Origin of the sequence: Bifidobacterium tibiigranuli (assembly GCF_022655035.1) — a bacterium.
GTDB classification, from domain to species: Bacteria; Actinomycetota; Actinomycetes; order Actinomycetales; family Bifidobacteriaceae; genus Bifidobacterium; species Bifidobacterium tibiigranuli_A.
Window position 1 is genome coordinate 57,672 of record NZ_JALCUA010000001.1, and the last position, 56,676, is coordinate 114,347.

Annotated in this window: 52 protein-coding genes, 1 tRNA gene and 2 pseudogenes (2 of these 55 running past the window's edge); 30 read left to right on the forward strand and 25 right to left on the reverse strand. The window is 60.4% G+C overall.

Annotated features, from left to right (window positions below; genetic code table 11):
* The 3 genes in view from LKK40_RS00230 to LKK40_RS00240 are tightly spaced (at most 60 nt apart) and all read left to right on the forward strand, a layout consistent with a single transcriptional unit that may run on beyond the window.
* Window positions 1–757: the 3' portion of a biotin-dependent carboxyltransferase family protein gene (locus LKK40_RS00230; protein WP_304308198.1), read on the forward strand. The gene continues 242 nt to the left of window position 1, outside the view; 757 of the gene's 999 nt are visible here — the last part of the coding sequence; the start codon falls outside the window, past its left edge; it ends in the stop codon at window positions 755–757.
* A gap of 60 nt (window positions 758–817) precedes the next feature.
* On the forward strand, window positions 818–2,647 hold the full coding sequence (locus LKK40_RS00235; RefSeq protein WP_304308200.1) for a biotin carboxylase N-terminal domain-containing protein: 1,830 nt from the start codon (window positions 818–820) through the stop codon (window positions 2,645–2,647).
* A 44-nt stretch (window positions 2,648–2,691) separates the two neighbouring features.
* On the forward strand, window positions 2,692–3,858 hold the full coding sequence (locus LKK40_RS00240; protein ID WP_304308202.1) for a carboxyl transferase domain-containing protein: 1,167 nt from the start codon (window positions 2,692–2,694) through the stop codon (window positions 3,856–3,858).
* Between the two features lie 112 nt (window positions 3,859–3,970).
* On the opposite strand, the gene LKK40_RS00245 is transcribed toward LKK40_RS00240, so the two are convergent.
* Both LKK40_RS00245 and LKK40_RS00250 read right to left on the reverse strand, forming a co-directional pair.
* The gene (locus LKK40_RS00245; RefSeq protein WP_304308204.1) at window positions 3,971–4,477 is read right to left on the reverse strand and encodes a GNAT family N-acetyltransferase; all 507 of its coding nucleotides are present in this window, start codon (window positions 4,475–4,477) and stop codon (window positions 3,971–3,973) included.
* On the reverse strand, window positions 4,474–7,740 hold the full coding sequence (locus tag LKK40_RS00250; RefSeq protein WP_304308206.1) for a UPF0182 family membrane protein: 3,267 nt from the start codon (window positions 7,738–7,740) through the stop codon (window positions 4,474–4,476). The genes LKK40_RS00245 and LKK40_RS00250 overlap by 4 nt, the downstream gene beginning before the upstream one ends.
* Window positions 7,741–7,892: 152 nt before the next feature.
* On the opposite strand from LKK40_RS00250, the gene LKK40_RS00255 reads away from it, so the two are divergent.
* Complete coding sequence (locus LKK40_RS00255) at window positions 7,893–9,173, forward strand: glycoside hydrolase family 3 N-terminal domain-containing protein (RefSeq protein WP_304308207.1); 1,281 nt, start codon at window positions 7,893–7,895, stop codon at window positions 9,171–9,173.
* A 188-nt stretch (window positions 9,174–9,361) separates the two neighbouring features.
* Here LKK40_RS00255 and LKK40_RS00260 read toward each other — a convergent pair whose 3' ends face one another.
* Window positions 9,362–10,639: a uracil-xanthine permease family protein gene (locus LKK40_RS00260; RefSeq protein WP_304308209.1), complete on the reverse strand. Its 1,278-nt coding sequence runs from the start codon at window positions 10,637–10,639 to the stop codon at window positions 9,362–9,364.
* A gap of 254 nt (window positions 10,640–10,893) precedes the next feature.
* Window positions 10,894–11,721 carry a histidine phosphatase family protein gene (locus tag LKK40_RS00265; protein ID WP_304308211.1) on the reverse strand — a complete coding sequence of 276 codons (828 nt, stop codon included), beginning with the start codon at window positions 11,719–11,721 and terminating at the stop codon, window positions 10,894–10,896.
* Between the two features lie 289 nt (window positions 11,722–12,010).
* Here LKK40_RS00265 and LKK40_RS00270 point away from each other — a divergent pair, with 289 nt between their 5' ends.
* Window positions 12,011–13,648 (forward strand): ABC transporter substrate-binding protein, encoded by a 1,638-nt coding sequence (locus LKK40_RS00270; protein WP_304308213.1) that lies wholly within the window; start codon window positions 12,011–12,013, stop codon window positions 13,646–13,648.
* 399 nt (window positions 13,649–14,047) lie between these two features.
* Here LKK40_RS00270 and LKK40_RS00275 read toward each other — a convergent pair whose 3' ends face one another.
* The 4 genes from LKK40_RS00275 to LKK40_RS00290 form a co-directional block, all read right to left on the reverse strand.
* Window positions 14,048–14,509, reverse strand: a complete 462-nt coding sequence (locus LKK40_RS00275) for an Hsp20/alpha crystallin family protein (RefSeq protein ID WP_304308215.1) — start codon at window positions 14,507–14,509, stop codon at window positions 14,048–14,050.
* Window positions 14,510–14,759: 250 nt separating this feature from the next.
* Window positions 14,760–15,338, reverse strand: coding sequence for a nuclear transport factor 2 family protein (locus LKK40_RS00280; RefSeq protein ID WP_304308217.1), 579 nt, complete (start codon window positions 15,336–15,338; stop codon window positions 14,760–14,762).
* A gap of 23 nt (window positions 15,339–15,361) precedes the next feature.
* Window positions 15,362–15,727: a DUF488 domain-containing protein gene (locus LKK40_RS00285; RefSeq protein WP_304308219.1), complete on the reverse strand. Its 366-nt coding sequence runs from the start codon at window positions 15,725–15,727 to the stop codon at window positions 15,362–15,364.
* A gap of 144 nt (window positions 15,728–15,871) precedes the next feature.
* Window positions 15,872–16,579 (reverse strand): hypothetical protein, encoded by a 708-nt coding sequence (locus tag LKK40_RS00290; protein ID WP_304308221.1) that lies wholly within the window; start codon window positions 16,577–16,579, stop codon window positions 15,872–15,874.
* A 112-nt stretch (window positions 16,580–16,691) separates the two neighbouring features.
* Between LKK40_RS00290 and LKK40_RS00295 the strand changes: the two genes are divergently transcribed.
* From LKK40_RS00295 to LKK40_RS00310, 4 genes are read left to right on the forward strand one after another with little or no spacing between them, the layout of a single operon-like run.
* Window positions 16,692–17,189, forward strand: a complete 498-nt coding sequence (locus LKK40_RS00295; RefSeq protein WP_304308223.1) for a Fur family transcriptional regulator — start codon at window positions 16,692–16,694, stop codon at window positions 17,187–17,189.
* Window positions 17,190–17,221: 32 nt separating this feature from the next.
* The gene (locus LKK40_RS00300; protein WP_304308225.1) at window positions 17,222–18,331 is read left to right on the forward strand and encodes a DUF4232 domain-containing protein; all 1,110 of its coding nucleotides are present in this window, start codon (window positions 17,222–17,224) and stop codon (window positions 18,329–18,331) included.
* 33 nt (window positions 18,332–18,364) lie between these two features.
* Window positions 18,365–18,568, forward strand: a complete 204-nt coding sequence (locus tag LKK40_RS00305) for a hypothetical protein (protein ID WP_304308226.1) — start codon at window positions 18,365–18,367, stop codon at window positions 18,566–18,568.
* Window positions 18,569–18,573: 5 nt separating this feature from the next.
* Window positions 18,574–19,008: a DUF1801 domain-containing protein gene (locus tag LKK40_RS00310; RefSeq protein WP_304308228.1), complete on the forward strand. Its 435-nt coding sequence runs from the start codon at window positions 18,574–18,576 to the stop codon at window positions 19,006–19,008.
* A 33-nt stretch (window positions 19,009–19,041) separates the two neighbouring features.
* Here the strand turns inward: LKK40_RS00310 and LKK40_RS00315 are convergent, their stop codons facing one another.
* The 3 genes from LKK40_RS00315 to LKK40_RS00325 all read right to left on the reverse strand — a co-directional run bounded on the left by LKK40_RS00315 (window position 19,042) and on the right by LKK40_RS00325 (window position 21,000).
* Window positions 19,042–19,452 (reverse strand): VOC family protein, encoded by a 411-nt coding sequence (locus LKK40_RS00315; protein WP_304308229.1) that lies wholly within the window; start codon window positions 19,450–19,452, stop codon window positions 19,042–19,044.
* 10 nt (window positions 19,453–19,462) lie between these two features.
* Window positions 19,463–20,557 carry a redox-regulated ATPase YchF gene (gene ychF, locus LKK40_RS00320; RefSeq protein WP_304308232.1) on the reverse strand — a complete coding sequence of 365 codons (1,095 nt, stop codon included), beginning with the start codon at window positions 20,555–20,557 and terminating at the stop codon, window positions 19,463–19,465.
* Window positions 20,558–20,838: 281 nt separating this feature from the next.
* Entirely contained in the window at window positions 20,839–21,000 is a 162-nt protein-coding gene (locus LKK40_RS00325) for a hypothetical protein (protein ID WP_304308234.1), read from the reverse strand.
* Between the two features lie 133 nt (window positions 21,001–21,133).
* On the opposite strand from LKK40_RS00325, the gene LKK40_RS00330 reads away from it, so the two are divergent.
* The 4 genes from LKK40_RS00330 (at window position 21,134) to LKK40_RS00345 (ending at window position 24,346) form a co-directional block, all read left to right on the forward strand.
* Window positions 21,134–21,796, forward strand: coding sequence for an amino acid ABC transporter permease (locus LKK40_RS00330; protein WP_304308235.1), 663 nt, complete (start codon window positions 21,134–21,136; stop codon window positions 21,794–21,796).
* The gene (locus tag LKK40_RS00335; protein WP_304308237.1) at window positions 21,774–22,505 is read left to right on the forward strand and encodes an amino acid ABC transporter permease; all 732 of its coding nucleotides are present in this window, start codon (window positions 21,774–21,776) and stop codon (window positions 22,503–22,505) included. Before LKK40_RS00330 ends, LKK40_RS00335 begins: the two co-directional genes overlap by 23 nt.
* Window positions 22,498–23,349, forward strand: a complete 852-nt coding sequence (locus tag LKK40_RS00340; protein WP_304308239.1) for an amino acid ABC transporter ATP-binding protein — start codon at window positions 22,498–22,500, stop codon at window positions 23,347–23,349. Before LKK40_RS00335 ends, LKK40_RS00340 begins: the two co-directional genes overlap by 8 nt.
* 136 nt (window positions 23,350–23,485) lie before the next feature.
* On the forward strand, window positions 23,486–24,346 hold the full coding sequence (locus LKK40_RS00345) for a transporter substrate-binding domain-containing protein (protein ID WP_304316427.1): 861 nt from the start codon (window positions 23,486–23,488) through the stop codon (window positions 24,344–24,346).
* A 179-nt stretch (window positions 24,347–24,525) separates the two neighbouring features.
* Here LKK40_RS00345 and proC read toward each other — a convergent pair whose 3' ends face one another.
* The gene (gene proC, locus LKK40_RS00350; RefSeq protein ID WP_304308242.1) at window positions 24,526–25,317 is read right to left on the reverse strand and encodes a pyrroline-5-carboxylate reductase; all 792 of its coding nucleotides are present in this window, start codon (window positions 25,315–25,317) and stop codon (window positions 24,526–24,528) included.
* A 107-nt stretch (window positions 25,318–25,424) separates the two neighbouring features.
* Entirely contained in the window at window positions 25,425–26,804 is a 1,380-nt protein-coding gene (locus LKK40_RS00355) for an alpha/beta fold hydrolase (RefSeq protein ID WP_304308244.1), read from the reverse strand.
* A 206-nt stretch (window positions 26,805–27,010) separates the two neighbouring features.
* Between LKK40_RS00355 and LKK40_RS00360 the strand changes: the two genes are divergently transcribed.
* Window positions 27,011–29,833 carry a sensor histidine kinase gene (locus LKK40_RS00360; RefSeq protein WP_304308246.1) on the forward strand — a complete coding sequence of 941 codons (2,823 nt, stop codon included), beginning with the start codon at window positions 27,011–27,013 and terminating at the stop codon, window positions 29,831–29,833.
* Between the two features lie 168 nt (window positions 29,834–30,001).
* Here the strand turns inward: LKK40_RS00360 and LKK40_RS00365 are convergent, their stop codons facing one another.
* Window positions 30,002–30,865: a hypothetical protein gene (locus LKK40_RS00365; RefSeq protein WP_304308248.1), complete on the reverse strand. Its 864-nt coding sequence runs from the start codon at window positions 30,863–30,865 to the stop codon at window positions 30,002–30,004.
* 50 nt (window positions 30,866–30,915) lie between these two features.
* Here LKK40_RS00365 and rpmB point away from each other — a divergent pair, with 50 nt between their 5' ends.
* The 6 genes from rpmB (at window position 30,916) to rpmF (ending at window position 32,636) form a co-directional block, all read left to right on the forward strand.
* Window positions 30,916–31,167: a 50S ribosomal protein L28 gene (gene rpmB / locus LKK40_RS00370; protein WP_152579988.1), complete on the forward strand. Its 252-nt coding sequence runs from the start codon at window positions 30,916–30,918 to the stop codon at window positions 31,165–31,167.
* Between the two features lie 182 nt (window positions 31,168–31,349).
* Entirely contained in the window at window positions 31,350–31,520 is a 171-nt protein-coding gene (gene rpmG, locus LKK40_RS00375) for a 50S ribosomal protein L33 (protein WP_304308250.1), read from the forward strand.
* A gap of 105 nt (window positions 31,521–31,625) precedes the next feature.
* Entirely contained in the window at window positions 31,626–31,931 is a 306-nt protein-coding gene (gene rpsN / locus LKK40_RS00380; protein ID WP_152579989.1) for a 30S ribosomal protein S14, read from the forward strand.
* Window positions 31,932–31,999: 68 nt separating this feature from the next.
* Entirely contained in the window at window positions 32,000–32,272 is a 273-nt protein-coding gene (locus LKK40_RS00385; protein WP_152579990.1) for a type B 50S ribosomal protein L31, read from the forward strand.
* Between the two features lie 65 nt (window positions 32,273–32,337).
* The gene (gene ykgO / locus LKK40_RS00390; RefSeq protein WP_024462824.1) at window positions 32,338–32,460 is read left to right on the forward strand and encodes a type B 50S ribosomal protein L36; all 123 of its coding nucleotides are present in this window, start codon (window positions 32,338–32,340) and stop codon (window positions 32,458–32,460) included.
* Window positions 32,460–32,636, forward strand: a complete 177-nt coding sequence (gene rpmF / locus LKK40_RS00395; protein WP_024462823.1) for a 50S ribosomal protein L32 — start codon at window positions 32,460–32,462, stop codon at window positions 32,634–32,636. The genes ykgO and rpmF overlap by 1 nt, the downstream gene beginning before the upstream one ends.
* 250 nt (window positions 32,637–32,886) lie before the next feature.
* On the opposite strand, the gene LKK40_RS00400 is transcribed toward rpmF, so the two are convergent.
* The 3 genes from LKK40_RS00400 to LKK40_RS00410 form a co-directional block, all read right to left on the reverse strand.
* Window positions 32,887–33,228, reverse strand: coding sequence for a type II toxin-antitoxin system RelE/ParE family toxin (locus LKK40_RS00400; protein ID WP_304308252.1), 342 nt, complete (start codon window positions 33,226–33,228; stop codon window positions 32,887–32,889).
* Window positions 33,200–33,490, reverse strand: a complete 291-nt coding sequence (locus LKK40_RS00405) for a type II toxin-antitoxin system Phd/YefM family antitoxin (RefSeq protein WP_304308254.1) — start codon at window positions 33,488–33,490, stop codon at window positions 33,200–33,202. The genes LKK40_RS00400 and LKK40_RS00405 overlap by 29 nt, the downstream gene beginning before the upstream one ends.
* A gap of 317 nt (window positions 33,491–33,807) precedes the next feature.
* On the reverse strand, window positions 33,808–35,052 hold the full coding sequence (locus LKK40_RS00410; RefSeq protein WP_434735086.1) for an MFS transporter: 1,245 nt from the start codon (window positions 35,050–35,052) through the stop codon (window positions 33,808–33,810).
* A 231-nt stretch (window positions 35,053–35,283) separates the two neighbouring features.
* On the opposite strand from LKK40_RS00410, the pseudogene LKK40_RS10735 reads away from it, so the two are divergent.
* Window positions 35,284–35,773, forward strand: a pseudogene (locus tag LKK40_RS10735) (response regulator); the annotation flags it as partial.
* 152 nt (window positions 35,774–35,925) lie between these two features.
* A pseudogene (locus LKK40_RS10740) lies at window positions 35,926–36,108 on the forward strand (response regulator transcription factor); the annotation flags it as partial.
* A 200-nt stretch (window positions 36,109–36,308) separates the two neighbouring features.
* Here the strand turns inward: LKK40_RS10740 and LKK40_RS00420 are convergent.
* From LKK40_RS00420 to LKK40_RS00440, 5 genes are all read right to left on the reverse strand, one after another.
* Window positions 36,309–39,011 carry an ABC transporter permease gene (locus LKK40_RS00420; protein WP_304308260.1) on the reverse strand — a complete coding sequence of 901 codons (2,703 nt, stop codon included), beginning with the start codon at window positions 39,009–39,011 and terminating at the stop codon, window positions 36,309–36,311.
* The gene (locus LKK40_RS00425; protein ID WP_273194973.1) at window positions 38,999–39,823 is read right to left on the reverse strand and encodes an ABC transporter ATP-binding protein; all 825 of its coding nucleotides are present in this window, start codon (window positions 39,821–39,823) and stop codon (window positions 38,999–39,001) included. The genes LKK40_RS00420 and LKK40_RS00425 overlap by 13 nt, the downstream gene beginning before the upstream one ends.
* A 218-nt stretch (window positions 39,824–40,041) precedes the next feature.
* Window positions 40,042–40,827, reverse strand: a complete 786-nt coding sequence (locus LKK40_RS00430; protein WP_434735118.1) for an amino acid ABC transporter ATP-binding protein — start codon at window positions 40,825–40,827, stop codon at window positions 40,042–40,044.
* On the reverse strand, window positions 40,827–42,509 hold the full coding sequence (locus LKK40_RS00435) for an ABC transporter substrate-binding protein/permease (protein ID WP_304308264.1): 1,683 nt from the start codon (window positions 42,507–42,509) through the stop codon (window positions 40,827–40,829). The genes LKK40_RS00430 and LKK40_RS00435 overlap by 1 nt, the downstream gene beginning before the upstream one ends.
* Window positions 42,510–42,652: 143 nt before the next feature.
* Window positions 42,653–43,969 carry an O-acetylhomoserine aminocarboxypropyltransferase/cysteine synthase family protein gene (locus LKK40_RS00440; protein WP_304308266.1) on the reverse strand — a complete coding sequence of 439 codons (1,317 nt, stop codon included), beginning with the start codon at window positions 43,967–43,969 and terminating at the stop codon, window positions 42,653–42,655.
* 377 nt (window positions 43,970–44,346) lie between these two features.
* Between LKK40_RS00440 and LKK40_RS00445 the strand changes: the two genes are divergently transcribed.
* The 4 genes from LKK40_RS00445 (at window position 44,347) to LKK40_RS00460 (ending at window position 49,390) form a co-directional block, all read left to right on the forward strand.
* Window positions 44,347–45,231: a pyridoxamine kinase gene (locus LKK40_RS00445; RefSeq protein ID WP_304308268.1), complete on the forward strand. Its 885-nt coding sequence runs from the start codon at window positions 44,347–44,349 to the stop codon at window positions 45,229–45,231.
* 459 nt (window positions 45,232–45,690) lie between these two features.
* On the forward strand, window positions 45,691–46,146 hold the full coding sequence (locus LKK40_RS00450) for a YraN family protein (protein ID WP_304308917.1): 456 nt from the start codon (window positions 45,691–45,693) through the stop codon (window positions 46,144–46,146).
* A complete protein-coding gene (locus tag LKK40_RS00455; protein ID WP_304308269.1) occupies window positions 46,146–47,678 on the forward strand; it encodes a YifB family Mg chelatase-like AAA ATPase in 1,533 nt (510 codons plus the stop codon). The genes LKK40_RS00450 and LKK40_RS00455 overlap by 1 nt, the downstream gene beginning before the upstream one ends.
* A 152-nt stretch (window positions 47,679–47,830) precedes the next feature.
* On the forward strand, window positions 47,831–49,390 hold the full coding sequence (locus LKK40_RS00460; RefSeq protein ID WP_304308918.1) for a DNA-processing protein DprA: 1,560 nt from the start codon (window positions 47,831–47,833) through the stop codon (window positions 49,388–49,390).
* Window positions 49,391–49,401: 11 nt separating this feature from the next.
* Here the strand turns inward: LKK40_RS00460 and LKK40_RS00465 are convergent, their stop codons facing one another.
* Entirely contained in the window at window positions 49,402–49,746 is a 345-nt protein-coding gene (locus tag LKK40_RS00465; RefSeq protein ID WP_304308271.1) for an MGMT family protein, read from the reverse strand.
* A gap of 120 nt (window positions 49,747–49,866) precedes the next feature.
* Here LKK40_RS00465 and LKK40_RS00470 point away from each other — a divergent pair, with 120 nt between their 5' ends.
* The 3 genes from LKK40_RS00470 (at window position 49,867) to LKK40_RS00480 (ending at window position 53,921) form a co-directional block, all read left to right on the forward strand.
* A complete protein-coding gene (locus LKK40_RS00470; RefSeq protein ID WP_304308273.1) occupies window positions 49,867–51,879 on the forward strand; it encodes an FAD-binding protein in 2,013 nt (670 codons plus the stop codon).
* 84 nt (window positions 51,880–51,963) lie between these two features.
* Window positions 51,964–53,004: a succinate dehydrogenase/fumarate reductase iron-sulfur subunit gene (locus LKK40_RS00475; protein ID WP_304308274.1), complete on the forward strand. Its 1,041-nt coding sequence runs from the start codon at window positions 51,964–51,966 to the stop codon at window positions 53,002–53,004.
* Between the two features lie 245 nt (window positions 53,005–53,249).
* Complete coding sequence (locus LKK40_RS00480; RefSeq protein ID WP_304308276.1) at window positions 53,250–53,921, forward strand: O-methyltransferase; 672 nt, start codon at window positions 53,250–53,252, stop codon at window positions 53,919–53,921.
* A gap of 128 nt (window positions 53,922–54,049) precedes the next feature.
* Here LKK40_RS00480 and LKK40_RS00485 read toward each other — a convergent pair whose 3' ends face one another.
* Both LKK40_RS00485 and nhaA read right to left on the reverse strand, forming a co-directional pair.
* Complete coding sequence (locus tag LKK40_RS00485) at window positions 54,050–54,730, reverse strand: TIGR00730 family Rossman fold protein (RefSeq protein ID WP_304308919.1); 681 nt, start codon at window positions 54,728–54,730, stop codon at window positions 54,050–54,052.
* 276 nt (window positions 54,731–55,006) lie between these two features.
* Window positions 55,007–56,251 (reverse strand): Na+/H+ antiporter NhaA, encoded by a 1,245-nt coding sequence (gene nhaA / locus LKK40_RS00490; protein ID WP_304308278.1) that lies wholly within the window; start codon window positions 56,249–56,251, stop codon window positions 55,007–55,009.
* A gap of 371 nt (window positions 56,252–56,622) precedes the next feature.
* On the opposite strand from nhaA, the gene LKK40_RS00495 reads away from it, so the two are divergent.
* A tRNA-Arg gene (locus tag LKK40_RS00495) sits at window positions 56,623–56,676 on the forward strand; it runs 20 nt beyond the window's last position.

The window sequence follows — 56,676 nt, forward strand, 5'->3', positions numbered from 1 at the left end:
GAGCGTGGACGACGAGCCGCTCGACATGGACACGCCCATCAGCGTCAAAGCTGGGCAGCAAGTCGTACTTGGTAATGCAGTCGGCGGGCTGCGCACCTATCTCGCCATACGCGGCAGCCTCGCCGCTCCGCGCCTGCTCGGCAGTTGCGCCCCGGACACCATGCTCGGCTTCGGCTTGCGTCTGCACGACGGCGACACGATTGAAACACTCCTGCCCTCCCCGCCGCTGCCTAATCTCTTCGAGGGCATACCCTATATCAACCTGTATGTTCCCTCGCCACACTTCGATGACGATATTCTCGTGCCAGTGCTCAAAGGGCCGGACTGGAGCGAATTCACCGATGCAGGCGAGATTCTGACCACGGAGAGCTACATCGTGGACCCACGCAGCAATCATGTAGGAATCAGGCTTTCCGGCACGACTCCTCAACGAAGCGAGAACCGCGGCGAAGTACTCTCCCGCGCAGTGCCGGTCGGTGCCATCGAAGTGCCAGCGGACAATGCTCTGCTGGCCTTGCAGCGCGGACGCGGCATCACTGCCGGATACCCAGTGCTTGCCGTGGTCAGCTCCTGCGGGCAAAGCCGGGTCGCACAAGCAAGGCCGGGTCAGCAGCTGCGATTCAGCCTATGCGATATCACGAGCGCATCGGCAGCCGCGCGCCAGCAACAGCGCACAATATCGGATATAGCCACGCGAGTCAACGCGCTGCTGCACGCCTCGTGGCGCGTCGTCCCCGAGAACGAATGGACCTTATAGATGTCTGAAAACACAGTGTCTGAAAATTCAATATCATCCGAATCACCCAATGCAATGGCAATGGCCACAGCCCAAACCGCACGACCCTTCCACCGGGTGCTGGTCGCCAATCGCGGCGAAATCGCCGTCCGCGTGCTGCGGGCCGCGCATGATGCCGATCTGACTGGCATCGCGATCTATGCCGAGCAGGACCGCGACAGCCTATTCGTTTCCTTAGCCGATGAGGCCTACTCCCTCAATGGTTCCAGCGCCAAAGACACCTATCTGAATATCGACCGCATTCTTGACATCGCCAAGCAGTGCCACGCCGAGGCGATTCACCCGGGGTATGGTTTCCTGTCCGAAAGCGACGAATTTGCCCAGCGCGTCATCGACGCCGGTCTGGTCTGGATAGGGCCCAGCCCCCAGGCCATTGCGACGCTCGGCAACAAGGTCGCCGCACGTCATATCGCTACGCTCGTTGGCGCGCCATTGGCTCCCGGCACAGTCGACCCGGTCAATAGCGTCAAGGAGATCGAGGACTTCGCCCGCACTGCGGGAATGCCCATCGCCATCAAAGCCGCATTCGGAGGAGGCGGCAAGGGATTGAAGATCGCCCATCGATTCGAGGAGATACCCGAGGCCTTCGAATCGGCGACTCGCGAAGCCATCGCCTCATTCGGACGGGGCGAATGCTTCGTCGAAAAGTATCTTGACCATCCTCGCCATGTCGAAACGCAATGCCTTGCCGATATGTACGGCGACGTCACGATCATCAGCACCAGAGACTGCTCCTTGCAGCGGCGCAATCAGAAACTCGTGGAGGAAGCTCCTGCCCCATTCCTGAGCGATGAGCAGCATCGCCTGCTGGTGGAGTCCTCCAAGGCGCTGCTGCACGAAGCCGGGTATGTCGGTGCCGGAACCTGCGAGTTCCTGCTCAGCACGGATGGCACCATATCGTTCCTTGAGGTCAACACACGGCTGCAGGTGGAACATACCGTATCCGAGGAGGTCACCGGCATCGACCTAGTCTGCGAGCAGTTCCGCATCGCAGCCGGCGGGCATGTCACCGATACGGACGCGACCGCCCACGGCCATGCCTTCGAGTTCCGCATCAACGCCGAAGACCCGGCACATGACTTCATGCCCCAGACTGGGACGATCACGCGGTATCACGAACCTGGCGGGCCGGGCGTGCGCGTGGATTCCGGAGTCGAGGAGGGCGATAGCGTCGCTCCGGCCTTCGACTCGCTGCTGGCGAAGCTGATCGTCACCGGCCCCACGCGAGCCGTGGCGCTTGCCAGAGCGCGACGCGCGCTGGCCGAGTACACCATCGATGGCGTAGCCACCGTGCTCCCCTTCCACCGCGCGATTGTCAATGAACCGGCGTTCATCGGCAGCGAACATGGCTTCTCCGTGTATACACGATGGATTGAGAATGACTTCGCGAATACTCTGAAGTCCTCCGACGATGCCACTGTTCAGCCCGCTCAGCCGACCAAGCAATCGGCTGAGCTGCACACCGCGACCATCGAGTTGAACGGTCGTCGCGTATCGCTGCGCTTCCCCGAAGGTTGTCTCGACAACGCCATCACCAGCGGCGTGCAAACCGTTGCAGGCGCCGCTTCGCCAGCCCCCACTCGTCATCGTCAGCAGAGCGCGAACGATTCCGGCAGGCCTGCGGCGCAGGCGCATGATCCCGGCGATGTGCTCGCTCCTATGGGCGGCACCGTCGTCAAGGAAAACGTACATGTCTCGGATGTCGTTCATGAAGGCGATTCGCTGCTGGTCATCGAAAGCATGAAGATGGAGCAGATCGTCCGCGCCCCGCATGCTGGCACGGTTACGGCGCTGCTGGTCAAGTTCGGTGACACCTTCGCCATAGGGCAGCCGCTGCTCACCATCAAATGACGTCAAGCGTTCTGATCGACGATTCGCTCGGAGAGGAAACCCATATGACACAGCATTCCGCTGATTTTTTCGCAAATCTGGCCGACGATATTGATACAGACCACTATCACGTCTCTTCGCACGACTCGGTCTGGTCCTGGTCGGCGCTGCACATCTTCGGCAGGGACGTCGTAGCGGCGACCATTGATGTCGCACAGTGTGTACAAGGCCAATGCTCACAGGATCAAGGCTTGCTGAGGCAGGAGACGTGCTCGTTCCCGCAGCTTGGCATGATCTCGTCCATGCGGCTGCCGCTTGTCATCTGCTGGAATGGTTTTGAAAGCGGAGACGAAGACGATAACGCGCGCTCCGCGACGCTGCGTTGTGATGCCTTGCGCATGGCGCTGGCACAATATTCCAGCGCTGCGCCAATAGTGTCGATTGTGCAAGGTTCGGTGACCGGCCCGCTCGCCAGCTGCCTGGCGCTCTCGGATTTCATCATCGCTGCCGATGCAAACGCTTCGTTTGCCGTCAACTCACCCACGACTATTCTGCAAACCACCGGGATCACGTGCAAGGCGACCGCTGAATCCCGACAGTCCGATTTCAGCTATGTCGCGCAGGATCTCGCCGACGCTACGGATTTCGCACGATTCCTGCTCTCCTTCCTGCCTTCAGTGATAGGCACAGCCGCACCGGTGTTCGATGCCCCGGCGCATGAACTCACGGTCTCCGAGCAACGCCATATCCGCATTGCCGAGCTGTTCGACGCCATCACCGATGATGACACGCCGCTGTATCTGGGCAGTTCGAGCGATGCCTCGGTCGCATTGGGATTCGCGCGAGTGTATGGCCATTCCGTCGGCGTTATCACGCCGCATGGCCCGCGCGATCGCATGCTGATCGATGCGAGGGCTTTGACAGATATCACCGCCTTCGCCCGGCTCTGCCAGCGTTTTTCGCTGCCTGTCATATCGTCTATCGACGAGTTCCGGTTCGCGCCGGAACCGCTCGGCGGTGCCGCAGCACGGAGTGACTCCGCTATGCTGCACGATGCCGCCACATTGGCTGCCATACAGGCGGACAATAGTCAGCTTTGGGTTCACGTTGAAGCTGCTGAATCGTCGTTGATTCGTCTTTGGGCTAACGGTGCAGACGAAAGTATGAACCTCGCTCAGCTTGACATGATGCTACAGCATCTGCTCGCTGGGCACGCACCTTGTGCACGCTAACTTGATGCTGCCGTACAGAATGTAACGTTCTCAGGGTCGATTTCGTTGCATTTTGTACGGCAGCGCCACGGTAGCGTAGCTTTCGTCAACGTGGCGCTGCGCTACCGCTGGCTCACAACTCCTTATACCAGTACGACATATCGATGTAGCGACTGCCGTCGTAGCAGGCCTTCGGCAGGAAACCGAAACGGGTGAAGCCGAAGCGGTGCATGAGGGCGACCGAGCCGGCGTTGTCGGCGAAGATCAGCGCGGTGGCCATGCGGCAAGAGCGCTGCCTGGCGGCGTCGAGCAGCCACTCGACCATAGCGGTGCCGTAGCCATGATGCTGGGCGCTGGTGGCGATGTAGTAGCTCAGCTCGACCACGCCATCGTAGGCTTCGCGCGGGTGGAAGTGCGAGAGCGAGCCGAAGCCGGCCACGCGGCCCGATTCGTCCTCAAGCACGACCACCGGGTAGTCGGCACGCGGCGTGTGCGATGCGACCCACTCGCGCCGCTGCTCAAGCGTGCGAGGCTCAAGGTCAGCCGTAGACCCGCCGGCGAGAACGGCCTGATTGTAGATGTCGGTTATCGCCTGCAGGTCGTCGTCCGTGGCGTCGCGGATGATTGCCCCGACCGTCATTTTTCGAGCTCCAAGGCCTTGGTCAGAGCGTCATTGAGCTGCTGCTGTGCCTTGCCATATGCACCCCAATCGCCTGATTTCATGGCCGCATCGCTATCCTTCATAGCCTGCGAAGCCTGCTGCAACGCCGACTTGAGCGCAGCGCTCATGCCCGCGGAGCTGCCCGAGCTGGAAGCACCCGGCGCAGAACCGCCTTGCGCGTTGGATTGGCCGCCGGATTGACCGGATTGACCGTTTGCCGATCCGTCTGGCTCTCCGTTTCCGGACGCATTCGCAGCGTCGCCGGCCGCCGCCCCTGAATTGCCTCCGAACACCTGGTTCAACGCCTCATTGAGCGTATTGGCGAAGCCGACCTGCTGTCCAAAGGCCACCAGCACCTTTTTCAGCAGCGGGAAGCTCGTCGCGCCGCTGGACTGCACATACACCGGCTGCACATACACCAGTCCGCCGCCCAACGGCAATGTCAGCAGGTTGCCGCGCTTGACGTTCGTGGACCCGGATTGCAGAAGGTTGAGCTGCTGGGAGACCGTGGCGTCGGCGTTGAAGTTATTCTGCGCCTGCCCAGGCCCTGGCACATTCGAGTTCTTTGGCAGCTCCTGCAGTCGCAGCGTACCGTAATTCGGCCCGATCACGCCCTTTTCATTGCCGGCATCGGAATCCACCGACAGGAATCCGGTCAGAATCTCGCGCGTCGACGACCCCGCTGGAATATAGGTGGAGGTCAGCGAGAACACCGGATGCTTCGAACCGCCGGTTTGCAGCGTCAGGTAATACGGTGGCTGCAGCTGGTTCTGCTGCTGGGCTGCGGCCGAAGCCGTCGGATCGACCGGAGTCTGCCAGAAATCCTCGCCGGAGAAGAACTGCCCGGCGCTGGTCACATGATATTGCGCCAGCAGCCCACGCTGGACCTTGAACAAATCCTCAGGATAGCGCAGATGGCTCATCAGGTTGCCCGATATCTGGGAAAGCGGATGATATTGCCCGGGGAAGATCTTCTGCCACGCCTTGATCACCGGATCGTTGGCATCCCACGCATACAGGGTCACCGAGCCATCGTAGGCGTCGACGGTCGCCTTCACCGAGTTGCGCATGTAGTTCGCCTGCTGCGGCCCCAGACCAGGCATCGCGCCGGACGCCGTCGAGGAATCGCTTGAGGCGGTGCCCAGATTGGTCGTCTGCGAATAGGGATAGGCGTCAGAGGTGGTGTAGCCGTCGACAATCCATTTCACGCGACCATTGACCACCGCCGGGTACACGCGGCCGTCGAGCGTCAGATACGGCGCGACCTTCGCCACACGTTCGGCCGGACTGCGGTCATAGAGAATCTGCGAAGCGGAAGTCACGCGGTCGGAGAAGAGAATCTGCGAGGAGCCGAAACGAATCGCATAGAGCAGCCGGGAGAAGAAATTGCCGATGCTCGGGCCACCGTTGCCCTTGAAAGTATTCGTCGCCCCCGACGAACCTGTCGGGTAGTCGAACTCCCACGGCTGGGTGCCTGCCGGAGCGCCGACAATCGAATAGTCGGAGACATTGGGCGAGAAGTATATCCGCGGCTGATAATGCTGGGCGTCAGTCAGCGCCCCCTGCGTCGGTATGCCGGATTCGAAGAACTGAGGCTGACCGTCGGATGTCACCTTGTTGCCATACGCGGCGACGACGCCATAGCCGTGCGTGTACACGGTGTGGTCATTCACCCAGTTCTGGCTGTCCAGACCGGCGAGGTTGAGCTCGCGCGCCCCGATAACCGTATCCTGGCTGGCACCGTTGATGTCGTACTTGTCGATGGTGAGCGTATCCGGGAAGGAATAGTACTGCTTGGACTGCTGCAGCTGCTGGAAGGTGGGCGACACCACTTGCGGGTCGAGCAGACGTATCTGCGCGGTCGTCTCGGTCTGCGAGGAAAGGGCGCCGGCTGTGCCTTGCGTCGTGGCGGCGTACTGCTCGGTTTTCAACGCGTTGAGGCCATATGCCTGCTGCGTGGCCTGAATGTTGCGCTGAATATAGGTGGACTCCACCTCCTGCGCATTCGGGTTGACCTGGAACTGCTGCAGCAGCATCGGCCATAGACCGCCCAGCAACATGGAAAGAATCACGGTGATGGCGATGGCGGTCACCGGCACGCGCCACGCGCGCAAGGCAGTCGACACGCGCACTCCCGATGAAGCGGGCTCGGCAAGCGCCTTGGAGCGCATAAGCCATACGCCAAGCAGCACACCCAATGCGGCCGTGAGCGCAGCCATGATAAAAGTCACCGGGATAGTGGCGTGCACTGCGGTGTAATCAGCGCCAGTGAAGCGGTCGCCCTGCTGGGTCAAGCTGCTGAACACACTTAGCACCTGGCGTGCGGACCATGCAAACATATTGAGCATCAGCCATATCGCCAACTGCCTGCGCGCGTGCCGTGTCATGGTGAAAAGCCCGCGCCCGTTGGTAGGCATGGTGATGCGGATGCCTGCCATGAGCACATGCGTGACCAGCGAAAAGACCAGTCCCACAAGCAGCAGCATCGAGACGGCGGACAAGACCAATCGCAGACCGGGAAGCACGAAGACATAGAAGCCGTTGTCGAGTCCGAACTGCGGATCGCGCGTACCGAACGGCTGCGCGTTGAACATCAGCAGAACATCGGCCCAATTGGCGTTGAATTGCGAGCCGAACACAATGCCGACGATAAGCGAAATGACAGCCGCCACACGACGCGCGGTTTTGGAGCTGACGCTTTTGCCGATCTCGACCACATCGCCATTGATTCTGATGGTGGAGCCATCCGCGGAATCGGGCCGCGCCCTGATGGCCAATACGGCAGACGCCAAGCCCACTGCGGTCATGAGCACGGCATAGGCCACCCACAGACCCACCTTGGTTCCTAGCTGCGTCCACACCACGCTTTGGAATCCGAGCTGATCGAACCACATCACATCGGTGATGAATCGATCCAGCGCGAAGAACAGGCCGATGACAACCGCCAGCGCCACGACGACGCCGATGAGAATCTTCGAGCCACGCGCGGACGGCAGCCCGGAGCCCTTGGCGCGTTTGCTCGAGCGTCCGCGCGGCGGGCGCGTGCCGTTGCCGTCGGAGCCACCAGCATTCTCGGCGGATTCGCGGGAGCTTGCATTGCCTTGCGCATCGTCGCCATCGACCTGCACATCGATTATCACGGGATCGTCCCCGTTGGCGCTGCGGCGCGCCTTGCGGCCTGACGGGTCTGGGCCGTTGCCGTCAGGGTCGAACATCTGGCCGAATACATCGAAGAATGACATGTCTCTCACCCTACTATGAACCCGGAGCAGACGGGGCGGGCGCGTTCGCTCTGAGCACCTTACGACACGGTGGTCCCTCACAACGCGCGTTGCCGCGCGACGCGGCGGCAGACGGTTCTCTGTTGCGACTATGGCCGTGGGATAATCGAGGAATGGCCCCACGACATATCCAGCACGGTTCTCAACGGCGGCACACCCGCATTCGCAACGCAATCATTGTCATTCTCGTTGTGGCTTTGCTCGCCGTGGGGCTGACAGCGACAGGTTTATGGTGGAAAGCGAACAATCATTTCCCAATGTCATCTGCCTCGGCAACCACGCAAGCGCCAGCAGTCATACGCCGCTCGAAGGCTCCGAAAGTCTCATCCTCACCAAGCTCTAACCCAGCCGCCGACACGCCGGAGACGAAGGCGGCCAAGGCCGTAAACGCCATGCCGCTCAACGCTCAGGTCGGCCAGCTGGTGATGGCACCGCTATTCGCTGGCAGCGACCCGTCAAGTCTGCACGACTTCGTCGCCAGTCAGCATGTCGGCTCGGTGCTCATCATCGGCAATTGGAATACGGGAACCGCTGGCGTGAAGCAGGTCACCGATGCCCTGCAAAGCTACACGCCCCAAGGCAATAAGCTCATCGTGGCGACCGACCAGGAAGGCGGGCAGGTGCAGCATGTGCGCGGCCCCGGCTTCGATGCCATGCCCTCCGGTGTCGAACAAGGCCAGCTGAGCCCGGACCAGCTCACCAGCTCCGCATCCCAATGGGGCAGGCAGCTCAAATCAGCCGGCATCAACGTCGACTTGGCCCCGGTCACCGATACAGTGCAGACCAACCGCGCCGGCAACGCGCCCATCGGGGCGCTCGACCGCGACTTCGGATTGGACGCGCCCGGCAACGCGCAGCATGCCGTCGCGTTCATCAACGGCATGCGGCAGGCGGGAGTCGAGGCGACAATCAAGCATTATCCCGGACTCGGCGCAGTCAGCGGCAATACGGATTTCACCGCCAACGGCATTCTCGACACGACCACGACGCTGGACGGCAACGAAATAGGCGCATTCACCACCGCGCTGCAAGCCAATCCAGGCATGGTGATGATGTCGCTGGCCACCTATCAGGCAATCGACCCGGCGAATCCGGCGGCGTTTTCGAGCGCGCTGATCGACGGGCATCTGCGCGCCCAGAGCGGATATAAAGGCGTCGTCACCTCGGATTCGCTGTCCGCGACCGCCGTAAGCGGCATCGCGCCCAACCAGCTCGGAGTGAGATTCGTCGAAGCCGGAGGCGATTTGGCCTGCATCGGCGCAAACCAGTATGTGCAGCCTATTCTCGACGGGCTGAACCAGCGGGCCGCCAATGACCCGGCCTTCGCGCAGAAGGTCAAACAGTCGGCAACGCGCGTTATGACCCTGAAATACCGCATGGGGCTGGCGCAGTAAGGGCTGCATCCGCAGACACAACGTCCGCCAGGAGCAACTCTGTCTTGTTTATGACAGTTTTCAACGACAAATGGCAGGAATGAGACAGAGCTCAGCGTGCTCTGTCTCATTCCTGCCATTACAGCGTGCTTACTGTCATAAACAAGACAGAGTTGCCGCAATCAATCCATTCCGAGCGTTTGACTCGCTCACTCGTCCTTGGGCACCGCTCCGGTCGCATGGCCGATGGCCTTAAGACCGTGGTACATGACCAGTACCGCGATGGTGGCGATGGCGATGCCGTTGAACTGCACGCCGGAAACCGCGAAGGCGAAGTTGGCGATGCCGATGATCATGGTGACTGCGGCGGTCATGATGTTGAGCGGCTTGTTGAAGTCGACATGGTTGTCGACCCAGATGCGCACACCCATCATGCCGATCATGCCGTAGAGCAGCGTGGTGACGCCACCGAGCACGCCGACGGGAATCGTGTTGATAACCGCGCCGAACTTCGGGCACAGGCTCAGGATAAGCGCGAAGCCAGCTGCGCACCAGTACGCGGCGGTCGAGTAGACCTTGGTCGCGGCCATCACACCGATGTTCTCACCGTAGGTCGTGGTGCCGGAGCCGCCGCCGAAGCCTGCGATCATGGTGCCCAGACCGTCAGCCGCCAGCGCGGTGCCGATCTGGTTGTCGTAGTCGCGGCCGGTCATCTGCGCCACCGACTTGACATGCCCCACGTTCTCAGCGACCAGCACGAGCACCACGGGCAGGAACATCGGCAGAATCGAGAAGTCGGCCTGCGGAAGGTGGAACTGCGGCAGACCAATCCAAGCAGCCTGCTGCACAGGCTTGAAATCAACCTGGCCGCGCACGCAGGCGTAGATATAGCCGATCAGTACGCCGAGCAGAATGTTGAGGCGGCCGAGCAGCCCACGGAACAGTACGGCGACCAGCAGCACGGCGACCAGCGTGACTGCGGCCGTGTCGGGTGCCGCCTTGAAGTTCGTCCAGACGTTCGGCGCCAGATTGAAGCCGATGATCGCGACGATTGCGCCATTGACCACTGGCGGCATGATGATGTCAATCCACTTGGCTCCGGCGAAATGCACCAGCAGGCCGACCAGTCCCAGCAGCAGGCCGGTCATCATGATGCCGAAGCTGGCGACCGCGATGCCCTTGTGCGCCGAGGCGACCGCCGCGATGGGGGCTATAAAACCAAACGAGCTACCCAAGTAACTGGGTAGCTTGTTCATATTGATCAGCAGGAACAGCGCCGTCGACAGCGCCGTGAAGAACAGCGTGGTCGAGGGGTCGAAATGGGTGAGAATCGGAACCAGGAAGGTCGCGCCGAACATGGCGACCACGTGCTGCGCTCCGATGCCCGCCGTGCGCCCCCACGTCAGGCGCTCGTCAGGGGCGATGACCTCGCCCGGTTTCAGTGTCTTGCCGTCCCAATGCAGTTTCCATGTGAAGATATTGCTCATGGCTATCCCTCTCCTTGTTCTCTTCTTATCTCTCGTGTGGAAATTACGCGCGAGGTACCGAATCGGCCCGCGCATCGTGTGCCATTGTAGCCATGCCATAGCCAATCGGCGTTTCTGACATATTTCCAATCGCTTGCATGAAGGCGCAATTGGCTTATTTCCGAGCGTTTGCGAAAGGGTGCAGGGAAATTCAGAGAGAGATAGGTAGTAGAGCCTGAGCGCAGCTATACCTAGGCATCCTAGGCAACGAGCGCTTAGCGCGCCAAGCCGGAGAGATGCGGATCGACCGAATGCACCACATCCACCAGATCGCCGTTGGAAAGCAGCGGGCGTTGGAATTCGCGCCACGGCTCGACCTCGACCTCCCAGCGCCCGGCCTGCCGGTCGAACACCGGCCGCGCAGTCTGTTCCCAGCGCACGCGATGCGTGGTGCGCCCGGTCTGCGGGTCGCGGCGCGAATAATGCAGGCAGGTGCAGTTCGTGATGCGCCATTCGGGTGCATCGGCACGCTTGAGGAATTCCTCGTCGGAGAGGTCTTCGAGCGTGAGCATAAGCGCCTGCATGAAGTCGCCATGGCTGACCACCACCACCGACTGCGCCTCGGCCCGTCGATCGAGCGAAGTCAGCAGATTATGCACACGGTTCTCGGCCACATCGGCGATGGATTCGCCTGCCGGCGGCCGCCAGTACAGCGGGTCGGTGCGCTTGAAAATCCAGTTGCGCTGGTAATTGGTGCGAAACTCGTCCTGCGTGACAGTGCTGATCTCGCCCCAAGAGCGCTCGCGCAGCACGCGCGTCTCCTCCCATTTGGCCTTCGGCAGCGCCATCGTCGCCGCCGTCTCGCGCGTGCGCACATACGGCGAAACCAAGTAGCGATCGAAAAGCTGCTGTTTGGAGACCAGCCAGCGCCCGATGCAGTCGGCCTGTTTGCGCCCGGTGGCGGTCAGTCGCCACGATCGATCAGGAACCGTGACATTATCCTGCGTGAACAGGGAATTATCGCCGGCCTCCCCCGCTTTGACGATGACATTTGCCTCCGACTCCCCGTGTCGTATCACATACAGATCCAATGGCATACCCATGCCCTATTCCTCCTTGAAACCGCGCCCCGCGGCCATCCGTCCATTCATTCATATTATCCACTCCATACTGTACCGTCATCCGTCCGCATTCGGCCACTCAAAGAGGCTATTCGGAGAGGTAATCCGGAGATTCGGGCGCGCAGGAACTCGCTCTCGGCCAATTCGCATAGGCGATTTTCCCATAGGCAGCCCATCGCAGGCAGCTCGTCATAAGCAGCGCCGATAGCGCAAGACAACTGACGGGAAGACCCCTCAGGTAGCATAGGAGCAACCGCGTAAGGAGCATCATATGACCATTTCAGCCCGAAAAGGCAAGACATTCGCCGCACTTGCAGCGGCGCTCGGCATCGCATTGGCGCTCGGTGGCTGCGGGGCCTCGGGCGGCGGCAGCGCCTCATCAGGACCGGCAACCATCACTGTCAACGATGCCGAGCCTGCAGCAGGGCTAGTGCCCAGCGACACCAACGATCTGGCCGGATGGAAAGTAGTCACCCAGCTGTTCGAAGGGCTGGTCACCTTCAGCAACAGCGGCAAGCTGATCTACGCGGACGCCCAATCCATCACGCCGAACGCGGACGCCTCGCAATACACGATCAAGCTGCGCCCGGGGCTAAAATTCTCCAACGGCGAGGCGATCACCGCGAAGACCTACGCTCAATCGTGGTCCTTCGCGGCCAATGCGGCAAACGGTCAGATGGGCGCCTCCATCCTGTCCGATATCGCAGGCTACGCCGCACTGCAAAATAAAGGCATCGACAAGAATGCGCAGCTTTCCGGCCTTGACCCTCTCGATGATTCCACGCTCAAGGTGACGCTCGCCGCCCCGGACTCGTCCTTCGCCTACAAGGTCGGCGATGTAGCGTTCCTGCCGCTGCCATCAGAGGCCTACAGCGACATTAAGGCCTTCGGGCAGAAGCCCATCGGCAACGGGCCTTACAGCTTCAAGTCATGGACGCACGACCGGCAGATCGAGCTCGTACCCAACAAGACCTACACCGGGCCGCGCAAAGCCCAGAACGGCGGCCTGACCTTCCGGCTCTACACCGACTTGGACAGCGCCTACGCCGATTTGCAGGGCGGCAACCTCGACGTGCTCGACACGATTCCCAACTCCGCGCTATCCACCTACGCCAAGGACGGTTCGGTGCAGGCCTTCAACAAGCCCGGCCCCGGGTTCAAATCCTTCACTATCCCCCAGAATCTCAAGCATTTCACCGGCGAGGAAGGCCGCCTGCGCCGGGCCGCGATCTCCTTGGCCGTTGACCGCGCCACCATCATCACGAAGGTGCTGCACAACACAGCCACTCAGGCGACCGATTTCACTGCGCCGACCATCGTTGGACACAGCACGAGCCTCGCCGGAGCCGACGTGCTCAATCACAATGCTGCCAAGTCGAAGGAGCTCTGGAAGCAGGCCGATGCGATAGCCCCGTGGGACGGCACATTCCGCCTGGCCTACAGCGCCGACAGCGGCACCAAGCCGTGGGTCGAGGCAATCGCCAATTCCATCGGGAACGCACTGGGAATCAAGAGCGAGCCCTACGCCTTCCCCACGCAGAAGGAGCTGACCGGCGCGATTCAGAATCGCACCATCGGCGCAGCATTCCTGCAAGGCCTACAATCCGACTATCCGCATCCCGAAGGCTACCTCGTACAGGCCTACTCCTCCACGGCAGCAGACGGCAAGGGCCTGAACAACGGGGATTACAAGAGCGCAGCCTTCGATGGCCTGCTCGCCCAGGCCGCCCGGCAGACCACGCTGGGTGGCGCAATCGGCTACTACCATCAGGCCCAGGAGCTGCTGTTCAAGGACCTGCCGGTGATTCCGCTCTGGTACGCAAACGTCAACGCAGCCGCTGGCAAAAATGTCAAGAACGTGTCGTTCAGCTACATGGGCGTGCCCGAGTACCAGAAGCTGAGTAAGTAACGGCCTGCATCATGCGGTCTGCATCCCGCGGGTTCTACCAGTCCTCCGTACTCTGTCTCGTTTGTGACATCTATCCGGGTTAATTGTCGTAAGCGAGGCATAGTTCCGCGGACTCTAGCTCGTTTGTGACATCTAGCCCCAGTTAATGTCGTAAACGAGACAGAGTCCCTGGGATTGCCACCACGTTTGGACGTAAACCCAGCTTAGCGTCACGAAAGGGGCATTATCCGAGTAGCTCTGCCCCTTTTGTGCCTCTTAGCCCTAATAAGCGTCACGAAAGGGGCATAACCGCACTCAACGGTGCCTTTTTCGTGACGCAAGCATAAGGCCGTGTCGGCACAGGCAACCCCGTACCGACACGGCCTTATCATGTGCAGCTCGAAAGCCGCGGCTCACGCATCAGCTCTCAATGGCGATCTGATGCCTGGCCTCGACCTGCGGCTTCGGCTCGACCTTCGCAATCGCGAGACTCAGCGTGCCGTCCTTGTAACTGGCGTGGATGTCGGACTCCTTCACCGCGTCGCCGACGTAGAAGCTGCGCGAGCACGAGCCGACATAACGCTCACGGCGCAGCCATTTGCCGTTCTTCTCGTCCTTGTCCTCGTGGCTCTCGTCCTTATGCGCGGACACGGTGAGGTAGCCTTCGTGCAGCTCGATTGCGATATCGTCCTTGTTGAAGCCGGGCATGTCGATGTCGACGTCATAGGATTTGTCGCTTTCGCGCACGTCGGTCTTCATCATGTCGCCGGACGCGGCCGCGCCGCTCACGCGAGACGGCAGTTCGCGCCATTGCGAGAAGAAGGGATCGTCGAAGAGATCCGTGAACATCGAGTCGTTCATCAGTGACGGAAACATAGCCATAATCGATACTCCTTGCATTACGAGGGAAACGGCTGGTCAAGCGCCCGACATCGCTGCCGACCGCCTTCGCTGCCGTTCCCGGAGTCCCTTCAGGGAGCTCCCGTGTGTTCCTTTCACTGTGTTCAACCGAGTCAGGAGTAGGCATCTTCCCGAGTTTTACCTTGAGTGAATAAAACTTGAGTGCTTAAGACTCAAGTTTTGGAAAACATGCGTTTTGTGGCCGCACTTATCGCCGAATACCCACCGTCTATCACTTGTCGCCGTAAGGAAATACCCGATCATGCTGGGCTTCGAACTCACGCACTCGGCACATGCGCCCTTCGCCATTGAACTCGATAATGGACACGCCGTCGAATATGTAGGGGTCCTTCTCACGCCCGCTGAACGTCCATGTCACCGTCAGCATCGGCAGCCCCAATGAGTTCAGGCCATGCATCATCTCGTGAATATCCCACGAATCGACTATCTGCTTGGCGAGCATATCGCTGATCCATCGATGCATTTGCTCCAATCCCCGATAGACCGGTCCATAGCACTCCTCATAGCGGCAATCGCGTGCGAACAGCTTGTCAAGATCGCTGAAATCGCGGGTCTTCCACATCGCGAAATACCGCCTGACCGATTGCTCGCGCGCGTTCTGCGCCCTATTGGCATCGGTTGCTTCGGTGCTGCCGCCGACGGTGTCGGTTGCGCCAACGGCATTAGTCGCGTCGGTTGTGCCAGCTTCGCCGATTATGCGAAATTTGGCGAAGTGCGGCTGGACGCCCATACTCTCAGCGTCATAGCCGCCACCCAAGTTGCCCGCATCCGGAACCATTGCGCTGCTCACTTTTCGCCCGCCTCAATGCCTCGTCACGACAGCCGCTCAGCAAGATAGTCACGCAGCACCACAACCTGATTATGCTTCGGGTCTTTCGCCCCATACAGCAAGGTCACCGCGTCGTGCGTTCTGCACATGTCCAGCAGCTCGCCAACCGCCGGATTGCCGTCCAATTCCTGAATATACCGAGAACGAAATTCCTCGAAGCGCTCAGGGTCGTGCCCAAACCACTTGCGCAGCTCCGTAGACGGGCCGATCTCCTTGAGCCACAGGTCGAGCCGCGCCTTGACCTTCGATATGCCCCGAGGCCAAAGCCGGTCAACAAGAACCCGATAGCCGTCGTCACTGTCAGCAGAGTCATCTACGGCATCATAAATGCGCTTGATTGCAATACTCATGCTTCCATCTTCGTCGCCGCTGTGACATTTACTGCTACGACATTTACCGATATGCCATGTAAGGCCGCAGCATTGAGGGCTATGACGTTTGCCGCTACAGCATCCCTACGTAATCTCAACGCACGCCCTAAGTATACAAAGCCGTCAGCTCACGCCGAGCAGCATACCTATGGCGAGCACGATGGCACCGCCCAACGTAACGACAAGCAAGGAATTCTTCATGGGCACATGCAGGAAGTGGTAGCGAATCCAGGCAATTACGAAAAGCTCAATGGCGACCACGATGAGCGCGATGAGCAATGATAGCCGCAGACTGGGAATGAGGAACGGCAAGGTGTGGAAGACGCCGCCGATAGTCGTCATTCCGCCGGTTATGACGCCACGCACGATGGCCGAGCCGCGGCCCGTGGTTTTGCCGGTGTCGGAAAGCGCCTCGGACCAGCCCATGCTCACGCCTGCGCCAAGCGCGGTGGCCATGCCGACGAGGAATGCCGTTCTCGGGCTGGACGACATGGCGGCGGCGAAAATCGGCGCAAGCGAACTGACCGTGCCATCGATAAGACCCACCAAACCCGGCTGAATATATTGCAGCACGAAGGCGTCATGGCTTATGCCGCGCGGAAAATGCGTGTCCTGCGAAACTGCGCGCTCATCGCCCGTCTCGGCCTCATATGCCGAAGCTCCCTGATCCAATGCCGCTGCGTTCTCTGTGTTTTCTTCGCTCGCAGCGTTTGTTGCGTTTGCCGCGTTTGTTGCAGAATTGATCGCCATTCCGTTGATTTCCTTGCTTTGCGCCTGTGCGATGCCGCCCATTGCGAGCGCACCCATCGCCATGCCGTTTTCCGTGACCATGCCGGTCCTCCAATCTTTATTCGTTCTTTATCTTAAGTCTTTTTTAATAAGATGCAAATTAAAGAAAAGAAACGCTGGAAATAAAGGGGACACGCTGGTACCCTTGGGTCTTATGGACATGGAACTGAAGGAACGGCGCGGGGTGCGCGACCTCGATAGCCTGCTGCATGATCGCGGGCTGCGCAACACTCCGCAGCGCCAGCTTATCTACCGCATCGTCGCCTCCTCCCCCCAGCATTTGAGCGCCGTGGATGTGCAGCAGCGGCTCGAAGACACTATGCCCGGCATCTCGCTGCCGACCGTGTACGCCACACTGGATCTCTTTGCCGAACTGGGCATCGTACGCAAAATGGCGCTGGCCGAAGGGCCTGTGCTCTACGACACCGGGCAGCGTCACCCGCACGCGCATATGGTGTGCCGCCAATGCGGCCGTATCTTCGACCTCGACATTCTCCCGGTTAACGACGCCGATGTCGCTGCTGCGGCGCACCAAGGTTTCCAGGTCGATTCCGGTGACCTCGTGCTGCACGGGCTGTGCGCCGATTGCCAGGCCCGTGAGCGCCTATCAGCTGCCAATGCCGTCACCAAGGAGCAACGCACGGCGGCGTGACGCAAGTCGCCATCAGCATCGAAAGGCGCTTCATGAAACGCAGACGAGTTATTCTCGGCGTCGGTATCGTTCTGATTGTCGCCTTGGCGTTGAGCATCATCACGCTGCATCGATTGAATTTTCGCTCTGTCGTCTACCATGAGACGCCAGTGCAGACGTACTGGGTCATACATACTCTTTCAACCACTCCGGTGAGCAATTCACCATACATCGCAGATTGCAAACCCGAGAATATCCATGCCGTTGCGGAATCTTCCAACGCCGCCATGGGAACCGGCGGAATGTCGATTCGGTTTGTGAACGTCAGCGACCACCCCTGCCGCATCACTGGCGCAACGCCGAAGCTCACTATGGTTCGCGGCGGCACAAACCTAGAACCCAGGCAGCCGCCGCAGCCTGACGATGGGTCTTCTGGCAACGGCGAAACGAATCCGAAAATCGCATATATTCCAAACGGAAAGGCTGAAATACTGGCTTCGTACGAGTCCGCCACTGCTTCCGTGAGCTGGAAGAACAGTCAACAGATCGATCGCACAGCCCCTATCTCTTTGACGGCTGCGCTGCCCCAATTGGGCGAAATCGATGTAGCGTCGGGGGTTAACGCTTCGAAGGGCAACATCATCAGCACCGACCCCGGACTGGATATTATCGTGAGCGCGCTGACAATGCCCGAGTTCATCTCGCCTAACGACGACCCGTTGCAAGACAGCGGCCGTACTGAACCATGCCGATTCGCCATCGAGGATTTCCGGGCGGACTCCCCAGTGTCCTCGTCATCAGGCGAAGGCTCGGGCCCGCGCTCATTGTCTATGACCTTGCGCCATCTCGGATTACAGCCATGCAAACCCGACAGCATCATAGCCATCGCAGCTGTGGGCAATCCGGGTCATCCGACGGAGATTCTATCAATCTCACAATCGACTGCGGCATCGTTTACATCGCCGACAGCTAGGACCGCAGCAAAGAAAAGCCTTCTCGCGCCAGGCAAGGACATTACCTACAGCTATACCTGCGGGCAGGAGCAACCGGTTCGCAGGCCGTCGAGCTGGGTTGCAGCTCATTATGGCAGCTGGAAGCCAGCGCCAATAGATGTAGTGCCGCTGACCAAGCAGCTGTCCAAATCATTGTCGTGCGCGACGTAACCGAATATCTGCCCAGCAAGGAACGTAAAAGGTATGATGCTTGGTTATCTCAATGGAGTAAGCCCGACCACGGTGTCGAATCTCGAACAGGGCAAGGCGGTGCGTTCGGATTCGATACTTGCCATCGCACGCGTACTGCAGCTCGCCGATGCCATCGCAATGGCAAGCGACCCCTACCGAACCGATCTCGGCCGGCTCCGAGCCAACGAGCAGCTCCCCAAGCGCGTCCGGAGGTGAGGAATATGGCAACACAGAAGACGCAACCGACCAACGTAAACGTCGATGAATTCCTTGACGCTGCAACCCCTGCAAAGCGTCGCGAAGATGGAAAGGCACTTGCCGAAATCTTTCGTGAGGTCACTGCCGTCGACCCAGTGATGTGGGGACCATCGATTGTTGGTTATGGAAACCACCGCTATGTTTCGCCCGTGAATCCTCACAATCGCGGCATATGGCCCAAAGTCGGGTTCTCGCCGCGCAAGGCACAGCTTTCGCTCTACGGTCTGAAAGATCTGCCCGCCGGAGCCAGCCTATTACCAAAACTCGGCACATACACCGAAGGCGCAGGCTGCATCTACGTGAAAAAGCTCGACGACATTGACCTAACCGTGCTCCGCGAACTCATCGCCATCGCATGGACGCGCGAGGACGATCCGGAGCCTGAGCCTGTGCGCTGACGATCCGCAATCAGCGTTCAGAGCACATACCTGTCAGTCAGCATCCTCATCGTTTTCAGCATCATCGGCGACGAGCTCGATTTTGAAGCGCTCCGAGTTCTCTATATACGCGGCGTACCAGTCCTCGCCGCCTGCGAATGGGTGGCGGTCTTCATACAAATGCTTCCAACCGCGCGAAGGCCCCTTCTGCCACAATTGATCGACATCGCCGCGGCTTCCGGCATGGAAGGCGAGATGGCTGAGCCCCGGACGCCGCCGATCATGCGAGCCGACCAGCCGGGCCGAAGCGACGACGATATACGTGTCTCCCAATTTCCAGCTGCGGCCCTCATCCCAGCGCTGGTAAGGAACCCAGCCAAGTTCTTCGAGCAACCAGCCCCATTCATCAATGGCAGGAGCAAGGTCGCGAACCTGGATTTCAACATGGTTCAGCGTCCCTCGCATACGTAACTGCCTACTTGCTCACGTTGAACTTGAATTCTACGATGTCGCCGTCCTGCATGACGTAGTCGCGGCCTTCGAGACGGAGCTTGCCGGCGTCCTTGATCTTGGTCATGGCGCCTTCGGCGGCTACGAAGTCGTCGTAGGAGACGATTTCGGCCTTGATGAAGCCTTTTTCGAAGTCGGTGTGGATGACGCCGGCGGCTTGCGGAGCGGTCCAGCCTTGGTGAATCTGCCAGGCGCGGACTTCTTTTTCGCCTGCGGTCAGGAAGGTCTGCAAGCCGAGCACGTCGAAGCCGACGCGGGCGAGCTGGTCGAGGCCGGATTCGTCCAGTCCGGCGTCAGCAAGCATCTCGCGGGCGTCGTCCTCGTCAAGCTCGGTCAGGTCGGCCTCGAACTGCGCGTTGAGGAATATCGCCTTGGCCGGGGCCACAGAGTCAGCGAGCTTCTGCTTGGCGGCATCATCCTGCAGCTCGTTGTCGTCCACATTGAACACATAGATGAAGGGCTTGGCGGTCATCAGATGCAGGTCGTAGATGGCGTCCTTGTCGATTTTTCCCGCAGCAGACGCGTGATCGATGGTTTCACCGGCTTCGAGAATCGTCTTCGCCTCATTGACGGCGGCGACATACTCGCCGCTGACCTTCTTGCCGCGCAGATCCTTTTCGAGCTTCGGCAGCGCGTTCTCGATGGTCTGCAGGTCGGCGAGAATCAGCTCGGTGTTGATGGTGTCGATGTCGTCCGCAGGATCGACCTTGCCGTTGACATGCACGATATCGTCATCCACGAAGGTGCGCACGACCTCGCAGATCGCGTCCGCCTCGCGGATGTTGGCCAGGAACTTGTTGCCCAGGCCCTCGCCTTGCGACGCGCCCTTGACGATGCCTGCGATATCGACGAAGGTCACGGTCGCCGGGATGATCTTCTCGGTATGCACCAGCTTGGCGAGCACCGGCAGGCGCTTGTCGGGCAGCGGCACGATGCCGGTATTCGGCTCGATGGTGGCGAAGGGATAATTCTCCGCAAGTACGTTGTTGCGGGTCAAGGCATTAAAAAGAGTCGACTTGCCGACGTTGGGCAGGCCGACGATTCCGATAGTTAAAGACATGGCTTCCAGTCTAGGGGAAACGCTGACATACCAGTGCGCGCTACTCATGATGCGTTGCGAGTAGTGCGCACGAACCTAACATGCATGCGGGTGAGCGACTGACGTGAATCCCCATAATGGCAACGAGACCATCTATTCTCGCGCCCATATGCATGTTCGTTATGTGCGCACTACGCAAAACGCTTGGCAAGTAGTGCGCATTACTCAAGTCGCTATACCTCATGGCCAGAAAAGCATCACATACCATCCCATATGTCCACTATGCGGACTTGTGCATCGCTCTATTCGATGACGGGATATAAGAGCAATTCATACCGCTCAATGGCCGCAAACGACATCAGCAACGGCAAATGGCGCAATACGCAACGCAAATAGTCGGCAAGATGATCGCACAAGCCTCTCCTTGCGCCTGTCCGATGGAAGATCGCCGTCGCCAGAGCCATCTGCGAGAGCGTTATGCTTGGCTATCGGAAACATGTTGTAAACATATTCGAAACAAATGGCCGAAACATCGGCGGCACCCGCAGGCGATGCCAGAGAGGCGCAACGCATGGCTGAACACGGGAAGGAGCGAGCGTGAGCTGGACCATCATCTCGGCGAGCCTGCCGCTGTTCGCGCGGGCGTTCCTGCTGACGCTCAGACTCTCAGCCGTCAGCATCGTCTTCGCCTCGCTGCTGGGTCTTATCCTTGCACTCGTGCGCGAATACCGTGTCCCTGTGCTCTCCCAGGCCAGCGCGACCATCGAGGAGCTGTTTCGCAACACTCCCCTGCTCATCCAGCTGTTCTTTCTGTATTATGCGTTCCCGACCATCGGCATCAAGTGGAACGCTGAAACCTGCGCGATCATCGGCATGTCCATCCTCGGCGCAGCGTATATGTCGGGCGCGTTCCAAGGCGGGTTCGACGCGATTCCCAGCGTGCAGACCGAATCGGCGCGCGCCTTGGGGCTCTCTCCTATGCAGATGATTCGGCATGTGACGCTGCCACAGGGGCTGACGCGCAGCGTGCCAGCGGTCGCCGCGAACGCGATCTTCATCGTCAAGGAAACCTCCGTATTCACTGTCATCGCCGTGCCGGAGCTGACGAATACCGCCAGGGATCTCATCGGCATGTACTACCGCACCGACGAATACCTGCTACAGCTGGTCATCGCCTACGCAATCATCCTCATACCGCTGTCGGTCATCCTGACCTTGCTGGAAAGGAGGGTCCGCCGTGGCACTTTCGGTGATAACTGAGAGCATGGGCATGAATCTGAGCCTGAGCGGCGGCGCGAGCGTGCTGTTCACTGGGGACAATTTCGCCCGGCTGATGTCCGGGCTGTGGACTTCCGCATCTATCGCAGGATTGGCGCTGCTTGTCGGCATCCCCCTGGGCGTGCTGATCGGGGCGCTGCGCATTCTGCGCAACCCGGCATTGCGCGCCATACTGCGCGTCTACCTCGAATTCTTCCGGATTATACCGACGCTGGTGATTCTGTTTCTCGCGTACTACATTCTGCCCCGCGAACTCGGCGTGCAAGTCGATGGCACGACCGTGGCGGTGGTCGCCTTCGGGCTGTGGGTCTCTGCAGAGATCAGCGATATCGTGCGCGGTGCGCTGATTTCCGTGCCGGATCATCAGGTCGACGCAGGCAAGGCGCTCGGCATGGGCGGACTGCAGCTTCTGTGGTTCGTACGCATTCCGCAGTCAATCGGCATGATGATTCCTGCCACCATCAATCTCGCGACCCGCGTGATCAAAACCACGTCGCTGCTGCTGCTTATCAGCGTCATCGACGTGGTCACCGTCGGCCAGCAGATCATGGAGGCCAATCGCACGGCTCACCCCGACGCCGCATTCTGGGTCTACGGCTTCATCTTCCTCTTGTATTTCCTCGTCTGCTGGCCGCTGTCGATGGCTGCCAAGGCGTTGGAACGTCGTGCCAAGGAGCGCAATCATGAGTGATTCCACCGTCAACGTCAACGCAGCTCTCAACATGACTGCCGGCACTGCGCATATCGGCACAACTATCGGCACAGTGGACGCCGCAGCCGCAGCCGCCGCGCCGCTGCTTTCCGTACGGCACTTGAGAAAGTCCTACGGCAGCCACGAGGTGCTCAAGGACATCAGCTTCGATGTGACGCCAGGCGAGGTCGTCGTGCTCGTCGGCCCTTCCGGTTCGGGCAAGTCCACGCTGATCCGGTGCCTGAACGGCCTCGAAGACATCCAGGATGGCGAAATCAGTTTCAACGGCCAGCCAGTGCCGCGCAACAGCGAGAAGGCGTGGCGCAAGCTGCGCACGCGCATCGGCATGGTGTTCCAAAGCTACGACCTGTTCCCGAATCTCAGCGTCGCCAAGAACATCGAGCTGGGTCCCACCGCCGTGCAGAAGCGGGCCAAAGCCGAAGTCGACGAGCAGATGAACCGGCTGCTGGCCGATGTGCAGCTGTCGCAATACAAGGACTCCTATCCGAGAGAGCTTTCGGGAGGTCAGAAGCAGCGCATCGCCATCGTGCGGGCTCTGGCGATGAACCCGGAGCTTATGCTGTTCGATGAGGTGACTGCCTCACTCGACCCGGAGATGGTGCGCGAAGTGCTCGAACTCATGCTTCGGCTCGCCAAACGCCGCATGACGATGATCGTGGTCACGCACGAAATGGAATTCGCCCGGCGTGTAGCCGATACGGTCATGTTCCTCGAAGACGGCGTGATTCTCGAACGTCAGCCCGGCGGCGCCTTCTTCTCGTCTCCGCAAACTGATCGGGCGAAGCGTTTCCTGGAAAGCATGTCTCCGGTGGCCGCGGAATGATACGGCAGGAACGATGCGCTGGCACCACGGCGATTCCTCACGGATTCCGCAGCGCCTCTTATACGCTAGTCGCGGTCGCACGCTCCGCCTTCGACCAGAAAAATTTGATGGTATCCAACACAACGAAGGGAATATGATGTCCATCTTCAAAAAAACATCCGCCGCGCTTCTCGCCGGGGCAATGCTGCTCGCCGTGGCCGCATGCGGCTCGGGCAACGGATCCAATGGCGGCAACGCATCAGGCAATGACTCGTCCCAGCAAGGGCGAACGGTCGAGCAGATCAAGAAGGACGGCACGATTCGCATCGCCACCTTCGGTGATCTGCCGCCGTACGGCTACGTGAAGAATGACGGCACGCGGGCCGGCTACGATGTCGCGCTCGGCAACCAACTCGCCAAGGATCTGGGCGTCAAGGTCAACTGGGTGCAGGTAAACGCCGATGGCCGCGTGGATTCGCTCAAATCCGACAAGGTGGATCTGGTGCTCGCCAACTTCACTGTCACCGATGAACGCAAGCAGGTCGTCGATTTCGCCGAACCATACATGAAGGTCTCCATCGGCGTGGTCTCCCCCGACAAAGCCAAGATCACCAGTCCTGACCAGCTCAAAGGCAAGGATCTGGCAGTGACCAAAGGCACGACGGCAGAAACCTTCTTCACCCAGCAGTACCCGGATGTGAACCTGCAGAAGTTCGATTCCAAAACCCAGCAGTTCCAAGCCTTCAAGGATGGTCGCGTAGCCGCTCTGGCGGACGATAACACGTATCTCTATGCTTGGGCCAAAGACAATCCTGGCTACACCGTAGGCATCAAGAAGCTCGGCGACGAGTCGACCATTGCGCCTGCCGTGAAGAAGGGCAACGCCAGCCTGCTGAACTGGGTTAACACGAGGATCAAGCAGCTCACAGCCAATGGCTTCTTCCGCACGGCCTATGAGCAGGAGCTCGCGCCTTCCTTCACCAGTGACATCAAGCCGCAGGATGTGATTATTGGCTAGAAGCTGGCAGATGGTGCGCACTACTCGGGATGCATTATGAGTAGTGCGCACTAAATTAGCATACGCTGGCTGGCCAGCTGACGTGAACATGCGTAGTGGCAGCTACATCATTGATTTCGCTGCCACTACGCATGTTCGTTATGTGCGCACTACGCAAAAAGTCCGGTGCATAGTGCGCATTACGCCTCTATGGCATTAATGGCGTCAATGACGCTGCCGCGGAAGCCGTCCTTTTCCAGCTGCACGACGCCACGGATGGTGGTGCCGCCAGGCGAGCAGACGGCGTCCTTCATCGCGCCGGGATGGGTTCCGGTAGCCAGATACAGTGCGCCGACGCCTTCGGCCATCGCAGCAGCTAGGCGGTAGGCGGTTGCGCGCTGTAGACCGTGCTGCACGCCGGCGTCGCCGAGCGCCTCGATGTACATGGCGGTAAACGCCGGAGCGCAGCCTGCGATATCGGTGGCGATGCCCAAGTGCTCGCTGTCGACGCGCTCGATCTGCGCAATCGGCGAGAAAATCTCCTCGAAGGTCTTGGATTCCTCATCGCTGAGCGTGTTCGACTCTTCGGTGACCAGAATGCCCTTGCCCACGGCGATGGGCGTGTTCGGAATCGCGCACTGCACATGCACTCCGTCGCCCAGCAGCTCACGGTATTGCTCCAAGCCCCAGCCACCGGCAATGGAGACGATGACCGGTTTGCCGCTCTTGAGCTGTTCGGTCACCGGGCCGAGCACACCTTCGATCTGATAGGGCTTGACGGCGATGACCACGATATCGGCAGCTTCGACGACTTCGGCGGCATCATGCTTGGACTGTGCGCCAAGAGCCGCCGTGTTGCGCTCAAGTTTGTCGAAATGGCCGGCGCAGGCCACAATCTGCTCCCCTGGCACCACGCCAGCGTTGACCAGGCCTTGAGCGATGGCCTGAGCCATGTTGCCGTATCCGATGAATCCTATAACCGGCTTGTCCATGAACATTCCTTTCGTCCGCATCCGCGTGCGGTGCTATTTTCTAGTTGTTGTGATTGTTGTGGCGTCTTATCTGACCATGGTAATGGGGGCATGCTAATTACAGATAATCACAGAAACACGCCGGCCAAGTCGCCGCGATCAAGCGCTTCGCCATAGAGCCGCCGGAATACCGTGTCGCCATGCAGCCCGTCATGCTCGAACTCGTTGGTAACCCAGTAATGCGAGCGTCCGATACGCGACAGGGTGTCGAGCTGCAGGCCGGAGTCGACGTACATATCGTCGAAGTACACCGCCGACTGCAACGGCACTTCGTTGCGCGCCAACTGCGCCGCGTCGTATATCGTGCCGAAATGCGTGTCGGCCATGAGCACATCCATCGCAGCGCGGAAGGGCCGCAGCGCACGTTCCTGCTCGAACATCCACGGGAATATCGCCTCGCCGGTGAACAGCAACGGCCGTTGCTCGGTGCCGAACTCGGGATGCTCGTCGCGCACCTGCTGCGCGGCCCAGCCGATCGGCTGCTCCAATTCGCCGTCGGCATAGATGAACTCCTGCAGCGGCCAGTACAGCGGGTTCGACGCCGTGGCCGACTCGACAGCAGCCAGGAACTCGCTCGACAGCACAGATTCGTCGCTTGGCTCGCCGTCGCCGTCGAGGAAGGCACCGTCGAAGATCCAATGCACGCGCTCGAAGCTCGGCTTCATGCCGAAGCTGCCGCCGAGGGTTTGCAAACGCTCGACGCTCAGCGGGTCGCCATTGGGGAGCGTGGGCTGCGTGAGCAAGGTCGCGTCATCGCCGCTGGCATATTCGAGCCGTTCGGCAACGGCCGCAACCCGCGCGCGATCCTGCGGATAGCGGTCATAGTATTGCCGCGTCTTGGCGGCCATGCGCGGGAAGGTATGCTCGTAGACCTCGCGCGCATCGGCCGGCACATGCGGGATGCCGCCGCAGGTGAAGCTCGCCGCAAGCCCTTGGGGAAAGAGGGAAAGATAGGTCAGGGTCAGAAATCCGCCATAGCTCTGCCCGAGCGTCACCCAAGGGGCAGCGTCGAACTCGGTGCGACGCAGATGCTCGAAATCGCGCACAATCGAGTCGGCCAGGAAATGCTTGAGATGCGCCGCTTGGTCTTCGGGCCGCTCGAAACGGGCCATGATCTGCGCATTGACATGCGAGGAACGGCCGGTGCCGCGCTGATCGGGCAGAATGACGCGAAAATGCTTGATCGCCTCGGCTATCCAGCCATCATCTGACGGGTTGATCGGCCGCGGTCCCGCTCCCCCGGGCCCGCCCTGCAGATACACCAGCAGCGGAAGCTTGGCATCATGTGCATGCTCGGGCGCGCTGACCACGCGGTAGAACAGGCTGAGCGAGTCATCGGACGCTCGGCTATAGTCTCCGGGCACCTTGCCAGACCAGTCGAGCGGCACCGGAATCGAATGCTCCTCGATATGCAGCCCCGGAATGTAGTATTCATGCAGCAATGTCATGCGTCGCGTCCTTTCTGCGGTACCGTGCAGTGCTCGGTACTGTGCGTTACCTTGCGGTGTCTTCCGTCGCCTTGTGTTGTCTTGCGTTATTGCGCGTTCGTTATTGTGCGTTCCTTAAGTGCTGTCCATATCACCCATACGCGCGGACATGTGCATCATCCCGCAGCATGATGGCCCTAGGCGTTCCATTGCGTTAGCCTTGAGGAATGAGCAGACTGAGAGGGTTTATCGCATGGTGCCGCAGATGCATCCTCCCTTCTGACGTGCTGCTTGCCTTGGGCATTCTGCTGCTGCTCGCCATCAATACGGGGGTTCCCAAAACCGAGGGGCTGCTGGCCTATCACGGTGCGTACTCGCAGGTGCTGTGGGGCATCGCGCTGATTCTTCCGGTGCCGCTGCGGCGTTGGAAGCCCGAGCTAGCCGCTGGGGCTTTTGCCATGCTGTCGGTCGTGCAGCTCATCGCAGGACCGTCCATTGTGCTCACTGACTGTCTCGCCTTGGTCATGCTGTATTCGGTGATCGTCTACGGCAAACCTGCGCTTACGCGACGCTTTGTCGTGCTAGCTTGCTGCGTGGGCGCAATGGCCGCACTCATCATGGCATGGGCATCCGTTATCGGCCCCGCCTCAGTGTTTCCCAAGTCGCAATGCGTGGCTGGGAAGACAGGTAGCTATGGAGATATCTTCGGGAGCTTCAGCGGCTGCTTCGGCCAATTCGCCGTGTCGGCAGGCTCATTCGGCGTGGCGATTGGCGTGTGCCTGGCGTCGACCGTCATCATCGCCTACTGGACCCGGGCGCGGCTCGCCACGGTGCGTCTATTGCAGGAGCGCAACGCCTCCATCGAAGCGCGGGAGGGCGAGGAGCGACGCATCGCCGCACTGGCTGAGCGAGCCCGTATCGCCCGAGACATGCACGACGTGGTGGCGCATACGCTTTCGATCATCATCGTGCAATCCGACGGCGGGCGCTACGCCGGCACCCATGACCCGGCTGTTGCGCGCTCGACCATGGAGACGATACGCCATGAATCGGAGCATGCGCTGCACGACATGCGGCGGGTACTCGGGGCACTCGGCGGATCCACGCACGCTGATTACCACGATATCGACACGCTGCTGGCACAGGCGAGGGCAGCATCGCCAGACTGCCGTTTCACACGTCGAGTTGCAGGAACGCCAGCGTCCGACCAGCTCGATGCCAAGGCGAGCGCCGCGCTATACCATGTCGTGCAGGAATCACTGACGAATATCCGCAAATACGCCGGGCCGAAAGTCAAGGTCCTCATCAGCGAGACATGGGTCGAATCAGGCGTGGAACTGACTATCAGCGATGACGGGCGCGGCGCAGGAGCCGCGCTCGACGGGCACGCGAGCGGCTACGGGCTCATCGGCATGCGCGAGCGCATCGAGGCGGCGCGTGGCACGCTTTCCGCAGGGCCTCAGCTCAGCGGCGGTTTTGCCGTGCACGCATTCGTGCCATATAGCGGCCAGACTGCGGCTCAGAGCGTTGTGGATAACGGCGACGCAAATAATCGGAATCGAGACAATGTAGGACGCTTATACGATGCCGCGGAAATAAACAAATCTTCAAGCATCGCTTTCGACAGTAACGACTTCGACAGTACCGACACCGAATTCGGCAGTGCTCCACGCTCCGAAGCCCAAAGCGCACACTACGAGGCACCGTGCAACGCCGAGACCGGCAATGGCAACGAGACAGGCGCTGCCGCATCGCGCATTATCGACAGCTCAGCCAGCAGCACTCACTTCAACGCAAACACCGAAGCCAGCGGCGTAAACAGCGCTATATCCGGCAACGAGCCGCCGCATGCGGCGTTGTCGCACGACGAACTGTCTCATAACAAGCTGCCCCATAACGACGTACCTCACGACGGTATATCTCATGACGACATATCCCACGAACTTGATTTCTCGATTGTGCTCAAAACAAGGCTCAGCGACATCATGCAGATGCTGCGCTCCAAACCGTTAGACCAGGCGTTGCCCCAAAGCGAGGGTCGCTTCAACTGGGTCGAGCGGCTGTCGCAATGGAGCGAGCGGCACTACTTGCTGATTGATATTCTCATCATGCTGTGCCTCATCGTGTTCTCCTGCGCAATCGATTACGTTGACCTCTTCCGCTATCCCCACGAAAGCATGATAGTCGTCTGGATGCTGAGCATCGTGAGTCTTCTGCCGCTCGCTCTACGACGGCAGGCCCCGGAATTCAGCGCCGCCTGCGTGGCGATTTTCTCAGCGCTGCAGCTGGTGTTCTACTCGCCTATGCTGACCTCGAATATATTCGCGCTGCTTTCGCTGTACTCGGTCATCGTCTACGGCCGCGCCCGCGCCCGCCGATGGGTATGGGCTGCGGTTCTTGTCAATGTGGCGCTGTTTGGCGTGAAAGTGGCCCTTCCCAGCGGCTACGATTCGATTTTCATTGCAATGCTCGGCACCAGCAATGGCAACCATTACACCTACGATAGATCGCAATGGGAGGCGCTGGCCTCCGGTGGCGGCTTCGCCATCGTCCTGGCCATGCTGTGCGCGGGAACCATTGCGCTAGGCCTCTGGGTGCGCGCCAGCGGCTCGAATGCCTTGGTGCTGCGCTCGCGCGAAGAGGCGTTGCGCGCCGAACGCGAGCAGCAGAAGATTTTGGCGGCCAATCTCGAACGCGACCGCATCAGCGCGTCTATTCAGGCCGAGGTCACGCACACGCTGACCGGCGTGATCGATCAGGCGGTCGCAGGGCTGCGGATGCTGGATGACCTCGAATCACGCGGCGAGCAGCCCTCGCCGCAGGACCTGGCTTCGGCGTTCGAGGATATTGGCTCACGCGGGCGCTCCGCACTTGCCGATATGCGCCAATTGCTCGGCGTGCTGCGCGAGACCGGATTCAGCGATGCCGCACAGTCCGGCGCTGCTCATGGTAGCGCTCATGGCGATGGCAACGAAAGTGGTCACAGTATGCAGCTCAAGCCTGCAAGGAATTTGGACGAACAGTTCGAAACGACTGCGCGCACGACTTAGCCTGTGTTCGTCCATGTTTTCAGTCAGTCACGCCGCCAGTGCGGCTCATTTCTTGCGGCTTATTGCATACGATTCATTGCATGCGATACCCGCCGCAGAATCCCAATCATGCACTCACGTCCGCTCGCTGAAATCGGCCACTCGCTGAGGCCACTGAAATCACCAAGCTCACTGCGGAGATACGCTAAGCTCCTGCTTTTCCTTTTGCTCCTGCTCTTGTTTCTGTCCCTGCTCGACCAGGCCGCGCAGCGTGACCTCGTGCACATCCTCGCAGACTGTGGCATTCGGGTCGGCGATGGCGCGGATGATGTCACGGCAGCGGCAATCGCCATCGGCATCGACGTGCCGCGCCAGGCAGCCAGCGCCAACCACCGGAAGCTCAAGCACCTGCCCGGCTTCGCAGATCAGACGCGAGACCACAGCACCGGTCGACCGGGCGTCGAACACCCCATCCTCTTCGCTGGTGCCGGACAGGCACAGCGGCTCGTCGTCGAAGAAACGCTCCTCGAATTCATCAAGGCCAACGGCATTGGCGATGGTGGCGATACGCATGCCGGCGCCCCACTCGTTGAGGCTGAACACATCATCGAGATACTGCGCGACGGGCGTGCCCTCGACGCCTAGCGGCAGGGAGATGAGCACGATGCCGGTGCGACCGCTCAAGCGCTCGAGCATTTTGGCCGCATCATGTTTGACGGTGCAGGTCAGGCAGCAATCGCTCATCGGGCACACTTCCGTGTCCGAGCTGAGCAGGCCGATGTCAGCTCCCGGCATGCTCACGATGCGCAGCACTTCCATATCGGCAGCCGGCTGCTCGGGGTCGAGGCTTTTAAGCGCGTCGAGGGCGTCGGCGCTGACGCGCACATCGTATGTGATGCCATACGCGGCCTCGCAGGTGTCCATCAGCGAAAACGCCACGGAATCCATCGACAGCCGGTCCGCTCCTGTGAGCAGCACGACGTCCAAGGACGTTGCCGGAGCGGCATTGCGATTGCGCGATGCCTCTGGGCGCGATATCAAGGAATCAGACATGACATCCCTTCAACTTGTGATAACGATTCTCGTTTGTTATATTGGCAGATATGACCAAACAATGTCAAATTCTGGGCGCGCATGTCTCAACCGGCAACAACGTATCCCACTCGCATCGCAAAACCCGTCGTACCTTCAAGCCGAACCTGCAAAGCAAGCGCTATTGGGTGCCTTCGCTGCAGCGCCACATCACGCTGACAGTAAGCACCAAGGGCATCAAGACCATCAGCCGCGTCGGCATCGAGGCAGCACTCGCCCAGGCGCAGGCCAAGGGCTTCATCGATCTCAACCAGGCGCGATAAGCGGCAGTTCCTTCGTTAATTCGCTCACAGCGAACACTGACGAAGTCATGTTTTCGCGCGCCGGTTTTCTCTAGCATTTCAGGATGCTAGCGGAGACTGGCATACGTCTGCATCGCAGATCAGCAGTCTCAGCCCATAAAGCGCTACACGGCACGTACACACAGCATCAGAAAGGATTGTTCATGGCCAGCAAAGCATCAGTGGTTCGACCCATCATCACCATGCGTTCGACCGCAGGAACCGGATCGACCTACACCACCACGAAGAACCGCAGGAACACGCCGGACCGTCTCGAACTGCTCAAGTTCGACCCCGTCGTGCGCACGCGCGTCATCTTCCGCGAAACGCGCTGATTCGCGTCTTTCGCGCGAGCCTCGCGTTATGCGTTCGCGCGTGAGCGTATCAACGCATAACGCATCAACAATCTCACATCATCAAGCAATCCTAAGGAATCAAGCATGGCCAAGACCAGCAAGATATATCGAGAACGGCAGCGGGAAGAAACCGTCGCCAAATACGCCGAGCGCCGCGCCGAATACAAGCGCGACAGCGTCAACCCGCATCTGAGCGCCGAGGAGCGCGAGGAGGCCATGCGCAAGCTGCATGCACTGCCCCGCAACGCCAGCCCAGTGCGGCTGCGCAACCGAGACAGCATCGACGGGCGCCCGCGCGCGTTCAACCGCAAATTCGGCCTCTCCCGCATCAATCTGCGCGAGAAAGCCCATCGCGGCGAGCTGCCAGGAGTCACCAAGTCCAGCTGGTGACCTTTTCGCGGTTCGGACGCTGCCTTACAAGCGCGCCCAGCAATCAATTCTGACAAATAAGGAATCATATGAAAACAGATATCCATCCCGCATACGGCTACGTCGTCTTCCACGACCGTTCCGCGAACCGTTCCTTCCTCACCAAGTCGACGCTGGTAGCCAAGGCTTCGCAGCTGCCGACCATCGAATGGGAGGACGGCAACACCTATCCGCTGGTGAACGTGGAAGTCTCCTCGTACAGCCATCCCTTCTACACCGGCAAGAACGTCGTGCTCGACACGGCCGGCCAGGTGCAGAAGTTCAACGCCCGCTACGGCAAGCGCACCAAGTCGCAGGCCTGAGCGCTGGCCGTTGGCTGCGCTCCCCCTGTCGATGTAGCAATCATCAATCCGAAAGGAATCACCCCATGAAAGTCAAAGCGTCAATTCGCTCCCTGGCGCACAAGGACGGCTCGTCCATCGTGCGACGCAGGGGCCACCTGTACGTCATCAATAAGAAAAATCCGCGTTGGAAAGCGAGGCAAGGCTGATGGCACTGCCAAAGTATAAGACATCGCGAGCCAACACCCATGCGCGTCGTTCGCAGTGGAAGGCCGAAGTTCCGCAGCTCGCCACCGTGCGCACGCCCGAAGGCGAAACCGTGCAGGTGCCGCAGACGCTCGCAGCCGCCGTGCGCAAGGGTTACGTGAAGCCGGAAGATCTGTGAGATCGTAGCGTTACGATAAAGCCACGAAACCTATCGCAGTGAAATCGTCAGCGCCTTCAGTACTTTCCTGTTCATGCTGACGGTTTCATTGCCGTAGATAGCGTGTTGCAATAGGCAATATGCCGCGATAACTCAGGTTTCGCACATGATTGTGGGCCTGACGATTCATTGAATCGTCAGGCCCACAATCATTTCGTTTGCGATAACGATTAACCTAACTATTGTCTTCCCAAGGGCGCGGAACTCATATCTATCGCTCGCCCTCAAGATGCGTGGCGATGTCGCGGCGCGCGTACATCACCGCCGCCACTGTGACAGTCTGGGAAGGTTCGTCAACACGATAGAACATCAAATAGTTGCCGACCGCTACTCTGCGATACTCCTGCGCAAGCGGGCGAATCGGAGCGTACACGCGGTGTGAATACGGATACTCGCCCAAGGAGTCAGCCGCAGCCATGAAGGCATCCGCGAGACGCTCGGCAGTTCTCGGTTCGCCAAGCTCAGTCGCGATATAGCGAACCGCATCGCTCATATCAGCCAAAGCCGAGGGAAGCACAACGACGTCATACACCTGAGGCTCCGGCGATAGCATCCTTGAGCATCTTCAACGTGTCCTTGGTGCTGAACCGGCGCTTGTCCACTTTGGCCTGGCGCTCCGCCTCAAGCAAATGCGAATACACCTGACTGTCGAACTGCAGATTCTCGTAGGCTTCCATGCTCAGCACGACCATGTCACCAAATCCGTTTTTGGTCAGAAACACCGGCTCGCCCGTGTCATGAACCGTTTTCGAGATATCCGCGAAATTATTGCGCAGATCCGAAACCGGCCTGATCTTTTCCTGATGCATAGTCATGTCAATCGCCTCCATGAAAAGATTAGCATAATTATGCTAAAAACTATTCGCATCTATTCAGCAGATTTTTCGTCTATTAAGCAGGTACGAAAGTAGACAGCCGAAACCTGCCAACTCACAATGGCGAAATTCTGCCGATTCGTAAGAATCATTTTCCAATCACCATGCTGTTCTCGCTGTGATTCAGGCGAAATCTGCTTAATAAATGTAGCCAGCACGAAAAATGATGGTTGAAAGGCCGCTGACGAGCTTCCAGCTCTTTCCAGATGACATCTTATTGCGCATAAACACAGATGCTTGGTAAATCATCGCATCGCCTACTGCTGCTTGGTGAGGTCCTTTTGCAGGGCGAGCAGCACGAGGGCCACGAGCAGCAGGGCGGCGATGGAGAGGACGCCTATCGAGGCGTTGCCGGTCAAGGCAGTAGCCGTGGCGACGAGGAAGGTGCCGAGAATCGAGGCGGTCTTGCCGAAGATGTCGTAGAAACCGAAGTATTCGTTCGCGTGGTCCTTGGGGATGATCTTGCTGTAATACGAGCGCGACATGGCCTGGATGCCGCCTTGGAACACGCCGACGGCAATGGCGAGAATCCAGAAATCGACGGCGGTGCGCATGAAGAATGCGGCAAAGAAGACGATGAACAGGTAGGCGGCCGTTCCGACCATGATCATCGTCTTCGTGCCGAAGTGCCCGGCGAGCTTCCCGTACCAGATCGAGCAGGGAAAGGCGACGAACTGGGTGACCAGCAGCGCGATCACCAGCTGCGTGGAATTGATGCCGAGCTGGGTGGCGTAGGAGGTGCTCATCGAGATCACGGTATTGACCGCGTCGATATAGAAGAAGAACGCGAGCATGAACATCCACAGTGGCTTGTTCTTCACGATTCTGGTGAAGGTGTGGCCGAGTTCGGTGAAGGAGCTGCGGACGGCCTCGCCGATGTGATCGGCGGTCGTGCGGTAATGGGTCTGCCTGTAGCTCGTCAGAAGCGGGATGGTGAACACCGCCCACCAGATCGCCGTGATGATGAAGGACGCTCTCGTGCAGGCCGCCGTGCTCCATCCGAACGCCGCAGGACCGGCGAAAATCAGCGCGATGCACAGGATGAACGGCACCGTCGAGCCAATGTATCCCCAGCCGAAGCCGTGCGCCGAGACCTTGTCCATCCGCTCGTTGGACGTCGTGTCGACCAGCATCGAATCGTAGAAGGTTAGCGACCCGTTCAGGCCAATGGTGGCCAGCATGAAGACAATCAGGAACGGCAGCCATGCCAGGGGCACGGCCAGTGCGCAGCACGCCACCGCGCCCGTGCCGAAGAAGCCGAGGAAGAAGCGGATTTTCATGCCTTGCACGTCGGCGATCGAGCCGAGCACTGGCATCAGCAGTGCAATGACGATCGAGACGATGGTCTGGGCGTAGCCCCAGGTCGACACGATGTTGGTCTTTCCCGCCGCATGCAGCAGGGAGTTCGCATAGATCGGCACCACGGCGGTCGAAAGCAGCACGAAGGCGGAATTGCCGACATCGTAGACGATCCAGCGTTTTTCGGTGCTTGTCAATTTCATTGTTGATCGCTCTGGCACATCAATCATCGCAAACCCCGGTGTTATGAACTGTTCTTATCGTATCGTCTCCATCGTAGAGGTCTGCACGGCTCGATTCGCGTCCGCAGGATGAATATCACGTGAACATTATGGCGGATGACTCATCAAGCGCTGAACTGGATGACGGTGCCGGATAATGAATTCCGAGAGTCGCGGCCGCGCAAGAGTCACCCGGTTCGCTAGAGTGGGGGCATGAGCGAAATGCGGCGGATACGGGTAATCATTGCGGATGATCAGGAACTCGTGCGGGCGGGGTTCTCGATGGTGATTGGCTCGCAGGCCGACATGCAAGTGGTGGCGCAGGCCAATGATGGCGCACAGGCGGTGGCGCTGTCGGAAACGCTGCACCCCGATGTGGTGCTGATGGACGTGCGCATGCCCGGCATGGACGGCATCGAGGCGACGCGGCGCATCAGCGCGATGAATACCGTGCCGCCGAATCCGGATGACAAGGTGCAGAACAACGGTTACGACCCGCAAACAACGCAGACGACACATGTCATCATTCTCACGACCTTCGACCTCGACGAATACGTGATGTCCGCCATCAACGCCGGAGCCTCAGGTTTCCTGCTTAAAGACACTGAGCCGGAGACGCTGCTCAATTCGATTCGCACGGTCTTCCAGGGCAATGCGATCATCGCGCCGACCGCGACCAAACGGCTTATCGAGAAGATGCTGGATGGGGAGATCGCCGGCACTGGGCCGAATATGCAGAACGGCCAAAGCGGAATGAATGGGCAGCAGCACGGCCTGCTCTACGGAGCGCAAACCGATGGAAACACTTCGGTGCCAGCTCGCTACACTGACCCGGAGCTGGACGACCTGACCGAGCGCGAACTCGAAGTGCTCATCGAAATCGCCCACGGCCTATCGAATCAGGAGATCGCCGACAAGCTGTTCATCAGCCTGCCGACGGTCAAAACGCATGTGGCTCATATTCTGGCGAAGATCAACGCCCGCGACCGCGTTCAGGCCGTCGTGTTCGCGTATGAAAACGGGCTGATTGAGGCATAGCCGGTTTTCGGCTCACACTTTTTGAGTTCAGCGGAAAAAGTGCGAGTCAAACGAACAAGGAAGATGCGAGCTTTTAAGCACCATAATGGCGGAATTTCAACGTTTTTATGAATAAAAACCAAACATGAAATGTTCATGTGACTCACACTTTTCGGGTGAAATTAAAAAGTGTGAGTCACACTCCCAGAACACCGACCAGATTACGCTTCGGCGAGCGCTTCCACCGGAGCGGTTTTCAGTGCGCGCCTCGCCGGGAATACGCTGGCGAGCAGCGCGGCAACAGCCGCAACCACTAGCACGATGCCGTTGGTCTTCCAGTCAAAGGGCAGCGCGACGTCTCCGTAGAGGCTGAAGACGATGTAGGAGCCCAGCCAGCCGAATAGCGTGCCGAGCGCGATGCCTGCCAGTCCGCTGACCAGCGCGATAAGCAGCGCTTCTACGGACAGGGAGCGCCGCAGCTGGCTTCTCGTCATGCCGATGGCGCGCAAGGTGGCTGATTCGCGCGTCCGCTCGATGACGGACAGGCTCAGGGTGTTAGCCACGCCAATCAGCGCGATCAGCACCGCGACCGCAAGCAGCCCGATCAGCAGCGTCATCATGGTGTTGACGATGCCCTCCCAGCTTATCCGCTTGGCGATTGGCCCGGTCAGGCTCACCCCGGAATCGGAGCCGAGCGCGGCCTGCGCCTTCTGAACGGTGTCCACAAGATTCGTGGCATGCGGATCGACTGAGGCCAGCAGCATGTGGCTTTGCGCCGTCAGCGTGCCCGATGCAAAGAGCGCATCATCCACGAAAACCACAGCGTCGTAATTGTCGGACACTTGCCTGAAATCGCTCTGGTCGACCGATAGCGACAGTGCCTTCCCTGCATTCTTGCCTGAGTCAGAAACAGAACCAGTATGCGCGGCTTCACCACCGTCACCCGCCCGGAAGGTCGCAGTGTCTTTGAGGTCCATCGCCTTGCCGCTTAACGCGGAGTACTTGGGGAACAGCGCGCGTTTCCCGGCGATCTGCACGCCGCCGAGATTCGCATGCATCACCGATTGCAGCTTGCCAGCGTCAGCCACGCCGACCAGCAGCGTCGAATACTTATGGCCTGATTCCTCGACTGTGCCAGTCGCAACAGGCGCATACAGCGTGTGGGAGATGCCCGGCACAGCCGATATCTTGCTGGCGGAGCGCTGATTCAAACCATATCCCGTCACCACCAGATCGACGCTGTAGCGCGTATTGAGCGCATTGTTCATCGTCTCCTTGCCGCTGGCGGCCCCAGTCGCGATGGTCGAGACCAGTGTCACGCCAATCAGCAGCGCCAAGCCGGTGGCGGCGACGCGGCGCGGGTTCTTCTGGACGTTCGCGTTCGCGATTTTGGCCGATGGTCCAGCCCAGGAAACCAGCGTGCCAGCGCCTTTCATCAGCTTGGGCAGCCATGAGGCGGCAGTCAGCGCAAGACCGAGGAAAACAGCCACGCACCCGGCGATTGCGATGAGCAGGATAATCGAATATCCGTTGGCGCCGGAGCCTTGCGTAGGCTCCCCCGCGCTGATGTAACCGTGCATACGCACGACGGAGAACGCCGCCAGCGCCACGCCGGCAAAGGCAATCAGCGCGCCGAAAGCCGTACGCAGGCGGTGCCCGGTCGACGCGGCTTCGCTGAGTTCCATCGGCCGCAAGGCTTCAAGCGGGGTGACCTTGGTGGACGCGCGGGCCGAGCCAAGCGAAGCCAGCACGGTCATCAGGACGCCGAACGCCAGCGGGACGGCGATAACCGGCGCGGTGATGACCAGCGAGGCATGGGTCGATGCGCCGGTAAGCGCCTTGCCCAAGGCATCCGAGCGCACCGCCAGTGCTATGATGCCGATGCCCGCGCCGATGCCGATCAGCGAGGACACCAGGCCAAGCAGCATCGCTTCGAGAATCACCGAACGGTAGATCTGGCCTCGTTTCGCGCCAATCGTGCGCAGCAATGCGAAGGTGCGTCGGCGCTGCGCGACCAGAACCTGGAAGGTGTTGGCGATGACCAGCGCGGCCACGAGCATTGCGATGACGCCGAAAATCATCAGGAATACAGTCACCGGGCTCATGCCGCCCCCGTTCATCTGCTTGAGAGCCGTTTCCGAGGCAGCCTGACGCGATTGGACGGTGAAGTTCTGGGGCAGCAGCGGCCGGATGCGCGCAAGGGCGGCGTCGGCCTGGGCCGGATTGACATCGAGATACAGCCCGGGGACCTGAACCGCATCGAAGCTCGGCAAGCCTTGAAGGGCCGCCAAATCGGCATCGTTCACAATCGCCGCTCCCCCGTAATACGCGAAGGCGCCATTCGGATCGTCGCTCAGGCCCACGACCTGCATGGTCTGGGCTGTTTCGCCAGACGGCGAAGCTCCCGGGCCACTCTGGCCATCCGGGGCGCTGGAAGCCTGCCCGCTGATTTCGACGGCATCGCCGACGCTCGCGCCCAACTGCTGCGCCGTGCCCGAGGAAAGCACGATCTCATTGCTGGTTTTCGGCTGCCTGCCTTGGGAGACGGTCACCGGAAGCAGTTTTGCATCGTTCGCTCCCCCGATGGCGACGGCCGAAATATGCTTGCCTGCCTTGCTGGCCTCGATATTCGCTCGCGCATCGGCTCGCACGCCATTGACGCCGTCGATTGCGCGCATCGCGTCGAGATGGAAATCAGCGGCGGCACGGCTCCGCTGATCTTCCGACGAGGCATTGCTGTTGGCCGCAACGGTGTAATTCGCCTGGCCGAACGAGGCCAGAAGCTGCGAGCTGAGCGAATTGTTCATCGCGTTGCCGAAGAGGAAGGTGCTGGCGATGAACGCCGTGCCGATGACGATGGCGATGCCTGCGGGAATGAGCATCCGCAGGCTTTTCTTCATAAGCTGTAAAGTCACTGACCACATGGGAAGTCCTTAGTATCGGCCAGGCTGTCGGACATGCGCTGGGCAACGGTGGGCGCTGCGCTGCTTCGAGTAACGCGGTCGCGCTCTTCCATAAGCAGCTCGCTCATACGTTCGGCGGCGGGATCGGTTTCATCGGCCACGATGCGGCCGTCAGCGAAGACGATGGCGCGGTCGGCGTAGGAGGCGGCAACCGCGTCATGGGTAACCATGATGACGGTCTGACCCAGCTCCTTGACCGACTGCTTGAGGAAGCTGAGCACTTCGGCGCTCGACACGGAGTCGAGGTTGCCGGTCGGTTCGTCGGCGAAGACGACGGCTGGCTTGCTGATCAATGCGCGTGCGATGGCGACGCGCTGCTGCTGGCCGCCTGATAATTCATTGGGCCGGTGGCTCAAGCGGCCTTCAAGGCCCAGGGTCTCGACGAGCACCTTGAACCATGAGCGGTCTGGCTTCTCGCCGGCCAGAGTCAGAGGCATCAGGATGTTCTGTTCGGCGCTGAACATCGGCAACAGGTTGAAGCTCTGGAAGATGAACCCGACGCGGTGCCGGCGCAGCAGCGTCAGCTGATTGTCGTTCATCGAGGTAAGCTCGGCCCCGTCGAAGATGATTCTGCCGCCGCTGGCGGAATCGAGGCCGGCCAAGGTATGCATCAGGGTGGATTTTCCAGAGCCGGAGGGCCCCATGATCGCAGTAAATCGCCCTTGTTCAAAGCTGATATTCACGCCGCGCAGCGCATGGACCGCATTCTCGCCGCGCCCGTAGTCCTTCATCAGATTGATGGCTTCTATCGCCACCGGATTGCTTCCTGTCATCGCTTCGCTCTCCTTGCGTACTCGATGCTCGTTGCGTTTCAGAGCATTGTTGTTCGAAACACCTTTTACGCTACGCAAGCGAGCGGCCGGGCGACATCATGCGCAAGACCGAAAAAGCCGAGCCCCTCTCTCATCCTTGCGAATGAGAGAGGGGCTCGGCTTATGAAAAAGCAGACGGAGTTATATGAGGGCTATAGGAACGTAACTGTGCGCTTAATCTAGAGCACCTGCGACAGGAAGTGACGCAGACGGTCAGACTTGGGGGCTTCAAACACCTGGTCCGGATGGCCGGACTCGATGATCCGCCCCTCATCCATGAACATCACCTGTTCGGCGACCGATCGTGCGAAGCCCATTTCGTGGGTCACCACCACCAGAGTCATGCCTGAGTCCGCAAGCTCGGTAATAGTGCCAAGGACGCCCTTCACGAGCTCGGGGTCGAGCGCCGAAGTGGCCTCGTCGAAGAGCATCACCTCGGGATCCATTGCGAGTGCGCGGGCGATGGCGACGCGCTGCTGCTGCCCGCCAGACAGGCTCGCAGGGCGTGCATCAGCCTTGTGGCCAAGTCCGACCCTGTCGAGTTCGAGCAGCGCACGCTCGTTCGCCTCGTCCTTGTTAAGCCCCTTGAGCTTGATCAGCCCGAGCGTGACGTTCTCGCGCACGGTCTTGTGCGGAAACAGATTGAAATGCTGGAATACCATGCCCACACGCTGCCGCAGCTTGTCGGGATTGTCGCTGAGAACCGAACGACCGTCGAGCAGCACATCGCCTGAATCCGGCTCGGCGAGCCTATTGACGATACGCAGCGTCGTCGATTTGCCCGACCCCGAGGGACCGATGAGGCAGGCGGTCGTGGCAGCGGGCACTTCAAAGCTGATGCCACGCAACACCTTATTCGAGCCGAAAGCAAGGTGAACGTCGTTGAGTGCGACGCTGACGCCCTTGCGCTGCGGAGCCGCTGTCTTTGATCCGTTGGTCACGGCGGTTGTTTCGTTCACGGTCATTATGCCTGCACCTGCTTCTGTGTTTCGCTATCCGTTGCGCTTGCGATGCCACGAGACTCGGCACCGCTCGGCACCTGCTCGTCGGGGTCCTGCTTGACCGGCTTGCCCTCGCGCAGCCGCTTATCGATGTGGTTCACATAGTGGGTCAGCGGCACGGTAATCGCAAGATAGAATAGCCCGGCGAGCACCAGCGCCGACTGGTTACCGCTGTTCGCAGCAGCGTCGGCACCGATTCTGAACAACTCGCGCTGGCTGGCGAGAAGACCCAGGAAGTAAATCAGCGAGGAGTCTTTGATGAGCGCGATGAACTGGTTCACGAGCGCGGGTAGCACCCGCCTGATGCCCTGCGGAATCACGACGAGACGCATTGACGCGCCGCTCGAGAAACCGATTGCGCGAGCTGCCTCGTTCTGCCCCTTGTCAACGCTCTGAATGCCGGATCGGAAAATCTCGCCGATGTAGGCGCTCGCGATCAGCGACAGGGCGAGGATGCCCAGCGGATAGGGATTTGGACCCCACAGCTCGATGCCGAGCGGGGCAAAGCCGACGCCGATCAGCAGGATGGTGACCGCCGCAGGCAGGCCGCGGAAGATATCGGTGTAGACCCGAGCGGGCCACCGCAGCCAGCGGTGTCGAGACAGGCCCGCGACCGCGAGCAGGAGACCCAGAATCGTGCCGATGACGCCCGACGTCACCGCGAGTATCAGCGTGTTCGGAAGCCCCACCTTCAGAAGATCGGGGAACGCCTTCTTCATGGCATTGAAATCGAAGAACGCCGACCACACCGACCCCAGCGAACTGCCGCTGGCTGAGCTGGCTCTGTTACTCGTGGGCTTCTCGATGGAGCCCTTCCCTGAGCCCGGCACAAATTCCTTCGGAATCGCGCGCCCCGGGTAATACTGTTTTTGCAGCTTCAGCCAGGTGCCGTCGGCGACGACCTCGTCAAGGCCCTTGTTCAGCGCCTCACGCAGGGCATTGTTGCCCGGTGCCACGGCGTATGCCATGCCGCCGGGATCAAGCACCGAATCGACTGCGGCAAGCTTGCCGCCAGACTCCTTGGCGCTCTTCTCGCCGATCTCGGCAGGAGCTATCCACGCGGCAGCCCCGCCCGTGCGCAGCTGGTTGAGCGCCGCATTGTAATCATTGACGCGAACCGGGTTCAGCTTCTTGCGGGTCGCATAGTCGTCTTGCACCGTTCCCTGCACCACGGCGACGCGCTTGCCCGCCAAATCGTTGAACGACTTGACAGGAGAGCCGGCCGGGGCGATAAGGCCCAAGTAGCCGAAGTCATAGCGATTTGTGAAATCGACGGTCTGCTTCCGCTCTTCCGTGATGCTGATGGATGAAGAGCCGACGTCGAATTTGCCCCGCGCCACCTGCGTCAGCAGCGAGCTGAACTCGGTGCCGACGAACTCAACCTTCAAATTGAGCTTCTTGGCGACAGCAACCAGCAGATCGTTGTCGAAGCCGGTGAACTTGCCGTCTTTGAGGTACACGTTTGGCGGCGCATCGGTCAGCGTGCCGGTGAGCAGCACGCCCGGCTCGACGAGACCGTACGGGTTGTCCTTCGAATTGCTCGAAGAGCCCGCTGCCATAGCGGGTCCGCTGCCGATAAGCGCTACAAACGAGAGCACGGCGGCCAAAACTATCGTGGCAGCGAAGAGTCGCCTAACCTTTGTCATTTCAATCCCTTCAAAACTAAGCTGCCCGCCCAGATCATTACGTTTCTGGACGAGCAGCTTAGCTTCTATAACCGACGGGCGGCTATCGTGCTGTGCGAATGCGTTTCATGCCACCAAATGCCGTGATACCAAGAACTGCGGCGTCACTTCGCCAGACCGGATTCGCGCAATGCCGCGAATCCTTCCTTCAGATCATCGAGGATATCCTCGATGTTCTCGGTGCCGATTGACAGGCGAATCGTGCCCTCGTGGATGCCCTGGTCCTCCAGCTCCTCAGCGGTCTCCTGCGAATGGGTGGTCGAAGCCGGGTGAACCACCAGGCTCTTCACATCGGCGACATTGGCGAGCAGGCTGAACAAGTGCAGATTGTTGATGAACACGCGCGCCGCATCCTTGCCGCCCTTGATGTCGAAGGTGAAGATCGAGCCGGCGCCGTTCGGGAAGTACTTGAGATAGAGCTCGTGGTCGCGCCTGCCCTCGATGCTGGGGTGCGAGACGGACTCCACTTCCGGTACGGTCTGCAGGTACTTGACGACCTTGAGCGCGTTCTCGACATGGCGCTCGACGCGCAGCGAAAGCGTCTCGGTGCCCTGCAGCAGCAGGAAGGCCGCGAAGGGGCTGATCACCGCACCGGTGTCGCGCAGCAGAATCGCGCGAATGCGGGTGACGTAGGCCGCGCCGCCCAGCGCCTCGTAGAAGTTGAGGCCGTGGTAGGAGGGATCCGGCTCGGTGAGCGTCGGGAACTTGCCCGGCACCTCGGCCCAGTTGAACGTGCCGCCCTCGACGACAACGCCGCCCAGCGTGGTGCCGTGGCCGCCGATGAACTTCGTGGCGGATTCCACGACGATGTCCGCGCCGTGCTCAAGCGGGCGGAAGAGATAAGGCGTGGCGAAGGTGTTGTCGACAATCACCGGCAGATGATGGCGATGCGCGATCTCGGCGATGGCCTCGAAGTCGGGCAGGTCGGCGTTCGGGTTGCCGAAGGTCTCGAAGTAGACGAGCTTGGTGTTGTCCTGGATGGCGTCCTCGAAGTTCTGCGGGACCTCCGGGTCGACGAAGGTGGTGGTGACGCCGTCGCGCGGCAGCGTGTGGCGGAAGAGGTTATAAGTGCCGCCGTACACGTTCTTGGAGGAGACCAGATGATCGCCGGACTGAGTGATGTTGCGCACCGCATATTCGACCGCAGCCGCGCCGGAAGCGACGGCCAGACCAGCAGTGCCGCCTTCGAGCGCCGCGATGCGGTCCTCGAACACGCCCTGTGTGGAGTTGGTCAGGCGGCCGTAGATGTTGCCCGGGTCCTTCAGACCGAATCGCGCCTCGGCATGGTCGAAGTTGTGGAACACGTAACTCGTGGTCGCGTAGATCGGCACGGCCCGAGAATCGGTTACGGCATCGGCCTCCTCCTGGCCGACGTGCAGCTGCAGGGTCTCGAAACGGTACTGGTGGTTGCTCTCACTCATGTCATCCTCTTCTGTTGGTTGATTTGTTGATGCGTTGTGGAACGTTGGCCCGCTTCGTCGGGATGCTATGGGCGTCTGGCGAAGCGATAACCTGAGACTACGGCGTTCGCCGGCTCAACGGCAAGCTGGACGCTATCGCGTTCTCTTATAACCGATTAGCAAACGTTGCGATACGTGGCATTACCGCGGAAAACTCTGGTGCGCAAAACGTCGCCGGCAAGCCCTGAGACCTGCCCGACACGCCGAGCGAACGGATGGCGAAAACGCCCCGTAGCGGCGCACGGCTAGGGTCTAGAGTCGTATACGGCGAATCCTTCGGATGGTTTCCGGGCAATTCGGGCCAGACGCCATCCGAGCGTGCAACAGAAAGGCTATTCATGACTCAGGATGCTCAGGATGTGACATTGTTCGAACGCGACCCGCGCTATATTCCGCGCGTCGCGGCGGTGCACGACATGTGCGGCTACGGCAAGTGCTCGCTGACGGCGGCGATTCCGATTCTTTCGGCGGCCGGCTGCGATGTCTGCCCGGTGCCGACCGCCCTGTTCTCGGCCCATACCAAGTACAAGGTGTTCACCTTCCACGACACCACGGAGATCTTGAGCGGGTATCTCGACGCCTGGAAGCAGGAGGATGTCGATCTCGACGGCGTCTACAGCGGCTTCCTCGGCTCGGCCGAGCAGGTGGCCATCATCCAGCGGCTGTATCGCGAGTATCCCAAGGCGCTGCATCTGGTCGACCCGGTGATGGGCGATGGCGGCGAAATGTACCCGACCTACACCGAGGAGCTGTGCAAGGCCACGGCGCAGCTGGCCGACGGCGCGGATGTGCTGATGCCGAATCTGACCGAAGCCAGCCTGCTCACCGGGCGCAAGTATGCCGGGCAGAATCTTGACGACGCGCAAGTGGACGCCGTGCTGCAGGCGCTGCTCGACCTCGGTGCCAAGAACATCGTGCTCAAGGGCATCGATCGCGGTGACGGGCAGCTGCGCAACTATGTGGCAAGCGCTGCTACCGGCGTTGCGGCCAAGCGTGAGCTGGCGCACGAGAAGCTGCCCTTCATGATTCACGGCACCGGCGACGCCTTCGCCTCGGCGCTATGCGGAGCGGTAATGGCCGGTCGCACGCTTGTGGAGTCGGCGCAGATCGCCGGCGAATTCGTGCGCCATGCGATGCAGAGCACCCGCAACCAGCCGCATTACGAGGATCGCGGCGTGAGCTTCGAACTCAATCTGGGCGAGCTGGCTTCGCTGGTGAAGTGAGGCGCGGCGCCTGGGCTGGGCTGGTCCGGCTTGGGCGGACGGCATGCGTCCCTAGACTGTCTGCAGCGTACGTTTTGCAGCACGTTGCACACTCCCGTATCGGAAAACGTACACTGAGCTGTAGTTAGCGTACGTTTTCCAATACGGACATCTGTAACATGCCATAAAACGTACGCTGCATGTAGTACCCGGCATTGTGGATAACTCGATTTTGTCCACATCCTATCCACAACACGCCGGATTCGTACCCTTCGACCACATGACCTGAAATCGCTGTGCTCCGCGAGCGTTTTCTGGTCAACTGGTCATATGAACATACAGCTTATTGATACCCAGCCCCGCACCGATGTACGTCCGCTTATTCATACGCAACGCCCTGCCAACACAGAACACATCGGTTCGCAGGGCATCGACGCGCATCCTCTCGATGTCCTGCCAGGCAACGCGCAACAGTCCGGCATGACCCATGCCGCCACGATTCGCGGCATCGAATCCCCGGCTCTGGCAGCGGCGAGTGCATTGCAGGAGTTGTCCGCGCAGCTGCGGGACCCGACGCTCGCTCCGGCGCGTTTCGGCGTCCTTGGCGAGGAATACGCCGCTGCCTGGCTTGCCAGGCGCGGCTGGTCGACGCTGTCGCGCAACTGGCACACGCGCTATGGCGAATTGGATCTCGTCATGCTCGACCCGGAGCGCACGATTGTCTTCGTCGAGGTGAAAACCCGCCGCACCACGCGCTATGGGAGCCCACAGGAGGCGGTGACTGCGCGCAAACGGCTGCGATTGCGCCGGGCCGGGGTGCAGTGGCTGCTTGAGCCGGAGCATCGCATCGCGCATAACGGCGTGCGCTTTGACGTCATCAGCATTCTGCTTGAGGCGAGCGGGCCGAGCGTGCGCTATATTCCCGAGGCGTTCTGATGGCTATCGGCGGCGCTCTGTCGATCGGCCTGATCGGGCTCAAGGCCTTCGTCATCCAGATCCAGTCCTTCATCTCGCCCGGTCTGCCGTACTTCTCCATCATCGGACTTCCCGACGCTTCGTTGAGCGAGGCCCGCGAACGCGTGAAATCAGCCTGCCAGGCGAGCGGCTTCTCTTGGCCGCAGACGCGCGTCACCGTCAATCTCTCACCTGCGTCATTGCCCAAACGCGGATCCTCGCATGATCTGGCGATAGCTGCCAGCGTGCTCGCCGCGGCGGGCGCGATAGATGCGGACAACCTCGTGGACACCATCGTGCTGGGCGAGGTCAATCTCGATGGTACGGTGTTGCCGATCAATGGTCTGCTGCCAATCATGCTGCATGCCAAACAGCACGGCTTGCGCCGCATCATCGTGCCGCACGCCAATGAGGACGAGGCCAGGCTGGTCGGCGGGCTGGATACGGTCTGTGTGCGCCACGTCGGCGAGCTTATCGAGATGATGGGCGGAAATGCGAAGTACCAGTTGGCTCCCGAGCGCCGAGATGAAGCGCATGCGCTGTCACATGACAGTCAGGCTCCGATTGAACCGCAGGATATGAGCGAGGTCGTCGGCCAGGAGCACACGAAGTGGGTACTGCAGGTGGCTGCGGCCGGCGGGCATCATGTGTTGATGACAGGGCCGCCGGGTGCCGGCAAAACCATGCTTGCTTCGCGTCTGCCCGGTATCATGAGCCCGCTCGATGATGCGGAACAGCTCGAAGTAGCCTCTATTCGCTCTTTGTGCGGGACATTGGGCAGCTATGGCATCAGCGATATACCGCCATTCGAGGCACCGCACCATACCGCGTCGAACGCTGCGCTGGTCGGCGGCGGCTCAGGAATCGCGCAGCCTGGAGCCATTACGCGGGCGCATCGCGGCGTCCTGTTCATGGATGAAGCACCTGAGTTCTCTCCTCGGGCGCTGCAAACCTTGCGCGAGCCATTGGAATCAGGGTATATAGCGCTGTCACGCGCCAAAGGAACCACCTACTATCCTGCACGCTTCCAATTGGTTATGGCAGCGAATCCCTGCCCCTGCGGCTTCGGATACGGCGACGGGGAGCGCTGCACCTGCCGGGAAAAGGACCGCGTACGCTATTTTTCACGTCTTTCGGGGCCGATTCTCGACCGCATCGACATCCAAGTGGAAGTGCCGCCCGTCGAGCGGATAACCGGGCGGCTTGCGGCGCAGGGCGCATGCAGCCGGGATATGCGCCTGGCGGTGTCCAAGGCGCGTGCGGCAGCAAGAGAGCGTTTCCGCGAGCGGCATTGGGGCTGCAACGCCCAGGCGGGAGGCACTTGGCTGCGGGAGAATACCTCGCGCCAGGCCGTCGAATTGGTCAATCAGGCCTTGGAACGCAGACGGCTGAGCCTGCGCGGAGCCGACCGCGCCATGCGCCTGGCGTGGACGCTCGCCGACCTTGAAGGCAAGGACTCCCCCGGCAAATCCGAAATGATGCAGGGCATCGCGCTACGCACGAGGCTGTCATGAACGGCAACGCGAGCGTCCTTCTCGGCGGCGCAGACACTCCAAATGGGTATAAACCCACTGTGGTCAGACAGTCAGGCACCATGCGGCCAGAAGGCGCTGTAGCCAGTCAGACCGATGCTACGAACAGCAACGAGAACGCTGTGCCCAGCCACATGAGCGCTGCAGTCAGCGATGATACGGTTGCTTCACCGAGCAGTCAGCCGGTGGTTTCGCCGCCTGATGCCGAGACGCTCGCCCGAGCCACGCTTACCTTCTGCCTCGACGGCGCGGACGCCCTGATGTTCGCCCTGCTCAAAGGCGCACAGAACGCGCAGTCAGTGGTGACGCTGCTGCGCGAATCCGCAAACGACATGGCGCAATCCAGTCCACCGGAAACCAGCCTGTCGAGCACCAGCATGCATGCGCAGCGTGCGCTGGAATCCATGTTTGCCACGGGCATCGCACGCTGGGGTCGCAGCGTTGATCACCGGGGTATGCAGGTATTCCGGCGGGCTTTGCACCGATGGCTCGATCGTTTCACGCAATTGCCCAGCCACGACCCGCAGCTGCTATCGGACTGGTTCACGATGGACGGCAGCCAGTGGATCATCGCACCGCATAGCCAGTACTGGCCCAGTCAGCTGGCTGACCTGTCCACACGCAAGGATTGGGCGGCACCGCTGTGCCTGTGGGGATACGGGGAGCCATCAAGCCTTGTCGCGTGTCCCAAGCCGATAGCGATTGTCGGCTCGCGCGGGGTGAACGAATACGGGCGAAGCGTCGCGCATGACATAGCCTTGCAAGCGGCGGCCGATGGCCATGTCGTCGTTTCGGGCGGTGCATTCGGCACGGATGCAGCTGCGCACTGGGGTGCGCTTGAAGCCTCGCGCCGCGACGACATCGGGGCCGGCACCACCGTCGCGGTGTTCGCCGGAGGACTGAACCATATCGGCCCGCAGCGCAACGAGCGCCTGTTCGAAGCCATACTTGCCAACGGCGGAGCGCTTATCAGCGAGCTATGCCCCGGCACAGTGCCCGAAGCGCGGCGCTTCCTGCTGCGCAACCGAATCATCGCCGCCCTGTCCTCAACGGTTGTCGTGGCACAGGCCCGGACTCGCTCCGGCGCGCTCAACACCGCGAACTGGGCGGCAGAGCTGGGGCGTGAGGTCTACGCGGTTCCCGGCGACATCGATTCACCGGACAATGCCGGCTGCAATGCGCTCATCCGCGACGGCAAAGCCATCATTCTGTGCTCGACGCATCATATCGATGAGCTCTGTCACAAACGCCATGAACGATTTGCCCCGGAGGCAGAGCCAGCGGAGCCGATCAAGTCAGCTGATTCGCCCGAACTCGGCATATCGACGGAATCAGGCGAACAGGCAGAACAGACGAACGAATTGCCCTCCGACAGTTCCAGCGACAAGCAGGCACCAGCCAACGTCACATCCAAGCAAACTGAGGAGTCGCGCCGATATGAGTCGGTGCGTACCGCCATACGACGCTGCCACCGCCGAAAACTGGTTGCCAATCCTGAAGCGATACTCTCCATGCTCACTGGCGACACGACATTCGCACAGCTGACTGAAACGCTTGGCGAAATGGAGCTGCTGGGGATGGTCGAATTCGATCGCGGCGCGATCCGCATCACACAACAAGTGAGCGTCGACTCCGGCAACGCTCGAAACAATAGCCACCCTGATGCCCCGAAACAGAAGGAGCAACTCTCATGACCGAACTCGATTCACTCCTGCCATTGGCAGCGCTGCAAGTCGACCAGCCAGCCGTCCTCGCCTGCGTTGGCATGGCTTTTGGCGGGCGGGATGAAGGATACGCCTTCGTCCTCCAACAGTACGCGCTGGCGTTCCGGGCCGCCGAAGGCGAATCCGGGGGCGAGCGAGCCGTCGCGGAAGACCACGCGATGACAGGGTATGACGCCCGGCTCCGGGTTGGAATGCAGGGCGTAGCCGACGATGCGCGCATTGCGGGGGTTGCCAGCCAAGGCCGCCACCTGGCCATAGGTCGCCACCTTGCCCAGCGGAATGCGGCGGACGACATCGTAGACACGACTGCTGAAGGATTCACTCATGTCCCCATTATCGGTCACCGGCTCGAAAATGCGATGCCGGTCCGCACCCGACGCGCCAAACGCGCCCGGACGCGCGGCAGGCCGGCCCCGCGAGTCCTCCCGTGTGCAAGAATCGAGGGTATGAGTCCCGAACATGTGGAAGAAATGTATGACGCAATCATCGTGGGTGCCGGAGCCGCCGGATTGTCTGCGGCCTTGGGGCTGCTGCGCTCGCCAGCGATGCAGACGGCGCGGGAGAACGGCGCGGAACCGAAGATCCTGGTGATTTCCAAGCTGCAGCCGCTGCGCTCGCACACCGGCTCGGCCGAAGGCGGCATCGCGGCGAGTCTGGGCAACGTCGAGCACGACGACTGGCATTGGCACTACTACGACACCGTCAAAGGTGGCGATTGGCTGGTCGATCAGGACGCCGCACAGGTGCTGGCGCAGTACGCGCCCGAAACCGTCATCAATTTGGAACGCTCAGGGGCCGCATTCTCCCGGACCGCAGACGGGCATATCGCCCAGCGGCGTTTTGGCGGCCACACCGCTGATTTCGGGCATACGCCGATTCGACGCGCCGCATATTCCGCCGACCGCGTCGGGCATCAGATTCTATTCGCGCTGTGGCAGCAGTGCGTGGCGAACGGCGTCGAGTTCGCCGAGGAATGGGTCGTCACCGACCTTGTGCTGAACGAGCCGAAAGACGCGGTGCAGGGAGTCGTCGCCTTCGACACGCATGCGGGCGACGTCCATGCGCTGCACGCGAGAACCGTGCTGCTTGCCACCGGCGGCGCAGGGCGGCTATTCCATACCACAACGAACTCCTGGGACCTGACCGGCGATGGCATGGCTCTTGCGCTTGAAGCCGGATTACAGCTTGAGGACATGGAGTTCATTCAGTTTCACCCCACCGGGCTGGCCCACAGCGGCATACTGCTTTCCGAAGCAGTCCGCTCCGAAGGCGGCGTGCTGCGCAATGCGCACGGCGAGGCCTTCATGCAGCACTATGCCCCAGAGCACGGCGATCTGGCGGCTCGTGATGTCGTCAGCCGGGCCATCATCGATCAGGTCGAACAAGGCCTCGGCGTGCCGGACCCGAAGGACCCCAATGGGCCGCACGATTGCGTATGGCTCGACATGACGGGCATCCCGACCGAACATATGCAGCAGAGCCTGCCGCAAGTGCTTGAAACCATTCATACCTATGCCGATCTCGATCCGAGCCGGGATTATGTGCCGATCAAGCCGACCGCGCACTATACGATGGGCGGCATCCCCATAAGCCTCGACGGCGAAGTATACCGCTGGCATGAAGACGCACGCGACATCATCCAAGGGCTGTACGCCGCTGGAGAATGCTCCTGCGTCAGCGTGCATGGGGCGAATCGACTGGGCGGCAACTCGCTGCTCGACGCCTGCCTGTTCGGCAATCGCGCCGGTGCAGCCATCGCGCGGAAGATCACGCAGCCGATTACAGGCGAAGGTGATGCAGCAATCAGTGATGCATTCGCCAACGCCGATGCAAGCAATGCCAACGAAGATCTGGTCAGTGTGAGCGCCGAACGCCGTCGCGCGGATGTGCAGCAGCTCTTGTCGCAGTGCGTCAACTCATCCGATTCTCGAGATGGCTTAGCCTCAGGCCACAACGCTGCTGCCACCGCGGCCGATGAAGCAACCGACGCTGGCACCACTGCAATGCCCTCCGATTCGCACGATTCAGCCGATAATCCCACCAACAACTCCGCTGATAATCTCGACGACAATCCTTACGAGCTGATGTCCGAGCTTGGCGAAGCAATGGAACGCGCTCTCGCCGTGCGCTGCGACGCGCACAGCATTGCAACCGCCCGCACATGGCTACGCAATGTGGCATCGCTCCGTGCACAAGCCCTTCGCAGCCATGCGCCGACGGCAGCATTCAATCAGGAGCTCACCGCGATTTGGGAGACACGGCATCTGACGACACTCGCCGACGCCGTGTTGCACGCCTCCGATGCGCGGCATGAGTCGCGCGGCTCCCTGTACCGCACCGATTTCACCGAGCGCGACGACAAGCATTACCTCGCCCATTCCATGACTGCAACCGACGAGGATGTGCTGTGGCAACCCGTGCATATTCTCGACATGCCGCCACAGGCACGCACCTACTAGCGTCTGGCGATCAGCTCGAACTGACCGAACCTCATGGCAAAATAGTGGCGTCAATCAGTGCAGCAAGGCAGGAAAGGCGGGCGCATGAGCGGCATAGGCAATGCTACGGCGACGGTCACGATACGGGTGAAACGCTTCGCGCCGCGACCCGAGCGACAGAATCGCCACGCCAGCAGCGCCTTGCGAAAGTCCGCATCGCCTTTCGGCTCGACGCGCAAACGCCCGCGCGGCAAGCAGTGGAGCCAGGAATACACGCTGCGCATCCACCCGCATGACACTGTGCTCGATTGCCTGCTCACCATCAAACGCACACTCGACCCGACGCTCGCGTTCCGTTACTCCTGCGGGCATGGCATGTGCGGTTCGGATGCGGTCGCCGTCAATGGCACGCCGACGCTGCTGTGCACGGCGAGAGTATCCGACTATGCGAAACAGCTACCGCACAACGCGCACAACGATGGGTTCCGACGCACTGCAACGGTGAACGCTTCCGCAGCAGCACACGACTTTGCCACGTCGAATGGCAGCGTCATAGAGGCAACTGAGCATGCGAGCGCAAGTTCAGCCAGCGCTACAGACATCAATGCAGACGCTCATGTAGCCGTCGACACAGCCGAAAGCACAGCCGAGCCGACGCAGTCCACGCCCGATCTTGGCGTCATCGAACTTGCACCGCTGCCTGGTTTCCCGGTGCAGCGCGATCTGATTGCCGACATCGACCCGATGCTCGATCAGATTAAACGTCTTCAGCCATACTTGCAGGCCGATGGCAAACTCGCCACGACCCGTGAAGGCAAGGTCGACGTCTTCGAATACCTGCAGAAACCGGAGCAGCTGGCCAAGTACGAACTGCTGAGCAACTGCATCGCCTGCGGCGTATGCGAGGGCAGCTGCCCGGTGTTCGCAGGCGGCGAAGCCTTCATCGGGCCTGCCGCACTGGTCATGGCTTCGCGTTTCCTCAACGATTCGCGCGACAATGCGGCCCAGCAGCGGCTCGATGCCATCGATACCGCTGACGGCATCGCCGCATGCCAGTCGGTGCGTGCATGCGGACGCCAGTGCCCGCGCGGTATCGACGTCGGCGAGGAGATGTGGCAGCTCACCACCGCCGTGCGCGAGCGCTGAATCGCTCAAGATGCATTACTGAAGTCATGCGCCGCGGATGCGTAGCTTTTTGCAAGCTAACTCGAAGCTACCGTATGGAATGCAACGGAATCGACCCATACAACGTTACATTTCATACGTCAGACATGATTTACCGTATTTATCGTGCGTCCGAGCGTGGCCCGTTACCATGAAGAATCATTAATAGGCAGATTTTCGCCGTATTCGCGGCACATTCCGCTCACATGCCAGTAGAGTAGGGAGTCATGGATAAGACGTCGTACACCAATCTTGCGAAAATGTGGGAACTCGCCGAGGACCGTGCGTTCTCGCACCAGTCCGAGGACATGAACGCCGTGCGCCGGCATGCCGAGGAATCAGGCTCCCCCCAAGGGTCGGCCCAGCAGGCCGAACTGCTGAATCTGCTCGTGCGGATTATCGGTGCCGCGTCAGTGATTGCGGTCGGCACCGGCTCCGTCGTGGAGACGCTGCAGCTGGTTAAAGGGCTCGAGGGACGCGGGCAGCTGACGGCCGTCGATTCCTCGGCGCAGGGCATCGGCCTGATTCGTTCGCTGTTCACGCAGCTTGACGACGTGACGCAGACCACGCTGCGCGCCGTGAACGCCCCGGTCGAGGTGTTCCTGCCGCGTCTGAACGCTGGAACCTACCAGTTCATCGCCGTATGCGGCGAGGCCGGAAACTATGCCGCAGCTTTCGAGCAGGCGCCTCGTCTGCTCGGGGAGCATGGCATGATTGTCTTCACCGATGTCATGGCGCTGGAAAGCTCCGAATCCAACGGCGGCGTGCTCAATCCCGCCGACCGCAGCGACAAGGCGGTTGCCATGCGCATTATGCTCGACGAAGTGCAATCCGATGAACGCTTCATCTCAACGTTCGTGCCCGTCGGCACCGGCATGCTCATCGCTGTCAAGAACTAGGAACGAATGGACGTTCAATCGGACGTTAGACATTCTCGAACGCTGCGAGCCCAACTGCCGTAACCAACCGCCAAGGCCAACGATCAACGGCCAACAAGCCTTACGAACCATACAAACCACACGAACGCCTACTGCGCGATCCCGCTGACCGCGACCCGCACCGCCTCATCGGGATCGTCGGTAAACGCCACCAGCTCGGGGTCGAGTGACGAGATGAATCCTCGTCCTTGCACGGTCGCGCCCAGCCAGTCGAACAGCCCGCGCCAGTACGCCGTGTCGAAGAGCACGACCGGGATGGATTTGACCTTATGCGTCTGCACGAGGGTGAGCAGTTCGAAGAGCTCGTCCAAGGTGCCGAATCCTCCGGGGCAGACGATGACGCCTGAGGAGTATTTTACGAACATCGTTTTGCGCACGAAGAAGTAGCGGAAGCTGATGCCGAGGTTCACCCACTGGTTGATGCCCTGCTCACGCGGCAGCTCGATGCCCAGGCCGACCGACTTGCCGCCCACGCTCGATGCCCCACGATTGGCCGCCTCCATGATTCCCGGCCCGCCTCCGGTGATGACGGCGACGTTGCGCTTCGCAATCGCCTCGCCCATGCGCATCGCGCTGAGATAATCAGGATCGCTCTCCTTGGACCGAGCCGACCCGAACACGCTTATCGCCGGCCCCAACTCAGCCAGCGCGCCGAAGCCGTCGACGAATTCGGCTTGGATGCGCAGCACGCGCCACGGATCCATATGCAGCCAATCGGTGGACTGCTCTTCCCTGAGTAAGTTGGCGGTTGTGTTGTCGCTCGGGACCATCGAGCCGCGCAGCAGCACCGGGCCGCGCCGGTAGCCCTCCCCCAGCGGCGAACGACCGCTGTTATCCTGGCTGGCGTCATCGCCTTCGCTGCCTTCGCAGGAACCAATGGGTTCGGCGGAAGAGTCATTCATGGGCAGCTCACCCTTGGTATTCTCGTTCACCGTCAGTCCATCCTCGGATTCGGTCTCATTTTCGGTCATGCTTTGCTCCCTCGTTCGCGCATATTCACGCATGTTCACGCATTGCGATTGTATATTTTGTCAGTCACTGGATTGTCAAACGCCGGACTCAACGCCCGCAAGCTCACGCTCGTAGCGCTTGGATTGGCGGTGCAGCAAAATGCCAGAGACGGCGGCGGAAAGCAGCGAAGCGAGCAGAATGCCGATTCTGCTTTCCGCAACCATGTCGACGTCGCTGTATGCCAATGATGCAATCAGGAAGGACACGGTGAATCCGATGCCGCAGGCGCAGGACATGGGGAACAGATCGCGCACGCGCAGTCCTTCGGGCAAGTCCAGCCCCGCGAGATGCCTGCATATCCATGACGTGCCCATGATGCCGAGCGGCTTGCCGATAACGAGCGCGACGATAATGCCCATAACAATCGGCGAGACGAACAAGGCAGGTTTGAAAGCATCAAAATGCACACCCGTAGCGAACATTGCGAAAATCGGCAGCGCTACAAGCGCGGACAGGGGCTGCAACCGGTCTCGATAGCGCGCCGCACGCGGAGTCAATTCACCATGCCGTTCGATTGCAGGCGTGAGCAGGCCAACCAGCACGCCTGCCAGCGTGGGATGCACCCCGGCTTCGAACATCATGACCCATGCCGCGATCCCCACGAGGCCGACCGCAAGCCACGGCACGCGGCGCATGCGTACCAGCAGCGCCCAGACTGCCGCGCACAAGGCAAGCCCCGCGAACCAATACCACTCATTGAGATGCGAGAAAAACACGGCGATAACGATTATGCCCAGCAGATCATCGACCGTGGCAAGCGTCATCAGAAACGCGCGAATCGAACCGGGCAGCGCCTTGGCGAAGAGGGACAGCACCGCCAGCGAGAACGCGATATCGGTTGCCGTGGGAATCGCCCAGCCCTGGGCGATAGCGCCGAGTCCACCCGCTGCGCCGCCCGGCTGCATCGAGTGCAGCACATGGGCGACCAGCAGGAACAGCGCCGGAGGAACCAGCATGCCGCCTATCGCCGAGAGCATCGGCACGGCGGCGGCCTTGGGATTAGCCAACGTCCCCGTGGTCAGCTCCTGCTTGAGGTCAAGCCCCACCACCAGGAAGAAGATGGTCAGCAGCCCGTCCTGCGCCCAGTGCCCGATCGGCAAATCGATGTTGGTCGCGGGAATGCCAACATGCGTATGCGCGACAAGCGCGAAGGCGTCAGCCGTGGCCGGCAGATTCGCAAGCACAATGCCCAGCAGCGCGCACCCGAGCATAATCAGGCCCGAAGCCCGGTCCGACGCGCTTAAGCGCTTGATAGCAGTCAGCGTTCCGTGTGTTCTCATATCGTCCTTATCCAACTTATCCGTCATGGTGGGTTGTATGCGCCCGCTGAAAACGAGTCTTCATTTTCCTCGGCATCAGCTCGTGGCAAACCTTTTCTGCTGGGCATTCATCTCTTTACAACACTCCGATTCCGCGGATTCGTTTATCTGCCAGGCCTCATTGAGCCTTGAACCATGTGAATCACCTGCGACCATCCACACCAAGTCATCAGCACAATGTCTTATATTGTCAACCTCTATTTATACCAAAAGCCATCATGTTTCACCTTGCCAACGCAACGACACGCCGTGTTTGCCACGTATGGGCAAACGCTGTATCTTATATGAGTTGCCAAAAACAAGGCCAAGGAAACAAAGCCTCGTGACAACATGCGCCAGTAGCCCAATGGATTAGAGCAGCTGACTACGGATCAGCAGGTTGCAGG

Bases quoted from the DNA above. Each gene is read 5' to 3' on its own strand.
- LKK40_RS00420 (WP_304308260.1), bottom strand. From the start codon at position 39,011: ATGTGGTCAGTGACTTTACAGCTTATGAAGAAAAGCCTGCGGATGCTC.
- LKK40_RS00465 (WP_304308271.1), bottom strand. From the start codon at position 49,746: ATGAGTGAATCCTTCAGCAGTCGTGTCTACGATGTCGTCCGCCGCATT.
- rpmB (WP_152579988.1), top strand. From the start codon at position 30,916: ATGACCAAACAATGTCAAATTCTGGGCGCGCATGTCTCAACCGGCAAC.
- LKK40_RS00480 (WP_304308276.1), top strand. From the start codon at position 53,250: ATGGATAAGACGTCGTACACCAATCTTGCGAAAATGTGGGAACTCGCC.
- rpsN (WP_152579989.1), top strand. From the start codon at position 31,626: ATGGCCAAGACCAGCAAGATATATCGAGAACGGCAGCGGGAAGAAACC.
- rpmG (WP_304308250.1), top strand. From the start codon at position 31,350: ATGGCCAGCAAAGCATCAGTGGTTCGACCCATCATCACCATGCGTTCG.
- LKK40_RS00475 (WP_304308274.1), top strand. From the start codon at position 51,964: ATGAGCGGCATAGGCAATGCTACGGCGACGGTCACGATACGGGTGAAA.
- LKK40_RS00460 (WP_304308918.1), top strand. From the start codon at position 47,831: ATGAGCGCTGCAGTCAGCGATGATACGGTTGCTTCACCGAGCAGTCAG.
- LKK40_RS00305 (WP_304308226.1), top strand. From the start codon at position 18,365: ATGATGCTTGGTTATCTCAATGGAGTAAGCCCGACCACGGTGTCGAAT.
- LKK40_RS00240 (WP_304308202.1), top strand. From the start codon at position 2,692: ATGACACAGCATTCCGCTGATTTTTTCGCAAATCTGGCCGACGATATT.
- LKK40_RS00410 (WP_434735086.1), bottom strand. From the start codon at position 35,052: ATGAAATTGACAAGCACCGAAAAACGCTGGATCGTCTACGATGTCGGC.
- LKK40_RS00250 (WP_304308206.1), bottom strand. From the start codon at position 7,740: ATGTCATTCTTCGATGTATTCGGCCAGATGTTCGACCCTGACGGCAAC.
- nhaA (WP_304308278.1), bottom strand. From the start codon at position 56,251: ATGAGAACACACGGAACGCTGACTGCTATCAAGCGCTTAAGCGCGTCG.
- LKK40_RS00435 (WP_304308264.1), bottom strand. From the start codon at position 42,509: ATGACAAAGGTTAGGCGACTCTTCGCTGCCACGATAGTTTTGGCCGCC.
- LKK40_RS00405 (WP_304308254.1), bottom strand. From the start codon at position 33,490: ATGACTATGCATCAGGAAAAGATCAGGCCGGTTTCGGATCTGCGCAAT.
- LKK40_RS00300 (WP_304308225.1), top strand. From the start codon at position 17,222: ATGAAACGCAGACGAGTTATTCTCGGCGTCGGTATCGTTCTGATTGTC.
- LKK40_RS00450 (WP_304308917.1), top strand. From the start codon at position 45,691: ATGACCCATGCCGCCACGATTCGCGGCATCGAATCCCCGGCTCTGGCA.
- LKK40_RS00245 (WP_304308204.1), bottom strand. From the start codon at position 4,477: ATGACGGTCGGGGCAATCATCCGCGACGCCACGGACGACGACCTGCAG.
- LKK40_RS00260 (WP_304308209.1), bottom strand. From the start codon at position 10,639: ATGAGCAATATCTTCACATGGAAACTGCATTGGGACGGCAAGACACTG.
- LKK40_RS00290 (WP_304308221.1), bottom strand. From the start codon at position 16,579: ATGGTCACGGAAAACGGCATGGCGATGGGTGCGCTCGCAATGGGCGGC.
- LKK40_RS00310 (WP_304308228.1), top strand. From the start codon at position 18,574: ATGGCAACACAGAAGACGCAACCGACCAACGTAAACGTCGATGAATTC.
- LKK40_RS00485 (WP_304308919.1), bottom strand. From the start codon at position 54,730: ATGGTCCCGAGCGACAACACAACCGCCAACTTACTCAGGGAAGAGCAG.
- LKK40_RS00235 (WP_304308200.1), top strand. From the start codon at position 818: ATGGCCACAGCCCAAACCGCACGACCCTTCCACCGGGTGCTGGTCGCC.
- LKK40_RS00325 (WP_304308234.1), bottom strand. From the start codon at position 21,000: ATGGCTCTGGCGACGGCGATCTTCCATCGGACAGGCGCAAGGAGAGGC.
- LKK40_RS00255 (WP_304308207.1), top strand. From the start codon at position 7,893: ATGGCCCCACGACATATCCAGCACGGTTCTCAACGGCGGCACACCCGC.
- LKK40_RS00385 (WP_152579990.1), top strand. From the start codon at position 32,000: ATGAAAACAGATATCCATCCCGCATACGGCTACGTCGTCTTCCACGAC.
- LKK40_RS00445 (WP_304308268.1), top strand. From the start codon at position 44,347: ATGACTCAGGATGCTCAGGATGTGACATTGTTCGAACGCGACCCGCGC.
- LKK40_RS00425 (WP_273194973.1), bottom strand. From the start codon at position 39,823: ATGACAGGAAGCAATCCGGTGGCGATAGAAGCCATCAATCTGATGAAG.
- LKK40_RS00360 (WP_304308246.1), top strand. From the start codon at position 27,011: ATGAGCAGACTGAGAGGGTTTATCGCATGGTGCCGCAGATGCATCCTC.
- LKK40_RS00265 (WP_304308211.1), bottom strand. From the start codon at position 11,721: ATGGGTATGCCATTGGATCTGTATGTGATACGACACGGGGAGTCGGAG.
- LKK40_RS00270 (WP_304308213.1), top strand. From the start codon at position 12,011: ATGACCATTTCAGCCCGAAAAGGCAAGACATTCGCCGCACTTGCAGCG.
- proC (WP_304308242.1), bottom strand. From the start codon at position 25,317: ATGGACAAGCCGGTTATAGGATTCATCGGATACGGCAACATGGCTCAG.
- LKK40_RS00455 (WP_304308269.1), top strand. From the start codon at position 46,146: ATGGCTATCGGCGGCGCTCTGTCGATCGGCCTGATCGGGCTCAAGGCC.
- LKK40_RS00355 (WP_304308244.1), bottom strand. From the start codon at position 26,804: ATGACATTGCTGCATGAATACTACATTCCGGGGCTGCATATCGAGGAG.
- LKK40_RS00315 (WP_304308229.1), bottom strand. From the start codon at position 19,452: ATGCGAGGGACGCTGAACCATGTTGAAATCCAGGTTCGCGACCTTGCT.
- LKK40_RS00400 (WP_304308252.1), bottom strand. From the start codon at position 33,228: ATGCTATCGCCGGAGCCTCAGGTGTATGACGTCGTTGTGCTTCCCTCG.
- LKK40_RS00275 (WP_304308215.1), bottom strand. From the start codon at position 14,509: ATGGCTATGTTTCCGTCACTGATGAACGACTCGATGTTCACGGATCTC.
- rpmF (WP_024462823.1), top strand. From the start codon at position 32,460: ATGGCACTGCCAAAGTATAAGACATCGCGAGCCAACACCCATGCGCGT.
- LKK40_RS00365 (WP_304308248.1), bottom strand. From the start codon at position 30,865: ATGTCTGATTCCTTGATATCGCGCCCAGAGGCATCGCGCAATCGCAAT.
- ychF (WP_304308232.1), bottom strand. From the start codon at position 20,557: ATGTCTTTAACTATCGGAATCGTCGGCCTGCCCAACGTCGGCAAGTCG.
- LKK40_RS00345 (WP_304316427.1), top strand. From the start codon at position 23,486: ATGTCCATCTTCAAAAAAACATCCGCCGCGCTTCTCGCCGGGGCAATG.
- LKK40_RS00285 (WP_304308219.1), bottom strand. From the start codon at position 15,727: ATGAGTATTGCAATCAAGCGCATTTATGATGCCGTAGATGACTCTGCT.
- LKK40_RS00440 (WP_304308266.1), bottom strand. From the start codon at position 43,969: ATGAGTGAGAGCAACCACCAGTACCGTTTCGAGACCCTGCAGCTGCAC.
- LKK40_RS00470 (WP_304308273.1), top strand. From the start codon at position 49,867: ATGAGTCCCGAACATGTGGAAGAAATGTATGACGCAATCATCGTGGGT.
- ykgO (WP_024462824.1), top strand. From the start codon at position 32,338: ATGAAAGTCAAAGCGTCAATTCGCTCCCTGGCGCACAAGGACGGCTCG.
- LKK40_RS00295 (WP_304308223.1), top strand. From the start codon at position 16,692: ATGGACATGGAACTGAAGGAACGGCGCGGGGTGCGCGACCTCGATAGC.
- LKK40_RS00430 (WP_434735118.1), bottom strand. From the start codon at position 40,827: ATGACCGTGAACGAAACAACCGCCGTGACCAACGGATCAAAGACAGCG.
- LKK40_RS00340 (WP_304308239.1), top strand. From the start codon at position 22,498: ATGAGTGATTCCACCGTCAACGTCAACGCAGCTCTCAACATGACTGCC.